41 protein-coding genes and 3 tRNA genes (1 of these 44 running past the window's edge) are annotated in these 57,671 nt (G+C 65.5%); 35 read left to right on the top strand and 9 right to left on the bottom strand.

Translation table 11 applies throughout. The features are described 5' to 3' along the window. Positions 1-753, bottom strand: the 5' portion of a protein-coding gene (locus BTH42_RS16475; RefSeq protein WP_075301249.1) for an inositol monophosphatase family protein. Its footprint begins 51 nt before the window's first position; 753 of the gene's 804 nt are visible here — the first part of the coding sequence; the start codon lies at positions 751-753; the stop codon falls past the left edge of the window. 360 nt (positions 754-1,113) lie between these two features. Between BTH42_RS16475 and BTH42_RS16470 the strand changes: the two genes are divergently transcribed. Beyond that, positions 1,114-1,992 (top strand): RNA methyltransferase, encoded by an 879-nt coding sequence (locus BTH42_RS16470; protein ID WP_075301247.1) that lies wholly within the window; start codon positions 1,114-1,116, stop codon positions 1,990-1,992. A gap of 376 nt (positions 1,993-2,368) precedes the next feature. Continuing rightward, entirely contained in the window at positions 2,369-3,265 is an 897-nt protein-coding gene (gene cysE, locus BTH42_RS16465; protein ID WP_075301245.1) for a serine O-acetyltransferase, read from the top strand. A gap of 85 nt (positions 3,266-3,350) precedes the next feature. On the opposite strand, the gene BTH42_RS16460 is transcribed toward cysE, so the two are convergent. The 4 genes from BTH42_RS16460 to BTH42_RS16445 all read right to left on the bottom strand — a co-directional run bounded on the left by BTH42_RS16460 (position 3,351) and on the right by BTH42_RS16445 (position 6,314). Next, a complete protein-coding gene (locus BTH42_RS16460) occupies positions 3,351-4,148 on the bottom strand; it encodes a UDP-2,3-diacylglucosamine diphosphatase (protein WP_075301243.1) in 798 nt (265 codons plus the stop codon). Between the two features lie 48 nt (positions 4,149-4,196). Then, entirely contained in the window at positions 4,197-4,691 is a 495-nt protein-coding gene (locus tag BTH42_RS16455; RefSeq protein WP_075301241.1) for a peptidylprolyl isomerase, read from the bottom strand. Between the two features lie 174 nt (positions 4,692-4,865). After that, positions 4,866-5,447 carry a peptidylprolyl isomerase gene (locus BTH42_RS16450; RefSeq protein ID WP_075301239.1) on the bottom strand — a complete coding sequence of 194 codons (582 nt, stop codon included), beginning with the start codon at positions 5,445-5,447 and terminating at the stop codon, positions 4,866-4,868. 48 nt (positions 5,448-5,495) lie between these two features. Next, positions 5,496-6,314, bottom strand: a complete 819-nt coding sequence (locus BTH42_RS16445; protein WP_075301237.1) for a tetratricopeptide repeat protein — start codon at positions 6,312-6,314, stop codon at positions 5,496-5,498. 248 nt (positions 6,315-6,562) lie between these two features. Here BTH42_RS16445 and cysS point away from each other — a divergent pair, with 248 nt between their 5' ends. From cysS to BTH42_RS16330, 24 genes are all read left to right on the top strand, one after another. Beyond that, positions 6,563-7,960 (top strand): cysteine--tRNA ligase, encoded by a 1,398-nt coding sequence (cysS, locus tag BTH42_RS16440; RefSeq protein WP_075301235.1) that lies wholly within the window; start codon positions 6,563-6,565, stop codon positions 7,958-7,960. Between the two features lie 47 nt (positions 7,961-8,007). Further along, entirely contained in the window at positions 8,008-9,144 is a 1,137-nt protein-coding gene (locus BTH42_RS16435) for a DNA-3-methyladenine glycosylase (protein ID WP_075301233.1), read from the top strand. Positions 9,145-9,271: 127 nt separating this feature from the next. Continuing rightward, a complete protein-coding gene (locus BTH42_RS16430; RefSeq protein WP_075301231.1) occupies positions 9,272-10,243 on the top strand; it encodes an acetyl-CoA carboxylase carboxyltransferase subunit alpha in 972 nt (323 codons plus the stop codon). A 55-nt stretch (positions 10,244-10,298) separates the two neighbouring features. Then, positions 10,299-11,774: a tRNA lysidine(34) synthetase TilS gene (gene tilS / locus BTH42_RS16425; protein WP_075301229.1), complete on the top strand. Its 1,476-nt coding sequence runs from the start codon at positions 10,299-10,301 to the stop codon at positions 11,772-11,774. Positions 11,775-12,190: 416 nt separating this feature from the next. Then, a complete protein-coding gene (locus tag BTH42_RS16420; RefSeq protein ID WP_075301227.1) occupies positions 12,191-13,441 on the top strand; it encodes an aspartate kinase in 1,251 nt (416 codons plus the stop codon). Between the two features lie 214 nt (positions 13,442-13,655). Beyond that, positions 13,656-13,749: transfer RNA gene (locus tag BTH42_RS16415), tRNA-Ser, on the top strand. Positions 13,750-14,807: 1,058 nt separating this feature from the next. Further along, positions 14,808-15,446, top strand: coding sequence for a response regulator transcription factor (locus BTH42_RS16410; protein WP_075301225.1), 639 nt, complete (start codon positions 14,808-14,810; stop codon positions 15,444-15,446). A gap of 280 nt (positions 15,447-15,726) precedes the next feature. Continuing rightward, positions 15,727-16,269: a fimbrial protein gene (locus tag BTH42_RS16405; RefSeq protein WP_075301223.1), complete on the top strand. Its 543-nt coding sequence runs from the start codon at positions 15,727-15,729 to the stop codon at positions 16,267-16,269. A 125-nt stretch (positions 16,270-16,394) separates the two neighbouring features. Beyond that, on the top strand, positions 16,395-17,255 hold the full coding sequence (locus tag BTH42_RS16400; RefSeq protein ID WP_083654831.1) for a molecular chaperone: 861 nt from the start codon (positions 16,395-16,397) through the stop codon (positions 17,253-17,255). Positions 17,256-17,461: 206 nt separating this feature from the next. After that, positions 17,462-20,227 (top strand): fimbria/pilus outer membrane usher protein, encoded by a 2,766-nt coding sequence (locus BTH42_RS16395; RefSeq protein ID WP_256702065.1) that lies wholly within the window; start codon positions 17,462-17,464, stop codon positions 20,225-20,227. A 76-nt stretch (positions 20,228-20,303) separates the two neighbouring features. Next, positions 20,304-20,603 (top strand): hypothetical protein, encoded by a 300-nt coding sequence (locus tag BTH42_RS16390; RefSeq protein WP_075301221.1) that lies wholly within the window; start codon positions 20,304-20,306, stop codon positions 20,601-20,603. 122 nt (positions 20,604-20,725) lie between these two features. Continuing rightward, entirely contained in the window at positions 20,726-21,775 is a 1,050-nt protein-coding gene (locus tag BTH42_RS16385; protein ID WP_075301219.1) for a fimbrial protein, read from the top strand. Between the two features lie 205 nt (positions 21,776-21,980). After that, the gene (locus BTH42_RS35480) at positions 21,981-22,127 is read left to right on the top strand and encodes a hypothetical protein (protein ID WP_178392182.1); all 147 of its coding nucleotides are present in this window, start codon (positions 21,981-21,983) and stop codon (positions 22,125-22,127) included. A gap of 75 nt (positions 22,128-22,202) precedes the next feature. Then, complete coding sequence (locus BTH42_RS16380) at positions 22,203-23,138, top strand: hypothetical protein (protein ID WP_075301217.1); 936 nt, start codon at positions 22,203-22,205, stop codon at positions 23,136-23,138. Between the two features lie 120 nt (positions 23,139-23,258). Next, positions 23,259-24,455, top strand: a complete 1,197-nt coding sequence (locus tag BTH42_RS16375) for an HlyD family secretion protein (protein ID WP_075301215.1) — start codon at positions 23,259-23,261, stop codon at positions 24,453-24,455. Between the two features lie 2 nt (positions 24,456-24,457). After that, positions 24,458-26,599, top strand: coding sequence for a peptidase domain-containing ABC transporter (locus tag BTH42_RS16370; RefSeq protein WP_075301213.1), 2,142 nt, complete (start codon positions 24,458-24,460; stop codon positions 26,597-26,599). After that, positions 26,592-28,082, top strand: a complete 1,491-nt coding sequence (locus BTH42_RS16365) for a TolC family outer membrane protein (protein WP_256702064.1) — start codon at positions 26,592-26,594, stop codon at positions 28,080-28,082. The genes BTH42_RS16370 and BTH42_RS16365 overlap by 8 nt, the downstream gene beginning before the upstream one ends. Positions 28,083-28,421: 339 nt before the next feature. Then, complete coding sequence (locus tag BTH42_RS16360) at positions 28,422-34,838, top strand: type I polyketide synthase (protein WP_075301211.1); 6,417 nt, start codon at positions 28,422-28,424, stop codon at positions 34,836-34,838. Between the two features lie 43 nt (positions 34,839-34,881). Then, complete coding sequence (locus tag BTH42_RS16355; RefSeq protein ID WP_075301209.1) at positions 34,882-36,234, top strand: aminotransferase class I/II-fold pyridoxal phosphate-dependent enzyme; 1,353 nt, start codon at positions 34,882-34,884, stop codon at positions 36,232-36,234. Continuing rightward, the gene (locus BTH42_RS16350; protein WP_075301207.1) at positions 36,231-37,262 is read left to right on the top strand and encodes a zinc-dependent alcohol dehydrogenase family protein; all 1,032 of its coding nucleotides are present in this window, start codon (positions 36,231-36,233) and stop codon (positions 37,260-37,262) included. Before BTH42_RS16355 ends, BTH42_RS16350 begins: the two co-directional genes overlap by 4 nt. Positions 37,263-37,304: 42 nt before the next feature. Beyond that, the gene (locus tag BTH42_RS16345; protein WP_083654829.1) at positions 37,305-38,081 is read left to right on the top strand and encodes an ABC transporter ATP-binding protein; all 777 of its coding nucleotides are present in this window, start codon (positions 37,305-37,307) and stop codon (positions 38,079-38,081) included. Next, the gene (locus BTH42_RS16340) at positions 38,081-39,307 is read left to right on the top strand and encodes an ABC transporter permease (protein ID WP_075301206.1); all 1,227 of its coding nucleotides are present in this window, start codon (positions 38,081-38,083) and stop codon (positions 39,305-39,307) included. Before BTH42_RS16345 ends, BTH42_RS16340 begins: the two co-directional genes overlap by 1 nt. A gap of 43 nt (positions 39,308-39,350) precedes the next feature. After that, on the top strand, positions 39,351-40,127 hold the full coding sequence (locus tag BTH42_RS16335; RefSeq protein WP_075301204.1) for an outer membrane lipoprotein-sorting protein: 777 nt from the start codon (positions 39,351-39,353) through the stop codon (positions 40,125-40,127). A gap of 18 nt (positions 40,128-40,145) precedes the next feature. Continuing rightward, positions 40,146-41,516: a hypothetical protein gene (locus BTH42_RS16330; protein ID WP_075301202.1), complete on the top strand. Its 1,371-nt coding sequence runs from the start codon at positions 40,146-40,148 to the stop codon at positions 41,514-41,516. 10 nt (positions 41,517-41,526) lie between these two features. Here the strand turns inward: BTH42_RS16330 and BTH42_RS16325 are convergent, their stop codons facing one another. The 3 genes from BTH42_RS16325 to BTH42_RS16315 form a co-directional block, all read right to left on the bottom strand. Continuing rightward, entirely contained in the window at positions 41,527-42,711 is a 1,185-nt protein-coding gene (locus BTH42_RS16325; protein ID WP_075301200.1) for a porin, read from the bottom strand. Between the two features lie 137 nt (positions 42,712-42,848). Next, positions 42,849-45,296, bottom strand: a complete 2,448-nt coding sequence (locus BTH42_RS16320; RefSeq protein WP_178392181.1) for a glycoside hydrolase family 31 protein — start codon at positions 45,294-45,296, stop codon at positions 42,849-42,851. A 22-nt stretch (positions 45,297-45,318) separates the two neighbouring features. Beyond that, on the bottom strand, positions 45,319-46,605 hold the full coding sequence (locus tag BTH42_RS16315; RefSeq protein ID WP_075301197.1) for an MFS transporter: 1,287 nt from the start codon (positions 46,603-46,605) through the stop codon (positions 45,319-45,321). A 497-nt stretch (positions 46,606-47,102) separates the two neighbouring features. Between BTH42_RS16315 and BTH42_RS16310 the strand changes: the two genes are divergently transcribed. The 6 genes from BTH42_RS16310 (at position 47,103) to BTH42_RS16285 (ending at position 54,210) form a co-directional block, all read left to right on the top strand. After that, positions 47,103-47,450, top strand: a complete 348-nt coding sequence (locus tag BTH42_RS16310; protein WP_075301195.1) for a hypothetical protein — start codon at positions 47,103-47,105, stop codon at positions 47,448-47,450. A gap of 240 nt (positions 47,451-47,690) precedes the next feature. Further along, positions 47,691-49,550, top strand: coding sequence for an extracellular solute-binding protein (locus tag BTH42_RS16305; protein ID WP_075301193.1), 1,860 nt, complete (start codon positions 47,691-47,693; stop codon positions 49,548-49,550). 85 nt (positions 49,551-49,635) lie between these two features. Then, positions 49,636-50,673: a microcin C ABC transporter permease YejB gene (locus BTH42_RS16300; protein ID WP_075301191.1), complete on the top strand. Its 1,038-nt coding sequence runs from the start codon at positions 49,636-49,638 to the stop codon at positions 50,671-50,673. Next, a complete protein-coding gene (locus tag BTH42_RS16295) occupies positions 50,673-51,779 on the top strand; it encodes an ABC transporter permease (RefSeq protein ID WP_075301189.1) in 1,107 nt (368 codons plus the stop codon). Before BTH42_RS16300 ends, BTH42_RS16295 begins: the two co-directional genes overlap by 1 nt. After that, a complete protein-coding gene (locus tag BTH42_RS16290) occupies positions 51,776-53,407 on the top strand; it encodes an ABC transporter ATP-binding protein (RefSeq protein ID WP_075301187.1) in 1,632 nt (543 codons plus the stop codon). The genes BTH42_RS16295 and BTH42_RS16290 overlap by 4 nt, the downstream gene beginning before the upstream one ends. 137 nt (positions 53,408-53,544) lie before the next feature. Next, positions 53,545-54,210, top strand: a complete 666-nt coding sequence (locus BTH42_RS16285) for a C40 family peptidase (protein ID WP_075301185.1) — start codon at positions 53,545-53,547, stop codon at positions 54,208-54,210. A gap of 137 nt (positions 54,211-54,347) precedes the next feature. On the opposite strand, the gene BTH42_RS16280 is transcribed toward BTH42_RS16285, so the two are convergent. Further along, a complete protein-coding gene (locus BTH42_RS16280; protein ID WP_256702063.1) occupies positions 54,348-55,337 on the bottom strand; it encodes a patatin-like phospholipase family protein in 990 nt (329 codons plus the stop codon). Positions 55,338-55,787: 450 nt separating this feature from the next. On the opposite strand from BTH42_RS16280, the gene gltX reads away from it, so the two are divergent. From gltX to BTH42_RS16265, 3 genes are all read left to right on the top strand, one after another. Continuing rightward, positions 55,788-57,197 (top strand): glutamate--tRNA ligase, encoded by a 1,410-nt coding sequence (gene gltX / locus BTH42_RS16275; protein ID WP_075301181.1) that lies wholly within the window; start codon positions 55,788-55,790, stop codon positions 57,195-57,197. Positions 57,198-57,346: 149 nt separating this feature from the next. Continuing rightward, positions 57,347-57,422 (top strand) — tRNA-Ala (locus tag BTH42_RS16270). Between the two features lie 173 nt (positions 57,423-57,595). Next, positions 57,596-57,671: transfer RNA gene (locus BTH42_RS16265), tRNA-Glu, on the top strand.

Genomic DNA, 57,671 nt, shown 5'->3' with positions numbered 1-57,671 from the left:
CTGCGCGTAGACCTTCGGGTTGCCCGCGACGATTTCGCCGACGTGCAGGAAGTCCGAGTCGCCGGTGTAGTTGCCGACCAGACCACCGGCTTCGGTGATCAGCAGGCTGCCCGCGGCGACGTCCCATGCATTCAGGCCCTGCTCGAAGAAGCCGTCCATGCGACCGGCGGCGACGTTGGCCAGATCGAGCGCGGCGGCGCCCGGGCGGCGCAGGCCCGCGCACGCTTCGGTCATCTCGGCGAACTGGCGGCCGTACGCATCGAGGCTGTCGCTCTCGCGGAACGGGAAGCCGGTGCCGATCAGGCAGTCGGCGAGGCGGTCGCGCTTGGCGACGCGGATACGGCGATCGTTGAGGAACGCGCCGCGGCCGCGCGATGCGGTGAACAGATCGTTGCGGGTCGGATCGTAGACGACGGCCTGGGTGACGATGCCCTTGTGCGCGAGCGCGATCGACACGCAGTAGTACGGGAAGCCGTGGATGAAGTTGGTGGTGCCGTCGAGCGGATCGATGATCCACTGGTATTCGGACTCGTTGTCCGATTTGCCCGATTCCTCGGCGAGGATCGCGTGATCGGGGTAGGCGGTCTTCAGCGTGTCGATGATCGCCGCTTCAGACGCTTTATCGACCTCCGTGACGAAATCGTTGTGCTGCTTCTTGCTGACCTGGATCAGGTCGAGATCGAGCGATGCGCGGTTGATGATCTGCGCTGCGCGGCGGGCGGCCTTCACAGCGATATTGAGCATGGGATGCATAAACTGATCCTTGTGCCGGGGCAGCACGGCTGCTTGCCGGGAAATAGGCGCGAAAACCCGCGCCAGGAGGCGCCGCAATGGCGCAGAAACAGCACGGAACGCTGGCCGGACAACGCCGGAGCGCATTCCGTCGACGGAGACGAATTGAATAAGAACGTAGCGGCCGGTTCGACGCAAACCGTGGGGCAGACGTCGGCGCCGGACGCGAAAGGCGATATTTTACCCGAAGTCCGGGCGTCGCCGCGCAGGTGCCAACGAACCTTCCGGATTCGGCAGCGGCGCGTGTTGGCGCTACCATACGCGTCTTCGGCCGCAGTCTTTTGCGCCAGTCACCAGTTTTCTAGCTAGCCGGGTTTCATCGTGGATCACCTCCATCACTCTTCCGACCCCGCCGTTGCCGATCTGCGCGGCGGCTTCACGTCGACGCGCTTCGTGCTCGTCGAGCCCAGTCACCCGGGCAATGTCGGCGCCGCCGCGCGCGCGCTGAAAACCATGGGCTTCGCGCGGCTCGTGCTGGTGTCGCCGCGCGTGCCGAACGTGCAGAACGATCCCGAGGCGATCGCGATGGCGAGCGGCGCCGACGACGTGCTCGCGTCCGCGCACGTCGTGCCGACGCTCGCCGATGCGCTGACCGGCGTGCACTGGTCGATCGCGCTGACCGCGCGGCTGCGCGAATACGGGCCGCCGCAATGGACGCCGCGCGCGGCCGCCGCGGTCGCGCACCAGCAGGCGGTGCACGGCGAGATAGCGCTGGTGTTCGGCAACGAGCGCACCGGACTGTCGAACGACGACGTCGAGCGTTGCAGCGCGATCGCGCATATCCCCGCCAATCCGGCCTATAGCTCGCTCAATCTCGCGCAGGCGGTGCAGGTGCTCGCGTACGAATTGCGGACCGCGTATCTCGGTGCCGATGAGGCGGGCGACGCGTCCACGGCCGCGCGGCCGGGCGCCGGTTCTGGTACAGGTGCGGGTGCGGGTACAAACGCACACCCAGGTGCAGGGCAGCCCGAATCCGCCGGCGCACGCGCGCAGATGGCGGCCAGCGACGAAATCGAAAGCATGTTCGCGCATCTGCAAAGCGCGCTCGTCGCGCTCGAGTTTCTCGACCCGGACAATCCTAAGAAGCTGATGTCGCGGCTGCGGCGGCTGTTCGCGCGCTCGGGTCTGGAGCGCGAAGAGGTCAACATCGTGCGCGGGATCGCCAAGCACATCCTGCTGAAGACGAAGCGCGACGACTGAGCGACGCGCATCGATCGAGCGTGATGTGTGGGGAGTGCGGGGAGTGCGGGGAGTGCGGGGAGCAGGGGGAGCGCGGTACCGGATAAACGGGATAACCGAACAACCGGACACGCTGCCGGCGGCCAGCGAGGCCAGCGCGCCCCGCCGGTGACAACCTTGCCGGCGGCGGGGGCTTCCCGCAGCTTGCGCGCAATCGACCTACAATCCACCAGGCATTCGAAGCTAAGCTGCTGCCGTGCTAAGCGGCCGCGCTGCGTTCATCCAGCGCGCGAAATGCCCATGTAAAAACACCGCGGCGTGCACGAGCGGCGTGCGCTATCCAGGCACGCCGAACCGCGCCAACGGTTTCCGTCCCTACACAAAACCAGTCCCTGCCATGTTCACGAGACTTCGCGAAGATATCGCCACGATCCGCGAGCGCGATCCCGCCGCCCGCAGCGCATGGGAAGTGCTCACCTGTTATCCGGGGCTGCACGCGCTGGTGCTGCATCGTGTCGCGCATGCGTGCTGGCGGGCCAGACGTCGCTGGCTCGCGCGTTTCGTATCGCAGATGGCGCGCTTCATGACCGGCATCGAGATCCATCCGGGCGCGACGCTCGGCAGGCGCGTGTTTATCGATCACGGAATGGGCGTCGTGATCGGCGAGACCGCGCAGGTCGGCGACGACTGCACGATCTACCAGGGCGTGACCCTTGGTGGTACCTCGCTCACGCGCGGCGCGAAACGCCATCCGACGCTCGAGCGTGGCGTGATCGTCGGCGCGGGCGCGAAGGTGCTCGGCGGCTTCACCGTTGGCGCCGACGCGAAGATCGGCTCGAACGCGGTCGTGACCAAGCCGGTGCCGGCGCGTGGCACTGCGGTCGGCAATCCGGCGCGGATCATCGTGCCGGCCGCGGCGGCGGTTGCCGCGAGCGGCGCCACTGCGAACGGGCAAGCGGGCGGCGCGGCCGCGAGTTCGGCCAACCACGCAGCCAACCACGCAGCCAGCCAGGACGCCGCGCGCGACGCCAAACGCGCGGCCGAAGCCAGCGCGTTCTGCGCATACGGCATCACGCCGAATGCGGACGATCCGGTATCGCTCGCGATTCACGGCCTGATCGATCACGCGGCCACCCAGACGCGGCGCATCGATGAAATCGTCGTCGCGCTCGAGCGGCTCGGCACCAGCCTCGAAGGTCTGCAGGGCGCGGATGCGGCGCTGCTCGACCTGCGCCGTCTGTCCGCGGCAATCGCGGGCAAGGCGGAAGCCGTGACGGCGGACGCCAGATCGTGAAGCAGGGTGAGGTGAAGCGCAGGTGAAGTGAGGTGAGAAGCGCTGACGCGCGGCGCATGCTGCCGCGTCAGGCGTCAATCGAGTGTCAATCCAGCGGCAACGCGCGAATCCCGTCGGCATCGACTTTCAGATAGCCGCCACGGCGCTGGCCGTGATCGAGATCCCAGTCCGGCAATACCCAACGCGTGCCGCCCGGCTCGCGATGCCGCGCTGGCAGATGCGTATGCCCGTGAATGATCGTCGCCGCCTTCGATTTGCGGAACAGCGCGGCGACGCCTTTGGCGGTCACATCGTACTTGGCCGACATCGGTCGCATGCGGCCGTGCTCGCTATTGGCGCGCATATTCTCGGCGAGCCGGCGCCGCCAGCGAAACGGCCACGCGAGAAACAGCAACTGCGCAAACGGATTGCGCGCGAACTTGCGGAATAGTTGATAGCCGCGATCGGCGGTGCACAGTGCATCGCCGTGCGCGAGCGCGATGCGCGTGCCGAATGCGGTGATCACGAACGGATCGGGCAGCCAGATCGCGCCGGCCGCTTTCATGAAGCGCCGGCCGAGCAGGAAGTCGCGATTGCCGTGCATGATGTAGAGCGCGATGCCGCGCTCGGACAGCGTATGCAGCAGCGCGGTGATGCGCGCGACGAACGGCTCGCCGAGCATGTCGTCGCCGACCCAGTACTCGAACAGATCGCCGAGGATGAACACCGAATCGGCCGCCTCGGCAGTGACGCGGACGAAGTGCTCGAACGCGGCGACCGTGTGCGGAATCGCGTCGCTCAGATGCAGATCGGAGAGAAAGAAAAACGGGCGTGCGGCGTGCGGGCGTGGGCCCTCGCCTGGCACGCCCGCGGCGACGCTTCGCAGCGGCGTCTCTTGCAGCATTGAAGGTGCCTGATATCAGTTCAAACGGGTCGACGTTGCGCGGTGCGCTTAGCCGACGACGACAGCCTTCTCGATCACGACGTCGTCGACCGGCACGTCCTGATGGAAGCCCTTCGAACCGGTCTTGACCTTCTTGATCTTCTCGACGATGTCCATCCCTTCGACGACCTTGCCGAACACCGCGTAGCCCCAGCCCTGCGGCGTCGGCGACGAGTGGTTCAGGAAGTCGTTGTCGTTCACGTTGATGAAGAATTGCGCGGTCGCCGAATGCGGGTCGTTGGTGCGCGCCATCGCGATCGAGCCGGTTTCGTTCTTCAGGCCGTTGTTCGCTTCGTTGGTGATCGGCTCGGCCGTCGGCTTCTGCTTCATGCCGGGTTCGAAGCCGCCGCCCTGGATCATGAAGCCGTCGATCACGCGGTGGAACACCGTGTTGTCATAGTGACCGGCCTTCACGTAGTTGAGGAAGTTCTCGACCGACTTCGGCGCCTTCGCAGCGTCCAGTTCGAGTTTGATGACGCCGTGGTTCGTATGCAGTTCAACCATGATGGAATCCTTTGATGAACAGGTGGATAAAAGGCGCGGCGCGCCGTCATGGGTTGACGGCAGGCCGCGCCGGGGCGTGGGTTGCGCGCGCGTACCGGTGAGGTGCGCGAGCCGCGCTGGTTGTTTTTCGTCGCACGCGTATTTAACCGCGTGCGTGGCTTTGCCGATGCGCGGTTACTTGCTCACCACCGTCGCCGACTGGATCACGATCGGCTTTTGCGGCACATCGCTCATCGCGCCGCGCACGGTGGTCGGGGTCGCCTCGATACGCTTGACGACGTCCATGCCGCTCGTCACTTTGCCGAACACCGCGTAGCCGTTGCCGTCGGGCTTCGGATAGTCGAGATTGGCGTTGTCGACGGTGTTGATGAAGAACTGCGCGGTGGCCGAATCCGGATCGCTGGTGCGGGCCATCGCGATCGTGCCCGCGGTGTTCTTCAGACCACTACGGCTCTCGAGCGGAATCGGCGCGCGCGTCGGCTTCTCGGCGAAGCTCTGCGTATAGCCGCCGCCCTGAATCATGAAGCCCGGAATCACCCGATGAAAGATCGTACCGCTGTACTGTCCGGCCTTCACGTAGTCGAGGAAGTTCGCGACAGTTTTTGGCGCTTTCTCGGGATAAAGCTCGACGCGAATGTCACCTTCGGACGTCTTGAGCAGCACCTGCGGATGAGCAGCCTGCGAGCCGGCCTGCGCAAAAGCCGGCGCGGTTGCGATCAGGGCGGCGCTGCCGAGCGCCAACATCAACCATTTCATGAAGATCCTCGGGGTGGAAAAATCTGCGGTGGGCAGTGTGGCGCAGCGTTAGCGCGACGGCGCGACGTACGGCGGCATCGCCAGCGAGCCGTTGGCGCCGCCGAACTGGAAGCTCGGGGTTTCCGGCAGCGTCGAAGACGTGGTGCCGCGCGCGCTGGTCTCGCCGGGTTGCACGGCGGCCGGTTGCGCGGCTTTGCGCGCGGGCGCCGGCGAAACGATCTTCTGGATATCCGCGAGACGCTGGGTGGTCGTCGCGCTCGCTTTACCCGTGCCTTGCGCGCGCCGATACGCTTCATTGGCCATGCGCAGATAGACGTCGCCGAGGTTCTCGTATGCGAGGCCGTAGTTCGGGTTGACCTGCAACGCGGTTTCGAGCGCGGCGCGCGCGTCGGTCAGGCGGCCATGCTTTGCATACAGCGTCGCGAGGTTGTTGTACGGTTCGGGCAACTCGGGGTAGAGCTGCGTGAGTTCGGTGAACGCGGCGATCGCTTCGTCGTCACGGCCGAGGTGAGCGAGCACGGTGCCGCGCTTGAATTTGGCTTGGGCGTCGTGCGGGTTCGACGCGATGCGCGCATCGAGCTGGGTCAGCGCGGCCTGCCAGTTTCTCTGCGCGATCGACGCGTCGACTTCGGGAGTGTTATCGCGCACCGCCGGGCCTTGCGGCATCACCGCGGCCTTCTGCGCATAAGCGCCGGCGACCGGTACCACGGCCAGCGCGGCGGCCACGGTGACACGCCACGCGAAAGTGCGCGCCGCTTCGAAAACAACGCCGCCGAGACGGCTTCCAACGAGGCCGCCAACGAGGCCTTCAGGCGCAGTCGCGGCGAGGGTCGCAGCGCTGCGTGCGCGGCCGCTGGAGTGTTTCATAGGCTTAGGTCTGGGTGTTATACTCCGAGCCATTCTAACAAAAGGTCTGCGCGTTCCGTCGAACCGCCGACTGTCTTTTCGCCACTCGTGGCCGTCTCCGCCTGGTTCGCCGTTTCGTCTGCAGCCTGATCGCCGCACGAGGTGCGCCGGTTTCAGCTGTCGGCGACGCACCCGCTGTTCTGTTCGTCGCGGGTCGCGGCGCGCATGAAGCACAATGCGGACTTCTTTGGGCCCACGCACCGTTCTCTATGGAATCTCTGCGCATCTACAACACGCTCGCGCGTGACAAGCAAACTTTCGTGCCGCTGCAGGAAGGCGTCGTACGAATGTACGTCTGCGGGATGACCGTGTACGACTATTGTCACGTTGGCCACGCGCGGGTGATGGTCGTGTTCGACATCGTGCAGCGCTGGTTGCGCACGCTCGGCTACAACGTGACCTACGTGCGCAACATTACCGACATCGACGACAAGATCATCCGTCGCGCGGTCGAGAACGGCGAGACCATCAAGTCGCTGACCGATCGCTTCATCGCCGCGTTGCATGAAGACGCGGACGCGCTCGGCATCGCGCGTCCGGACATCGAGCCGCGCGCGACCGACTTCATTCCGCAGATGCTCGGCATGATCGAGGCACTCGAGAACAACGGCTACGCGTATCAGGCGAGCGACGGCGACGTCAACTACGCGGTGCGCAAGTTCGCCGGCTACGGCAAGCTCTCGGGCAAGTCGCTCGAAGACCTGCGCGCGGGCGAGCGCGTCGCGGCCAACGACGCGAAGCAGGACCCGCTCGACTTCGTGTTGTGGAAGCAGGCCAAACCGGAGGAACCCGCTGACACCGGTTGGGATTCGAAGTACGGGCGCGGGCGTCCGGGATGGCATATCGAGTGCTCGGCGATGGGCTGCACGCTGCTCGGCGAGCAGTTCGACATTCATGGCGGCGGCCAGGACCTGCAGTTTCCGCACCATGAAAACGAGATCGCGCAGAGCGAGGCCGCGACCGGTCAGACCTTCGTGAATTACTGGATGCACAACGGCTACGTGCAGATCGACAACGAAAAGATGTCGAAGTCGTTGAATAATTTTTTCACGATTCGCGAAGTGCTCGCGCAGTACGATGCGGAGGTCGTGCGTTTCTTCATCGCGCGCGCGCATTACCGTTCGCCGCTGAATTACAGCGACGTGCATATCGACGACGCGCGCAACGCACTGACGCGTTTGTACACGGCGTTGAAAGACGTGACGCCGGATACGAGCGAGCTCGACTGGAACGAAGCGTACGCGCAGCGTTTCCAGGCGGCGATGAACGACGACTTCAATACGCCAGCGGCCGTGTCGGTGCTGTTCGAACTGGCCACCGAAGTGAACCGCACGCGCGACCCCGCGCTGGCCCGTCAATTGCGCGCGCTTGGCGCGGTGCTCGGGCTGCTTGGACGCGAGCCGCGTGCATACCTGCAGCAGGCGGCGGGTGCTGCAGCCGAAGGCGCGCTGGATGCCGCCGCGATCGAAGTGAAGATCGCCGCGCGCGTCGCCGCCAAACAGGCAAAGGACTATGCGGCAGCAGACCGGATCCGGGCCGAATTGCTCGAAGCCGGTGTTGCCCTCGAAGACAAACCCGGCGGGTTGACCGAGTGGCGGCGCGTGTGAGCGCACCTCGTACTTCCCTCTGATCGACTCGCCAGGCAGGAGGCAGGATGGCAACGGCCACGAAGACGCCGGCTAAACGCGCGACGTCTCAAACCAGTGCGGCAGCCGCAGCGTCGGCTGCCGCGGCTAAGTCGACGCGTGCGTCGACTCGCGCGGGCAGCGCGGTAGAGAAAGCGTCGTCGAAAGCGGGTGGGGCGGCGAAAGCCGGTGCCGCCGCGGCGAAGAAAAGCGCGGCCAAACGCTCGCTGAACGGCGCGGGCGGCGACGCCGCGCACGCGCCCACCACGAAGCGCGCGAAGTCCGCGACGAGCGCGGTGGCGGGCAAGAGCAATGGCGCCACGCCTCCCAAACCCGCGGCCAAACCCGCGGTGAAACTCGCGAGCGAACTGGCCGGCGAAGTCCAGGAACTCGCGCGCGACACCAACGCGGGCGAGGTCGTGCGCAAGACGCGCGTGTCGGCCACCGCGGCGAGCGCGGCCAGCGCGAGCGGTGAAGCGGCCGGCGCCAGCGCGCTCGCGAGCGAAGTCGCGGTGCCGGTGCAGATCGGCGGTCTCGCGCCGGAAGTCACGCGTCCCGCGTACTGGGACAAGGCATGCGCGGACCTCGTCAAGCGCGATCGTATTCTGAAGAAACTGATTCCGAAATTCGGCCCCGTGCATCTGCTGAGCCGCGGCGACCCGTTCGTCACGCTCGCGCGCTCGGTGGTCGGTCAGCAGATTTCGGTCGCCTCCGCGCAGGCGGTGTGGGCGCGGGTCGAAGCCGCGTGTCCGAAGCTGGTGCCGCAGCAGTTCATCAAGCTCGGTCTCGAGAAGCTGACCGCCTGCGGTCTGTCCAAACGTAAGGCCGAATACGTGCTCGATCTCGCGCGCCATTTCGTGTCGGGCGCGTTGCACGTCGGCAAGTGGACGTCGATGGACGACGAGGCGGTGATCGCCGAACTCACGCAGATTCGCGGCATCGGCCGCTGGACCGCGGAGATGTTCCTGATCTTCAATCTGTCGCGTCCGGATGTGCTGCCGCTCGACGACCTCGGCCTGATCCGCGCGATCAGCGTCAACTATTTCAGCGGCGAACCCGTCACGCGCAGTGAAGCGCGCGAGGTCGCGGCAAACTGGGAGCCGTGGCGCACCGTCGCGACCTGGTATATGTGGCGTAGTCTCGATCCGTTGCCGGGCGACTACTGAAGAACAGGAAAACGAGGCCGTTTCGAAAAACTATCGTTTGTTTATGGTTGATAGTTGAGAAAAGGTTTTGACATCGGCGCGCGCGGTTAGAATACGCGCTGCCCGGTAAGTCCAAGGATTACAACCAATGAAGACCACGTTTCTGGATTTCGAACAGCCGATCGCTGAACTCGAAGCGAAGATCGAAGAATTGCGCTTCGTGCAGGACGATTCGGCCGTCGATATTTCGGAAGAAATCGAGCGGCTGTCGAAGAAGAGCCAGCAGCTCACCAAAGATCTGTACGCGAACCTCTCACCGTGGCAGGTTTCGCAAATCGCCCGTCATCCGCAGCGTCCGTACACGTTCGACTACGTGAACGAGCTGTTCACCGATTTCCACGAATTGCATGGCGACCGCAGCTTCGCGGACGACCAGTCGATCGTCGGCGGCCTCGCGCGTTTTAACGGCCAGGCGTGCATGGTGATCGGCCATCAGAAGGGCCGCGACACCAAGGAGCGCGCGATGCGCAACTTCGGCATGCCGCGTCCGGAAGGCTATCGCAAGGCCGAGCGCCTGATGCGTCTGGCCGAGAAGTTCGGTCTGCCGATCTTCACGTTCATCGACACGCCGGGCGCGTATCCCGGCATCGGCGCGGAAGAGCGCGGCCAGTCGGAGGCGATCGGCCGCAATCTGTACGTGATGGCCGAACTGAAGACGCCGCTGATCGCGACGATCATCGGCGAAGGCGGTTCGGGCGGCGCGCTCGCGATCGCGGTGGCCGACACCGTGCTGATGCTGCAGTTCTCGACCTATTCGGTGATCTCGCCGGAAGGCTGCGCGTCGATTCTGTGGAAGAGCGCCGCGAAGGCGCCGGAAGCGGCGGAAGCGCTTGGCCTGACCGCGCATCGCCTGAAGGCGCTCGGTCTGATCGACAAGATCGTCAACGAGCCGCTCGGCGGCGCGCACCGCGATCCGAAGGGTATGGCCGCGATGCTGCGTCGCGCGCTCGCCGATTCGCTGCGCCAGTTCCAGGGCATGGGCACCAACGACCTGCGCGAACGCCGTTTCGAACGGCTGATGGCGTACGGCAAATTCAAGGAAACGACGCCGGGCGCATAAGCCCGCGCGCGTTGGCCTGTCTCTTTGGTCCACCAGCGCTTGCCGCGCTAAACCCGTGACCTCCACCGCCGACTCGTCCGCCGAGCGCCTCGTTTTCGAGGCGCTCGGCGTTGCGCTATCCGCGCTCGACGCACGCGCTCCGCACGCGCGGATCGCGATCGCGTTCAGCGGCGGCGTCGATTCGAGCGTGCTGCTCGATGCGGCGGTGCGCGTCGCGGGTTCCGCGCGCGTGGTCGCGCTGCATGTGCATCACGGTTTGAGTCCGCATGCCGATGCGTGGCTCGCGCATTGCGACGCGTTCGCGCGCGAGCGCGGCGTCGCGTTCGACGCACGGCGCGTGGAAGTGGCGCGCGCGAGCGGCGTGAGTGTCGAGGCGGCCGCGCGCGACGCGCGTTATCGCGCGCTCGATGCGATGTGCGACGCGCACGGCATTCGCACGCTGTGGCTCGCGCAGCACGCGGACGATCAGGCCGAGACCGTGCTGCTGCAGTTGTTGCGCGGCGCGGGACTGGCGGGGCTGGCGGCGATGGCGCCGGAGTTTCTCGCCGCCGGCGCGTCGGCGACCCGGGTGCGGCCGCTGCTGCATCTGTTGCGCGCGCAACTGGATCACTATGCGAGCGCGCGGCAGTTGCACTGGATCGACGACGAGTCGAACGCGGACACCCGCTATGCGCGCAATGCGCTGCGCCATCAGGTGATGCCGGCGCTCGCGGTGCACTTTCCCGGTTTTCGCGACGCGCTCGCGCGCACTGCCGCGCATGCGGCGTCGGCGCAGCGTCTGCTCGACACGCTCGCGCGCGCCGATCTGCACGACGCGGCGCGCGATGAAGGCCGAGCGCTCGACGCATCGGCATTGCTCGCACTCGACGACGATCGCGCGCTGAACCTGCTGCGTTACTGGATGCGCACGCTGGGTTTCGTCGCGGCATCGAGCGCGCGTGTCGCCGACGCGCTGCGGCAGTTGCGCGAGGTCGGCGCGGGGCAGGACGGTCATCGCCTGCGCATCGATCATGCGGGACACGCGCTGCGCAGCTATCGCGGGCTGATCTATTGGGAGGCCGGCGACAGCAGCGAGCCCGCCGACGAAACCGCGCTCGTCGAACGCGAAATCAGCGAGCTCGTGTGGCGGGGCGAAGCGGTGTGGCGTTTGCCGCAGTGGCGCGGCACGTTCGTGTTCGAGGTGATGCAAGCGGGTGGTGTGAACGATGCGACGCAGCCGGCAGCCGTGGCTGAGGCGGCCGACCTGATCCCGCTCAGCGTGCTGCAACGCGCGCCGCTCACCGCGCGCGCGCGCCGCGGCGGCGAACGGATGCGAACCGCTTCGCCAAATGCGCCGAGCCGCACGTTGAAGAATCTGTTCCAGGAGCGCGCGATTCCCGCATGGAAGCGCGACGTGCCGTTGCTCTATGCCGGCGACGCGTTGCTGTTCGTTCCGCTGATCGGCGTGAATCGTGCGAGCGTGCCCGAGTCGGCGTCGAGCGGTGACGCTTGCGTGAGGATCGTCTGGCGCGAAGACCTGCTGATCGCCTGACCGGCCGGTCGGACAGTCGGGCAGCACCTGCCCGCAAGTACAGAAATCACGAAATAGGGCACAAATCAGCGGAAAAACTGGCCTTTGCCAGCCCGATTTGACGCAATTGAACGCTCGCCGCGACTTGTCTTTTTTCGCCTAATCAGGTACTTTAGCTCGTTTGCCCGACCCGATTTCGTCATCGCTTTTGCCGCACTCGGTCGTGATGCCGGTTTGCGAGCGTGATCCGTCGTTGCCGTTGAATTCCGACCTGCCATCAAGCGATCTCATCCCGGGCAAATCCGCGCGTGCTGCACGCGCGCTGCATTTACGCCGCCACACACTTCGCCGCCGTTCACGAGACGTTGCGCCCCTGTGCTCCCTGTGCGGTTTTCTTCAGCGCGCCAGCGCGGTTTCTCCTTCAGTTCAGAACGACAATGGCACTCATCGTACACAAATACGGCGGCACCTCGATGGGCTCGGTCGAGCGCATCAAGAACGTCGCAAGGCGCGTCGCGAAATGGCACAAGGCTGGCCACAAGATGGTCGTCGTGCCGTCGGCAATGTCCGGCGAAACCAATCGCCTGCTCGGCCTCGCGAAAGAAATCACGACCCAGGCAAGCCCGCGCGAACTCGACATGATCGCCGCGACCGGCGAGCAGGTCAGCTCGGGTCTGCTCGCGATCGCGCTGCAGGAAGCCGGCGTCGACGCGGTCAGCTATGCAGGCTGGCAGGTGCCGGTCAAAACGGATAGCGCGTACACCAAGGCGCGTATCAGCGAAATCGACGGCGAGCGCGTGCTGCGCGACCTCGACGCCGGCAAGGTGGTCGTGATCACCGGCTTCCAGGGCATCGACCCGGACGGCAACATCACGACGCTCGGCCGCGGCGGCTCGGATACGTCGGCGGTCGCGGTCGCGGCCGCGCTGAAGGCCGACGAGTGCCTGATCTATACGGACGTCGACGGTGTCTACACGACCGACCCGCGGGTGGTCGAAGAGGCGCGCCGGCTCGATCGCGTGACGTTCGAAGAAATGCTGGAAATGGCCAGCCTGGGTTCGAAGGTGCTGCAGATCCGCTCGGTGGAATTCGCCGGCAAATATCAGGTGAAGACGCGCGTGCTGTCGAGTCTGACCGATCCGCTGATGTCGCTCGAAGAAGAAATGAAGTCGGGCACCCTGATTACTTTTGAAGAAGACGAGACCATGGAAAAAGCAGTCATCTCGGGCATCGCGTTCCAGCGCGACGAAGCTCGTATCGCCGTGATGGGTGTGCCGGACAAGCCGGGCATCGCGTATCAGATCCTCGGCCCGGTGGCGGACGCGAATATCGACGTCGACATGATCATCCAGAACCAGAGCGTCGAGGGCAAGACGGCGTTCACGTTCACGGTCGGCCGCGGCGACTACACGCGCGCGATGGAAATCCTCACCGGCACGGTGAAGGGCCACGTGCAGGCCGAACAGGTGCTGGGCGATCCGAAGGTGTCGAAGGTGTCGGTGGTCGGCGTCGGTATGCGCTCGCACGTCGGCATCGCGAGCAAGATGTTCCGCACGCTGTCGGAAGAGGGCATCAACATCCAGATGATCTCGACCTCCGAAATCAAGATTTCGGTGCTGATCGACGAGAAGTACATGGAGCTCGCCGTGCGCGCGCTGCATAAGGCGTTCGAACTCGATCAGGCCTAATTTGCCGGATAAGTTGCCGCAATAAGTGGCAGAAAAACGGGGCGCCCTGGGGCGCCCCGTTTGTTTTGCGGCGCGCGTGTGAACGGCCGATGAACTATTTGCGTCGCCAGCGCAGAATTGGCACAAAAAATGTTCGTCAGACATTGACCTTATCGGCTTCGCCCGCTATTATCTTGGCTTCTTCGCACTGACTCCCTGTGCGAAAGAAAGTTTGGGAGACGTGGCCGAGAGGTCGAAGGCACTCCCCTGCTAAGGGAGCATCTGGGCCAAAACCTGGATCGAGGGTTCGAATCCCTCCGTCTCCGCCAGAAGTGGTAGAGAGAACCCCGCAGAGTCTAGGCTCTGCGGGGTTTTTGTTTTTCCGGGCGCGTTCGCGATCTTCCCGCGTTTTTATCCTTCTCGTTGATTCCCTCTGGCTGTCGCCTTGTGCGTGGCGGATCTCTCCGTAGCTTGCCCGCAGTGCTTGCGGCGTTGTGAGTTTGCGCGGGTTCCGGGCCATCGATCCGGCAAGCAGTGCTCGCGCCGCATCCTGGCGATGCGGTGTCCGTGCCGGAGGAGGGGCGGCGCCGTCGCACAGCCCGAGCGAATCGGAGTACGTCCCCGTCCGATATATAGTTCTCCAGATTAAATGGCTCGGCTGTTCGTTCCGGCCGACAGCGATCATTAGCACGCCCGCACCAGCGGCGCGATGAGCGTCGCTTCACTGCGGCCGCCACACTCCCATCCCACTGCACGCTCTGGCACCGGTCAGCGACGCATCGCAGCGTCCCTTCCTCGCGCTCTCAGCGAGAGCCGGGATCGAAACCCGGCCCTTCTCATCCCACGTCCGCTGCCATAACGCTTCCGTCGCATCCGCAAGCATGGCTGCGCGGACTCTCCACTCGCGATTAATTCTTCTTTTGATTGTGGCGCAGCGCTATGTCGTTTTAATACAAGATGGAAATAAATTTCAGCAATGCATTGCAATTATTTCGAGATAATGTATGCATTAAGTATGAATAAAACTTGTAACACATTGCATCCCTATTGTTCTAATTGTTAATCAAGTATTGACATTCATTAACAATTATTTCGATTTAATCCTATTCAATGAATTGGCGCGCGCCGCCGACAATACGCGCTATTAAAGCTATTAGGGAAGTGGTCACTACGTAGTGCAAATTTCGCACGAAAATTAAAAATTGATCGGCTCTCCTGCTGGTCAAGTGATCTTATCTCAAATTATAGAAATTGGAAAATGTTTTCTATTCGGTTTGCCCGGGTTCTGATGCATGCGATTGCGAGCAATTCGCAATCTCAAAAAAGTCGAAGATCAGTTTTGTTGGGACGTAGTGAGTGATAGGTAACCAGTGTCTGGAGGTGGATTTTGCTTACTAAGATTGCTATCGCCGACAGCAATTCCATTCTGCGAATAGGAATGCGGTGTATTTTCGGAAGGCAGGCTGGCTTGAGGGTAGTGGGGGAGGCGGAAAATTCCACGGCAATCGTGGAATTACTTCGAGAAAGAGAAGTCGACGTGCTGCTCGCCGATTTCGAAATCCCCGGGAAGGTCTATCGGGATGGAAGCTCGCTGATGGCGCTGCTGCGCCGGACCTTTCCCGCCACCAAAGTCATCTTCGTCACCACCCTTACTAACCCTCTGCTGCTGAGCGCGGTCGTTAAATCGCGGGCTCATGGCGTGTTGCTGAAAAACGATTCCCCGGAAGAAGTGGTGAGCGCGGTGCGGTGCGTTTCGCGCGGCCAGTTCTATATAGCGCCGTCGGTACGCCGTATCACCGGCGCCAGCCATTGCGAGGAATCGGATACCAACAGAATGGGGCATCTGTCGGCGCGCGAGGGCGAAGTGCTGCGTCTTTACGTGAGTGGAATGAGTATCAGCGAAATCGCCGCGTTAAGTCATCGGAGTTTGCAAACCGTTAGTACCCAGCGCAAGCAGGGCATGAAAAAGCTAGGGTTTACCAATGACCGCGAGCTGTTCGAATACATGCTGCCGTCGAGAGGTTGATTTTTACGGAATTTTTACGGCTTCATCACGAAGCCGATTTTTTTTACGGAATTTTTACACGAAGACAAGTTGCTAATTAAAAGGGCAACTTTGTCAGATGTATTTAATAGAGTCGTGGTTCCGAACGTTATTAAAAATAGTAGTAAGTCGACGTCGGTAAATTTGGGATATCTCTAAGATTTTGGCTGGCATGACTGATGTCAGCCGAAGTATCAGCGCGCGCTGATTTTGTTTCTCCATCGGTTGGTTTTCGATTCACGAATTATTTAACAGGTAAAAAATGAAACTTGCACGTTCACTCGCATTTGTCGCGGTCGCAGCAGCAGTCGGTATTCCGGCGGCATCGTACGCAGCTGACGGCACGATCACCTTCAACGGCAACATCACCGCGCAGACCTGCACGATCAGCGGCAACGGCGGCGGTCAGGACTTCACGGTGACGCTGCCGACGGTGTCGACCTCGGCACTGGCAGCAGACGGTTCGACGGCCGGCCGCACGCCGTTCAACATCGCGCTGACCAACTGCTCGCCGGATTCGGGCACCGCGCTGACGTACTTCGAACCGGGCGCAACGGTCGACACGGCAACGGGTCGTCTGCTGAACGCAACGGGTAGCGCAAGCAACGTCGAGATCGGCCTGCTGAACCAGGACTACAGCGCGATCCAGCTGGGCGCCGCACAAAGCTCGCAGAACTCGCAGTCGGCCACGATCTCGGCCGGCAGCGCAACGCTCGACTACTTCGCGCAATACGTCGCGACCGGCGGCGCAGCAGGCGCTGGCTCGGTCAACACGACGACGCTCTACTCGATCGTCTATCAGTAAGCAGTACGGAGCAGTCGTAAGCCGTACATGATGTGGTGAGGCAGCGGCCGGGGCCCGATGGGCGCCGGCCGCTGTCCGAAGAATTCAGTGGCATCCCGGCCGGACCGGGGAAGCGGGGCGAGAAGATGGCGGTACGTAAAAATTTGCTGGCGGCAGCGGCCGCCTTGTCGATGTGTGCGGGCATCGCCCACGCGAGTGTCGTCGTCAACGGAACGCGTCTGGTGTACGACGCGAGCGACCGTGAAATTACAGTCAAGCTGAACAACGTCGGCAACGATCCGGCGCTGGTGCAGGTGTGGCTCGATACCGGCAATCCCAAGTCGTTGCCGGACGAAGTGCAGGTGCCGTTCTCGATGTCGCCGCCGCTGTTCCGGCTCGATCCGAAGAAAGGTCAGAGCCTGCGTCTGATCTATACGCAGGATCCGTTGCCGCAGGACAAGGAGTCGCTGTTCTGGCTCAACGTGCTCGAGGTGCCGCCCACTGCCGCGCAGAAAGACGCGGTCGAGCGCAACATGCTGCGCCTCGCATTCCGCTCGCGCATCAAGCTGTTCTTCCGGCCCGACGGACTGCCCGGCCGCGCGGACGAAGCGCCCGCGAAAATCAGCTGGAAGTTCGTGCCGAAAAAAGACGGCGCCGGTTATGTGCTCGAAGCGACCAACCCGACGCCGTATCACGTGACCTTCACGCAGGTCGTCGCGAAAGCGGGCGGCGCGACGTGGACCGACGACAAGGGCGGCATGGTCGACCCCGGCGCGACCCAGGACTACGACGTGGGCAAGGTCGCGTCATTGCCGGCCGCGCCGTTGCAGGTCGACTACAAGTTTCTCAACGATTACGGCGCGGGCACGCCCGGCCAGTACAAGCCGGCGCACGCCGGCGCGGCAGCCGCGCCGGCCGAACCCGCATCGGGCGCGCCGGCCGGGGAGCCGGCCGCGCAGGCGCAGCCTGAAGCGCAGCCCGAATTGCAGCGCGCAGCCCAGCCTTAATCCGGCGCGCCGCTCCAGTCATATCTATCCGGTGCTCCGACCCGTGCGGTCGCGGCACTCGCCCGAGTCATCGCGCGTGACGAGTAGTGCGCGCGTCCAGCGTCTAAAGAACGGTATTCATGCGTATCAGACAACAAAATCAACGGGACCGTTACGCGGGCCGAGCGCCCACTCCGAGGCATAGCCATTTCGTGATCCTAAGCGCGTTGGCCAGCTGGGTTCCGGCTGCCGCACACGCCGATGCGACGATCGCCCAGGTCCAGTTCGACGATCAGTTCCTGATGAAGCCGCGGAACCAGAACGTCGACGTGTCGCGCTTCGAGCACGGCAACCCGGTGGTGCCCGGCGAATACACGGTCGACCTCTACGTGAACGGCAACTGGGTCGGCCACCCGGCGGTGAACTTCCGCACGCCGCAAGGCGCCGACAGCGCGACGCCGTGTTTCGACAAGGCGCTGGTCGGGCGTCTCGGCCTGAATCAGACCAGACTGACGGACAGCGCGCGCGCTGTGCTGGCGGGCGGGGGCGAATGCATGGACCTCGGCGAGATCGTCGAGGGCGCATCGGTGACGTTCGACATGTCCGATCTGCGGCTCGACGTGAGCGTGCCGCAGGCGTCGCTCACGCGCAATCCGCAAGGCTATGTGAGCCCCGAGTTCTGGGACGAGGGGGTGCCGTCCGCGACACTCGCCTATAACTTCAATTCGTTTCGCGTCACCGGCTCCGGTTACGGCAGCACGCAGAGCTATCTCGGCCTGAACAGCGGCATCAATATCGGCAGCTGGCATCTGCGGCAGAATTCCGCGTTCACGTTCCAGTCGCACGGACCGAGTTCGTATCAGAACATCGAGACGTACGTACAGCACGATCTGCCCAGCATCAGCAGTCAGCTGACGCTCGGCGATGCGTTCACCGACGGCGCGGTGTTCGACAGCATCGGCATTCGCGGCGCGCAGATCGGCACCGACGACCGCATGCGGCCCGATTCGCAGCGCGGCTACGCGCCGGTGATTCGCGGCGTCGCGTTGACCAATGCGCGCGTGACGGTGTCGCAGAATGGCAACCGTCTGTACGAAACCACGGTCGCGCCGGGCGCGTTCGAGATCGACGATCTGTACGCGACCGGTTACGGCGGCAACCTGCTGGTGACGGTGACCGAGGCCGACGGCACCCAGCGCAGCTTCACGGTGCCGTATGCGTCGGTCGTGCAGCTGCTGCGCCCGGGCATCTCGCGCTTTAACTTCGCGATCGGCCAGATTCGCGACGCGGAGCTGGACCGTCACCCGAACATCCTGCAGGGCACGTTCCAGTACGGTATCAACAATCTGATCACCGGTTATGCCGGCGTGACCGCCGCGGAGGGTTACGCGGCGGGGCTCATCGGCGCAGCGTTCAATACGCCGATCGGCGCGGTCGCGCTCGACGTCACGCAGGCGAACGCGAGCATTCGTGGCGCCGGCACGACCTCGGGGCAGAGCGTGCGGATCAGCTACAGCAAGCTGCTCGCGGCCACCGATACGAACTTCGCGGTCGCGGCCTATCGCTATTCGTCGAGCGGCTTCTGGGGGCTGCGCGATGCGATGCTCGCCCGCGATGCGGTCTCTCGCGGCCAGTCGGCCAACGCGATCGACCGCCAGCGCAACCAGGTGCAGCTGACGATGAACCAGGGGTTCGGCGACGGCCGCGGCAACGCGTACGTGGTCGGCTCGACGCTCAGCTACTGGAACCGTTCGGGCACGACCACGCAGTTTCAGGTCGGCTACAACAACATCCTGCGCGCGCTCGGCACCAGCTTCAGCTACAACCTGTCGCTGTCGCGCCAGCGCGATACGCTCAGCGGGCAGATGAACAACCAGGTATTCCTGAGCGTTTCGATGCCGCTCGGCAAGTCGCAGCACGCGCCGACGCTCGCCACCAGCTTCGCGCACGACAGCAACACCGGCTGGTCGGAACAGGCGATGCTGACCGGCACCGCGGGCGAGGACAACAACTTCAGCTACGGCGTAACGGCGAACCACTCGCCGGGCTCGACGGTCGGCGGCGTCAACGGCCAGTACCGCAGTCCGTATGCGACCTTCCTCGGCAGCGCCAGCACCGGCTCCGGCTACTCGCAGTTGTCGGGCGGCGTGTCGGGCGCGGTGGTCGCGCATCCGGGCGGTATCACGTTCGCCAACGATCTCGGCGACACGGTCGGGGTGGTCGAAGCGAAGAACGGTTACGGCGCGCGCGTCACCAATTCGACAGGTGTGCGAATCGATCCGCGCGGCTATGCGGTGATTCCGTACCTGATGCCGTACCGGATGAATCTGGTCGACATCGATCCGAAGGGCCTGCCGCTCGACGTCGAGTTCAAATCGACGACCCAGCAGATCACGCCGCGCGCGAACTCGGTCGTGATGATCCATTTCGACACGGTGAGCGGCCGCGCTGCGGTGATCACCGCGCGTCAACCGAACGGCGCGACGTTGCCGTTCGGCGCGAATGTGCTCGACAGCGACGGGCACGACGTCGGCGTGATCGGTCAGGGCAGCCGGATCTTCGTGCGCGGCGTCGCCGACGAAGGCGCGTTGACCGTGAAGTGGGGCGACTCGGCCGACCAGCAGTGTCTGCTGCACTACAAGCTGCCGCCGCGCGACGCCGACAAGGGCATGTTCGCGCACGCCGAGGCGGTTTGCGACGTGGGCGCGGTCGCGCCGGCGACGGGTGTGGTGACGGCGCCCGTGGCGACTCCGGAAACGACACCGGAAGCGACACCGGCCGTAGAGGCGCAGCCGCAAGCGCCGCAGCAACCAGGACAGCCGTCCGGCCAGCAGGCCCAGCCGCAACCTGAACCGGCCGAACAGCAGTCGTTCGCGCCGAGCGCGCAGAACTGGGCGGCCAACACGGCCGCGGCGAACGTCAGCATGGCCGCGCGGATTTCGACCGCGGGGCGCCTGCATGGCGACGGCACCGGGGACGCCTACCTGCATTGAAATCCGCACCGCGAGCGCGGGCGGCACGGCTGCCCGCGCACTCCAGCATCCGATCAACCCTGAAAGGTCCGCTCAATTGAAAGCACGCCATTTTCTGATTGTTTCGCTGCTCGCAGCGTCTGTTCTGCCGGCGCTGTCGGCTCACGCGCAGGTGGTTCGTTCCATCGGCATCGCGCGCAATCCCGCCGCCGCGGCGGCCGAGCGGGCTCACGGCGAGTGGCGCCAGCGCAACCTGAGCGGCGGCAGCGGCGGCGCGGTGAGCGCTGCCGGCACGTCGACGGCGGAGGGCGCCAATAGCAATCCCGCCAACGCGGGCAATGCCGACAATCGCGGCGGCCGCAATGTCGGCTTCGTGCAGCTGCCCGGCGTGCGCTAGGCGCGGGAGCGCCGCGACAGCGCCGGCACTGCGCGCGAGCGCAATGGCGGCGCGTAATTTTTTTGGGCGCCGTCCCGACTGCGACGCGCGTTCTGCTGCAACCGGTCACCGCAAGGAACCTTATGAAACTCATCTCCAGATTTGTCGAGGCGACGCACGTCGTGTCGAAACTGCTGCTATCGGCGTTCGTGCTGATCGGCGCAACCCTGCTGCCGGGCTTGGCGCACGCGCAGTGTTCACTGGGCTCGGGCGGCACGTCCAATTTCATGATCTCGATCCCTTCGCCCGTCACCATTCCGCGCGACGCGCCGGTGGGCAGCGTGATCGGGCAGGGCACCGCGACGGTGGCATTCACCAACGCATCACCGACCGGCGTGTATTGCACGGCCGCGACCTCGTACGTCTATTCGAACCTGCAGGGCGGTAGTTCGTCCGGCTCGAACAACGTGATGCCGATCGGTTCGACCGGTATCGGCTACACGCTGCAGTCGGGCTCGAACTACTATCCGACCGCCACGGGCACGCTGCCGGTAACTTTCTTCCAGCCTGCTTCGTGCGGTCAGACGGCGGGCGGCAAATGCTATGCGTACCTCGGACCGACCGTGACGATGCAACTGATCAAGCTGTCGCCGCTGATCAGCAGTCAGACCATTCCGGCCGGGCAGTATTTCTCGGCGACCGTCGGGGGGCTGGTCGCGGGCACGGTGTCGCTGGCGAACGCGGTGCAGATCGCCAACCAGACCTGCACGGTCACCACGCCTTCGATCTCCGTGCCGCTCGGCAGCGTGCCGATCAGCCAGTTCGGTGGGGTGGGCTCGACCTCCAATACCGTGCCTTTCCAGATCGGGTTGAATTGCGGGGGTGTCGCGACCAGCTATTACGTGACTTTTACGGATAGCAATAATCCTGGGAATAATTCTAATGCGTTGTCGTTGACATCGGATTCCAGCGCGAAAGGCGTCGGCATACAGATCCTGAAAGACGGTAATCCGATTGCTTATGGACCCGATTCATCGGTGGCGGGTAATGTGAATCAGATCTTTCTCGGCACCACCACCGGCACCGACACGGTGTTGACGCTGCCGTTCGGCGGACGTTACGTGAAAACCGACGGCACCATGACGCCCGGCAGCGCCAACGGCGTCGCGACGTTCACGATGTCTTACCAGTAAATATTCGAAGTTCTCAGATTGACGTTATCGCTATTTTTAATTCCATTTTTATTTCAAGATAAATCGGATTTTTTTGATATTTGCGCTGTGTCAAATTTCATTAAGCGTATTGCATAGCTTAATTAATCGGGCATAATTTGCAGGCCGGATTCATGGGGAATTAGTGAATCCGGAAAATCTTTTTATTTGAAAATAGGATATCAAAATGCAACAGATCGATCGTAACGAACTCGCCAAGTCCAACGTCGCAGGCGGCTGCTGCAAGACCAGCTGCGATACCACCACCTGCACGACGGACACGTCGTCGACGGGCGGCACGGGCGGCAACCCGCTGCCGGTGACCAGCGCGTAATAGCCGCTAACCGGTCGTACGCGCGAGGGCGGTCGAACCCGGCCGCCCTCGCGCCGTCTCCGGCCGGGGCTGCCTATGCGCTCACTTTCCTCACGGCTGCGCAGATATCTGCGCTACGCGAAATATCGCGGCCAACGCGCTGTGCTGGCGCGCGTGCCGGCGTCGCTGCTGGAGCCGCTCGCGGTCGCCGGCGAGCTGACCGGCGCTCTGTTCAGCGCGAAGCGGCGCGCAAGCGGCGTGGTGCGCGCGGAACCGGGGCCCGACCTCGTGGATCTCGCGCCGCGCGAAACGCGCCGCGCACGCACGGGTCGCACACTCGAACATCTGATCGACCGGCGTATCTATTTCGGCCGCCACGTGCGCGGCGTCGAGCATTGGCCCGACCTGCAGGCGGTCGCCGCGAAGCTCGCGCAACAGATCGCGCGGCTCAGGCAGACGCATCCCGGCTCTCCGGTGATCGTGTCGCCGTTTCACTACGTGTCGCAGTACGCGAACATTTATGTAATCGACGAATTGCGCGCGCAGCTGGAACTCGGCTCGATCGCGGTCGTGTCGGGGATGCCGCGCAATCTGTACGGCAACGACCAGGCGCAGATTCCGGGCGTGAACGTGCTGTACACGTTCGACGACGACAACCGCGGCGGCCTCGGCCTGCGCGTCGTGCGTTCGCTCAAACGCAACGGTGTGCTGGTGCTGTTCGCCGACGTGCCGCCGTTCACGATGCACCGCTATCCGATGGAGACCGTCGGCGTCGAGATGTTCGGCCGCGGCGCGCGAATTCATCACGGCGTGTTTCGACTGGGCGCGCCGCTGAACGCGTGGCTATTGCCGTTTTATCTGACCTTCGAGCGCGGCCGCTTCGACGCCGAGCTATTCGAGCCGCTGCCGCTGGCGGCGCCAGACGCGCCGCAACGGGTGGCCGACTGCATCGCCACCGCGCTGCGCGCGAATTACGGCCGCTGGCTCGCCGCCGGGCATCCGTCGCTGTACGCGTTCGCCGCGTCCCGTTAGCACGCTGACTACGGCTCGCATTGCCGCGACGGGCAGGCGCGCCTCCACGCCCGGTTTCCCGGCCGCCCAAGCCGCTACAGACAATAAGGCATGCCAATCACCCCGGCATGAGCAGCATCGATGGAATCGACTCAACTTCCGCAATTCAAGGACGTGCCGTGGCGCTGGATCGCCTACGCGACGTCCGGACTGGTGATCGGCGCGATCGCCTTCGCGTTTCTGCACGAAATCGAATTGAAGCAGGACGTGCAGAGCGAAATCGTCTCGCCCGACGAGGTCAAGATTCAGGGCCTCAGCGGCCTCGTGTCCGCGATCTACGTGCAGCCGCTGGCGCACGTGAAGGCCGGCGAGCCGCTGTTCCAGCTCAAGCGCGACCTGTCGCTCGCCAGCGACGGCGTGCAGCGGCCGGTGTACGACGCGCGGATGCGCGACGACCAGCTGCGCACGTCCGAGGCGCAGTACACGCAGCGGCGCGGCGCGTTGAGCGCGCAACTGGCCGCGTCCGCGCAAACGCTGCAAAGCCGCCACGCGGAGCAGGCGGCGCTCGATCAGCAGATCGCGCAGAACCGCGCGCTGGTCGACGAATCCGCGCGCAAGCTCACGCGGCTGCAATCGGTGTCCGACTACGTGACCGCCGATCGCATCGAGCAGGCCAGCGCCGACGTGCATCAGGGCAAGGTCGCGGTCGCGCAGGGTCTCGCGCGGCGTCAGCAGCTGGTCGGCGAGCTGGCCACCCAGCAGAGCACGCAGACCGATCTGCAGGCGCAGCTGCGCGAACTCGACGCGCAGCATACGCGCGATCTGCAGGACATCAGGCTGCGTTTCGAACAGCTGCGCCAGGACCAGACGATCTCCGCGCCGCAGGCCGGCGTGGTGACGTTTTCGAATCTGGTGCCGGGCCGCTCGCTGGCCGCGGCCGACGTCGCGCTCGTGATCGGCACGCGCGAGCACGGGCCGTTGCGCGCCGCGCTGCGAATTCCATCGCGCCAGCGCGGCTTCGTGCGCGAAGGCGACACGGTGCGGCTGAAATTCGACGCGTTCCCCTATGAACGCTTCGGCAGCTACGCGGCGCGGATCGACGCGATTTCGAGCACCACGGTGCAGACACAGATCTCGCCGGACAGCGCGTCCGACGCGAAGGCGAGCGAGGCCGGCGACTACATGGCGTGGGCCACGCTGGCCGGCGACACCTTCGTGTTCGAGCGCCAGCAGTTCCGGATTTTGCCGGGCATGCGCGCGACCGCGAGCATCGTGGTCGAACGCAGGACCATCGCCGAATGGGTGCTGGCGCCGCTGTTTCGCATGCTAAGGGGGTAACGGTGCGCACGATCTATCAGAATGAAGTGGCCGAATGCGGCTACGCGTGTCTCGCGATGGTGCTCTCGCATCTGGGCCGCGCAACCGAAGTGCGCGAGCTGTCCGCGTTCCGGCCGATCTCGGCGAACGGGCTCACGTTGATGGACCTGTACGACGTCGCGGTCGAATTCGGCCTCGCGGTGCAGGCGTATCGCTTCGACGTCGCCGATCTGCACGAGGTCGCGCGCGGCTCGATCATCCATTTCGGCGGCGCGCATTTCGTCGTGTTCGACAAATACCGGCGCGGCTACGTGCATATCATCGATCCGGCCAGCGGCCGCCGGCGCGTGTCGCTCGACACGTTCGCGGCCAACGTGTCCGGCTATCTGCTCGAATGCGGGCCCACTCCGCAACTGCCGCGCATCCGCGCGGACTCCGGGGTGGCCGCCGCGCTCGCGCGGGTGCGCGCGAGCAACCCGATGCTGTCCGCGCAGATCGCGAAGGTGCTGTTCGTCGCGCTCGGCAGCCAGGTCGCGATTCTGGCCATGCCGTATCTCGGCAATCTGGTGCTCGACTACGTGGTCGCCACCGACAACCTGAACCTGCTGAACGTGCTCGTGCTGACCTTCGCGAGTCTGTTCGCGATCGGCGCGTTGAGCCAGTACGTGCAGGCGCGGCTCGTCGAGGTGCTCGAAGGGCGCACGCGGATCGGCATGACCGAGGGGCTGCTCGGCCATCTGCTGCGCAATCCGCTGCCGTGGTTCGAGAAGCGCAACGTCGGCGATCTGTTCGCACGCCTGAAGGCGCAGGACGAGATCAACACCTATGCGACCCGCACCGCGGTGTCGCTGTATATCGACATCGCGGTCGGGCTGCTCGCGTTCGTGCTGATGCTGGTGCAAAGTCCGCTGCTGACCGCGGTCGCGGTGGGGATTTTCGCGTTCTACGTGACGGTCGCGTTCGCGCTGTTCGTGCGGATGCGCGACAACCACGCGCTGGTGCTGGAACGCTCCGCGCAATGCGACGACGCGCTGATCGAGACGATCCGCGCGGCCTCGCTGATCAAGCTGTCGCAAGGCGAGACGCGCCGCACCGCGCGTTACATGACGAAGTATCGCGACTTCATCGCGGCGACGCTGACCAGCAACCAGCTCGGCGGCCTGCGCGATGCGATCCTGAAACTGGTCGACTACGCGGACATGATCGTGATCACCTGGCTCGCCGCGCAGCTGATGCTGGGCGGCGAGATTTCGGTCGGCGTGTTCTATTCGTTTCTGATCTACAAGGCGCTGCTGTCGGAGCGGCTCGCGCGCTCGATCAACGCGGTGTTCGGCTATTTCATGCTGAGCGTGCCGGTCGCGCGGGTCGACGATATCGTCAAGTGCGAAAGCGAGCGCTATACGCCGCCCGAGGACGTTCAGAAAGCGGTCGAGGTGCGGGAATTTCGCGACCTGTCGATTCGCGGCGTGTCGTTCCGCTACGGCGTGTCGGACCAGCCGGTGCTCAGGAATGCGAACCTCGAAATTTGCCGCGGCGACAAGATCGTGATCACCGGGCCGTCGGGCAGCGGCAAGTCGACGCTGTTCAAGCTGCTCGCCGCGGCCGAGCCGCTGCAGGAAGGGCAGATTGCGCTGAACGGCATCGCGTGGCCGAACCTGCACGTCGACGAAATCCGCCGCCATGCGACCCATATGCGCCAGGGCGACCTGATTCTGCACGGCTCGATCGCGGACAACATCTCGCTGTTCGAGGGGCATGCGGATGAGGAGCGCATCCATCGGCTGCTCGACGACGTCGGCCTGCTCGCCGACGTGATGCGTCTGCCGATGCGTACCCGCACGATCATCAGCGACACGATCGCGAATATTTCGGCCGGGCAGCGGCAGCGGCTGCTGCTTGCGCGCGCGTTGTACCAGCGGCGCGAGGTGTTGCTGCTCGACGAACCGACGTCGAATCTCGATCCGGAATCGGTGCGCCATGTCGCGGCTTTGCTGCTGCGGCTCGACTGCACGGTCGTGGTGATTACGCACGATATGTCGCTCGCGGCCGCGTTCGGGCGGCGCTACCGGCTGCACGAAGGGGAACTGGTGCGGGAAGGGCACAGCGATAGCCAGGCCGACCCGCAACGCGACGTTCGCGACAACCTGAGCACCACAAATGAATAAGCACGGCGGCATGCTGCTAATTCTGCTGGCCGGCTGCGTCGCGACCGGCGCCGTGGCCGGCACCACGACCGGCACTGCAACGAACGCAGCAACGAACGCAGCAACGGGCTCCGCGGTCGCAACAGGCACCACGGCCAGCACCACCGCTGCCGTCAAAGCCGCCCCCGCGTCCGCCTTGCAGCCCGTCGACCTGATGACGATCGTCGACCAGGCGATCGGCCACGACGCCGATCTCGCCGCCGCCGAGGCCGGCTACGCGGCCGCGCGGCAGGCCAGGCCGATCGCGCGCGCGGCGTTGCTGCCGCGCATCGACGGCGGCTGGGGGCGCGGCTACAACCGCATCGCGAATCAGGGCTATACGCCGGTCGCGTACTGGCAAAGCGGCTGGACCGTGAGCCTGTCGCAACCGCTGTTCGACTGGGCGCGCTGGACCGGCTACCAGCAGGCCGACCTCGTCGAAGCGCAGGGCGCGCTCACCTATGCGGACGCGCGCCAGAGCACGATCCTGCGCGCCGCGCAGGCGTACTTCGACGAACTCGCGGCCGAAGACGAACTGCAACGCGCGACCGATTACCTGGCGGCGGTCGGCACGCAGATCGAAGAACTGCAGCGCCGCCGCGCGGCCGGCGACGCGACGCTGATCGATCTGCGCGAGGCCGACGCGCTGAGCCAGCAGGCGCAGTTGCAGCAGCTCGATGCGACCAGCGCGCTGCATCTGAAACGCCAGGCGCTCGAACTCGCGACCGGGCAGCCGTTCACGCCGTTGTCGCGGCTCGCGGCCACGCCGGTGCGTCCGCGGCTCGAACCGGCCGACCTCGACAGCTGGGTCGGGCAGGCGAGCGGGCAAGGCTACGCGGTGCAGCTCAAGCAGCTCGACTGGCAGATCGCGAAACTCGACGTCAGCAAGGCGCGCGCCGCGCACTATCCGGTCGTCAATCTGCAGGCGGGTTACACGCCGGCCGGCGCGGCGTCCGGTTATGCGCGCCCGACCACCACGACGACCGCGATGCTGACCGTGACGATCCCGCTGTTCTCCGGCGGCGAAATCCAGGCGCGCCTGCGTCAGTCGTTCGCGCAGCGCGACCAGGCCGAGGACGCGGCCGAGTCCGCCGCGCGCCAGGCGGGCGCCGCCGCGCGCGATGCGTACACCCGCTTCACGTCGGGACTCACCCGCACCGATCTGCTCGCGCGTATCACGCAAAGTTCGCGCGACGCGCTCGCGGCGACGCGCATCGGCTACCGGGTCGGCAGCCGCACCAGCACCGACGTGCTGCGCGCGACCGACACGCTGTACACGAACCAGCGCGATCTGCTGCGCGCGCGCTACGACACGATCCTCGCGCTGCTGCAACTGAAGGCGCAGACCGCCGCGCTGAATGTCGACGAAGTGGCGGCCATCAACGCGCAACTGGCGGTGGCTGCCCCAGGCTCCGCCGTGCCCCCCGCGAGTGGCCGCGGTGACGCCGCCACGGCCGCGCATTAATCGGCGCCGCAAGTTTTAAAAAATTAACGCTGAAATTATCTTGAAATTACCGGGTAATTTCCGGTGGGTTGCGCTCGTCTTGCGGGGCGGGGATTTAAAGAAATATTAACGATTAAGAATCTGTATAAATGTAAAAAACATCCCTATGGAAGCTGTGCAAAAGCACCTTGGTTTGCAGGGATTTTCAGCGAAAAGCCGCACTCATCCAGCTCGCCGGCGAATACCAAATCTCAATAATAAATCGAATATCTAAGACACCGAAAAACAGGGTGCTGAATTAAATTTATTCGATTCGAATTTATCAATAGTTTTTGGCTTTTATTAGAATAAGGAACGAACATGCGTGACATTGCGGTGGTGGGGATGGCCGGGCGTTTCCCGGGTGGTCTCGACAATCTTGATCTACTCGTCGAGGCCATGCGCGCGCGCACCGTGACCGCGGGGCCGGTCGCGCCGGACCGCTGGGATGCCGCGCGCTACTACGCGTCCGACGAAAGCGCGAAGGGCAAGGCCTATGTCGACCGCGCGAACTTCATCACGCAGGACGTGCGCTCGATGGACGCCGGCTTTTTCGATCTGCCCGCGCGCGTCGCCGAAAACATCGACCCGCAGCAGCGGCTGCTGCTCGAACTGATCTGGGAAGCGTTCGAGAACGCCGGGCTCGATCTGCCCGCGCACGCGGGCCGCAAGGTCGGCGTCTACGTGGGCGGCTTCATGCTCGACCATATGGTCACGCTGATGCAGGTGTCGAACCGCACCCGCCACAACGCGAACACCGCGGCCGGCATGATGATGACGATGCTCGCGAACCGCCTGTCGCATGCGTTCGATCTGCGCGGGCCGAGCCTGTCGATCGACACTGCCTGTTCGTCGTCGCTGGTCGCGTTCAGCTATGCGTGCCGCGATATCTGGGCCGGCGACTGCGAGATGGCGGTGGTCGGCGGCGCGAACGTGATGACGCGCCCCGAGTACCCGATCGGCATGAGCAAGGGGCAGTTCCTGTCGCGCGACGGCCAGTGCAAATCGTTCGACGCGCGCGGCGACGGCTACGGCCGCGCCGAGGGCGGCGGCATCGTGCTGCTCAAGCCGCTCGAGCGCGCACTCGCCGACGGCGACACGATCCTCGCGACGGTCGCGGGCGCGGGCGTCAACTCGGACGGTCGCACGCCCGGCATCTCGATGCCGAGCGAGGAAGCGCAGCGCGAGCTGATTCGCGAGGTGTCCGAACGATTCTCGATCGACACGCGCAACGTGCGCTACGTCGAATGCCATGGCACCGGCACCGCGGTCGGCGATCCGATCGAAGCGGCCGCGATCGGCTCGGTGTACGGCACCGGCCGTCACGGCGACGAGCGTGTCGTGCTCGGCTCGATCAAGAGCAACATCGGTCACATGGAAGCCGGCGCCGGCGTCGCGGGCGTGATCAAGGCGGTGCTGTCGTTGCAGCATCGCGAGGCGTTCCCGCTCGGCAATCTGCAAACCCCGCACCCGGGTATCCCGTTCGAGGAACTCGGCGTGCGGCTGGCCGATGCGCCGATCACGCTCGCGCCGGCCGGCGAGCCGTTCCTCGTCGCGATCAATTCGTTCGGTTATGGCGGCACCAATGCGCACGTGGTGCTGCGCTCGGCGCCTGAACCCGTCCATGCCACGGCGAACGCGAGCGCGGCGGCGGCCACCGCTGACGCCGCTAACGCGGCCGCCGCGCCCGCGCGCCCCGACCATCTGCCGCTCTATCTGCCGCTGTCCGCGCGCAGCCCCGCCGCGTTGCAGGCGCTCGCGCAGCGTTATCACGACGCGCTCGGCGAGTCCGCAACCAACGTCACCGATCTGCTGCATTCGGCCGCGCTGCGCCGCGCGCCGCTCAGTCAGCGCGCGGTCGCGCTCGGCGCGGACCGCGAGCAGTTGCGCGCCGCGCTGCATGCGCTGGTGCAAGGCGAGCTGTCGGAACATCTCGTCACCGGTCAGCAGGTGATCGGCGCGCGCGAGCTGCCGGTCTGGGTGTTCAGCGGGATGGGTCCGCAATGGTGGGCGATGGGCCAGCAGCTCTATCGCGACGAGCCGCTGTATCGCGCGGCCGTCGACGAAGCCGACGCGATTTTCCAGCGCATCTCCGGTTTTTCGATCCTCGCCGAGATGCTCAAAAGCGAAGCCGACTCGCAGATCACCAGGACGATCTATGCGCAGCCGGCCAACTTCATCGTGCAGTGGGGCATCGTCGCGGTGCTGCGCGCCGCGGGCGTGACGCCGGGCGCGGTGGTCGGCCATAGCGTCGGCGAAGTCGCGGCGGCCGCGGTCAGCGGCGCGTTGAGTCTCGAAGACGCATTGCGGGTCAGCTACGAACGCAGCCGTTTGCAGGCGCAAACCGCCGGCACCGGCAGCATGCTCGCGGTCGGCGTCGGCCGCGACGCGCTCGCGCCGTTGCTCGAAACGTACGCGGGGCGCGTCGAAATCGCCGCGGCGAACGGCCCGAACACGCTGACGCTGTCGGGCGAAACCGCGGCGATCGAGGCGCTGGCCGCCGAGCTGTCCGCGCGCGAAATCTTCAACCGCGTGCTGAACGTCGAGGTGCCGTACCACAGCTATCTGATGGAGCCGATTCTCGCCGAGCTGACCACGTCGCTGCGCGGCATCGTCGCGCGTGAACCGGTGATTCCGGTCTATTCGACGGTCACCGGACAGCGCCTGCAAGGGCCGTCGTTCGGCGCCGAGTACTGGGCGCGCAACGTGCGCGAGCCGGTCGCGTTCGCGGATGCGGTGCAGTCGCTGGTCGACGCGGGTTTTGCGACCTTCGTCGAAGTCGGCCCGCATCCGGTGCTGTCGAGCGCGATGCGCGACTGCGTGAAGGCGCGCGCGAAAGAGATCCGTCTGGTCGAAACGCTGCGGCGCAACGAGGCCGAATGCAAGCGCGTGTACCGCGCGATCGCCCAGGTGTTCGCAAGCGGCTGCACGCTCGACTGGCGCGCGCTGAACGGCGCGGGCCGCTTCACCGCGCTACCGAACTATCCGTGGCAGCGCGAGCGCGCATGGCTCGAAACCGAGCGCTCGGTGTATCAGCGCGTGAGCCCGACCGAGCGGCCGCTGCTCGGCTGCGAGCAGTATCCGGCGACCGGCGTGTGGGTCAACGACCTCGAATACGACGAGCTTGCCTATCTGAAGGACCACATCGTGTCCGGCACCGCGATCATGCCGGCCGCCGGCTACATCGAAACGCTGCTCGAAATGGCCGCGCTGCTGCATCCGCGCGCGCCGGGCTGGCGCATCGGCGACGTCGAGATTCGCGCGCCGCTGGTGCTGGCCGGCGACCGTGCGATCGACTACGTATCGAGCTACGACCGCGACACGCGGCGTGCGGCGATTCGCAGCCTCGACAGCGGCAAGATCGGCGAAGGGCAGTTGCATCTGACCGCCAGCGTCGCCGCGCTCGGCGCGGCCGAGGCGCGCCGCGTCGATCTCGACGCATGGCGCGCCGCGTTGCCGGTCGAGCGCGAGCCGGCCGAGTTCTATCGCCAGCTTGCCCGCATCGGTTTGCAGTACGGAGCGAAATTCCAGACCGTCAAGGCGCTGCATCTGGCGCCGCAGGGCGGCCGCGTGCTGGCGCTGATCGAACGCGATCCGGCGCTGCGCGAGGCCGGTTATCTGGCGCAGCCGGTGATGCTCGACGCGTGCTTCCAGGTGCTGGTCAGCCTGCTCGAGGACAACGAAGCGACCTTCCTGCCGACCGGTTTCAAGGAGCTGCGTCTGCTGGTCCCGCAACTGCCCGCGCGCTACTGGTGCGAGGCGGTGCAGGTGCGCGTGAGCCCGCAGCATATCGATGCGGACCTGACGCTGGTCGACGATTCGGGCGCGGTGCTCGCGGTGATCCGCGAGATGCGCGTGACCGCGTCGTCCGCGAAGGTCGCCCGCACCGACGACTTCGGCGATCCGGTCAAGCTGCAGATGACCCGCTACGAATGGCACGACGCCGGCAGCGCGAGCGAACCAAAGCGGCTCGGTCACTGGCTGGTGATCGAAGACCCGGCGGCGGCCGCGCTGACCGACCGCCTCGCCGAGGGCCTCGAAGCGTTCGGCGCGCGAGTCTGCGCGCGGCTGCACGCGGGCGCCGGTTTCAACGTGGACGGCGCGCGCATCAGCGTGCGCCCCGACTCGGCCGACGATATCGCCAAGGCCCTCGCCGCGGCCGGCCCGGTCAGCGGTGTGCTGTTCGCGCACGGCGCCCAGGCCGCGCTCGACGGCGTCGATCCGACCGCCACCGAAGCGCTGCTGTTCATGCTCGGCATTACGCGTCAACTGGCGGCGTTGCCGGTCGCGCAGCGGCCGCGCACGTATCTGCTGACCCGCAACGCGTTCAGCGTCGGCGACGGCGACCGCGCCAACCATATCGCGGTCGAACCCGCGCAAACCGCGCTGAACGGTTTCGCGCGCGTCGCGTTCAACGAACTCGAAGCGATGCGCTTCAGCACGGTCGATATCCCGGCCGCCGCGAGCGATGACGACCTCGACGCGGCGATTCTCGAACTGCTGTGCGACGCCGACGAAGACGAAGTCGCGATCCGTCGCGGCCATCGCTTCGCGAGCCGTCTCGAAGCGAAGCCGTGGCTCGCCGCGCCGCGGATCGAAACGGTGCCGCTCGGCACCGAGCGCGCGGTGCAGGTGCGCAGCGTCGCCGAACACGAGGAGCAGGAGAGCGCCGGCAGCGTGAAGCTGATCGAAACGGTGCGCGCGCCGCTCGCGAACGACGCGATCGAGCTGCGCATCGAGCAGGTCGCGCTGACGATGCGCGCGCTGCGCCACTCGGGCGCCGACTCGCTCGATCAGGACTTCGTCGAAGTGGTCGCGACGGTTAGCGGAGTCGGCGGCGACGTCACCGATCTGCGGATCGGGCAGCGCGTGTACGGTCTCGCGCCGGCCGATTTCGCGAGTCATATTCGCGGTCCGCGCTCGGCGTTCCAGCTGGTCGAACTGCCGCCCGCGGCAGGCGTTGCGGATACGAAGGCGGCCACGGCGCTGCTGTTCGTCGCGCTGCGCGAAGCGGTCGCCGAACGCCTCGTCGAGCAGGCCGATCTCGCCGCCGATGCGCGTGTGCTGATCGCCGCCGACGAACTCGGTCTGGCGGTCGGCGCGGCGCTGCGCCGGCGCGGCATCGAGACCACGCTGTTCGCGAGCCCGGCCGAAGGCTCGACGCGCCAGCCGGCCGGCAACGTGGTCGCGGCGATTGCCGCCACGCACGGCGCGCTCGAAACGGCGGTCGCCGACGTAACCGGGGATCGCGGCTTCGATGCGATCGTCGCGCCGATGAGCGCGTGGGCCGACAGCTTCGGCTGGTACGCGCTCGCCGCCGGCGGTGTGCTGATCGATACCGCGCCGCGCACGCAGCCGTTCACGGTGCCGCCGCAGGCCGCGTCGATCGTGCGCGCCGATCTCGCGGTGCTCACGCAGCGCGCGGGCCGCTTCGTCGCGGCGCTGCGCAATGCGATCGAACGAGTGGGCAGCGGCGAGCCGACGCCGGTCGATAGCCTGGCCGTGTCGATCGTCGATCTGGCGAGCCGCAAGCTCGCGCTGCCGGACGCGGACAGCCCGCTGATCGTCAGCTTCGACGCCGCGGATACGCCGTTGCAGCTGCGCGTGCATGAAGCGCTCAGCTTGCGTGCCGACGCCAGCTATCTCGTCACGGGCGGTCTCGGCGGCTTCGGTCAGAAGACCGCGCGCTGGCTGGTCGAGCATGGCGCACGCCACATCGTGCTGGCCGGACGCAGCGGTATCGATACGCCGGAGCGGCGCGCGTTCGTCGCGGAACTGGAGGAGCGCGGCGCGCGCGTCGCGTTCATCAAATGCGATCTGTCGAAGGCCGGCGAGGTCGGCGATCTGTTCGCGACGCTCGCAAGCTCGGCCGCGCCGCTGGCCGGCGTGTTCCACTCGGCGGCCGTGATCATCGACGAGCCGATCGTCGAACTCGATCCGCGCAACCTCGTCGCGGTGATGCGCAGCAAGGCGGAAAGCGCGCGGCTGCTGCACGAGGCGACCCGCGACCTGCCGCTCGATTATTTCGTGCTGTATTCGTCGATCGCGAACCTGGTCGGCAATAGCCGCCAGGCGAGCTACGTGGCCGCCAACGGCTTCCTCGACGGCCTCGCGTGGCATCGCCGCGCGCTCGGGCTGCCGGCCACCAGCATCAACTGGGGCGCAATTGCCGACGTCGGCGTGGTCACCCGCGACGAGAAGCTCGAACAGTTCATGCGCTACATGGGGCTGCGCGGGATGCAGTCGGCCGAAGGGCTGCGCTGGCTCGAACGCGCGCTGTTGCGCGAGACGACCCAGCTCGGCATCACGCTGATCACCAACTGGAGCGACTGGGGCCGCTACGAAACGCTGGCCGCGCAATCGCCGCGCTATCGCGATCTGATCGCCGCCGACACCAGCGCCGACGCCGATCCGGGCGCGGTGCTGCGCGCGGAACTGGCCGAGGTGCCGGCCGCCGAGCGCTTCACGGTGCTCGCGAGCCTCGTCGCGGCGCTGATCGCCGACGAGCTGGAGACCAGCGCCGACGCGATTCCGGTCGACCGGCCGATCCTCGATCTCGGCGTCGACTCGCTGATGGCGACCGAGATCCAGTCGCTGCTCAATCGCCATCTCGGCATCGCGGTGTCGGTGCTGGAGATTCTCGACGACCTGACCGTGCGCGCGATCGTCGACAAGACGTTGAACGCGTTCGGCTGGGGCGATACGGACGCGGCCGCGCCGGTCGCGAAGGTCGCGTGATGCGGATGCGAACTAACTTCGACACTTGCAAGGAGACTCGCCGATGAATCCCGCAACCCATATCGAACGCCTGCGCGCGAAGCTGCTCGGCAAGCCGGCTGTCACCAGCGGCGCGGCCGGCGACGACGCGCCCACGCCCCGGCACGCCGCCGCGAAAGTCAACGTGGGCCCGGAGCACTATGACTTCGCGCGTTTTCCGGAGCTGCGCGAATACACCAACACGCGCTGGTACTACGACAAGCAGGGCTACGAGTGGAACATGTTCCGCGAGCACGTCGGGCTGGTCAGCGCCGAGGTCGAGGTGGCCGGCCGCAAGATGATCAACTTCTCTTCGTATAACTACCTGAACCTGTCGGGCGATCCGCGCGTGCAGGCGGCGGCGAAGCAGGCGATCGACAGCTACGGCACCTCGACCGGCTCGGGCCGGATCATCATGGGCGAGATCCCGGTGTTCGGCGAGTTCGAGCGCGAGCTGGCGGAGATGCTCGGCGTCGAGGACGCGGTGCTCGGCGTCAGCGGCTACGGCACCAACGTCGCGGCGATCGGCTATCTGGCGCGCAAGCAGGATCTCGTGCTGTACGACGAGCTGGTCCATAACAGCATGCTGGTCGGCGCGAAACTGAGCGGCGCGCGCCGCTTTGCATTCGCGCACAACGATTGCGACGCGCTCGAACGGCTGCTCGCCGAGCATCGCGGCAGCTACGAGCGGGTGCTGATCCTGACCGAAGGCGTGTTCAGCATGGACGGCGATATCCCCGATATCCCGCGGCTGATCGAGATCAAGAAGCGCTATCACGCGCTGCTGATGGTCGACGAAGCGCATTCGATGGGCGTGATCGGCCCGCGCGGGCGCGGCGTGGTCGATCACTTCGGGCTCGATCCGGCCGACATCGACATTCACTACGCGTCGATGAGCAAGGCGTTCGCGACGGTCGGCGGCTATATCGCCGGGCGCCGCGAGCTGATCACGATGCTCAAGCACTACGCGCCGGGGCTCGGGCTCTACATCGCGTCGCCGATGCCGGCCAACGCGGCGGCCGGGCTCGCCGCGCTGCGCATCATGCGCGACGAGCCGGAGCGCGCGCGCCGGGTGCTGGAGAGCGCCGACTACTTCCGCGCGCAGGCGCGCGCGGCGGGGCTCGATACCGGCGTCAGCGAAGGCTCGGCGGTGATCCCGGTGATGCTGCCCGACGGCGAGAAAGCGCTGTGGATGGCCGCGCGGATGTTCGACAACAACATCTTCACGTTCCCGATGATCTTCCCGGTGGTGCCGCGCGACGCCGCGCGGCTGCGCTTCTTCATCAACGCCGCGCACACCCGCGAGCACATCGACCGCACGATCGCGCTGCTGGTCGAACTGAAAGCGGCCGCGCCGGCGAGCAGGGGACTCTTTTGAAACAGATCCGGATTGACGGCTTCGGGCCGCCGTCGCAGGTCGCGCGCTGCTGCGAGGTCGCCGCGCCCGGCGCGCCGGCCGCGTGGGAGGTGCTGGTCGACATCGACGCGTGCGCGGTGAATCTCGCCGATCTCGCGCGGATCGCCGGTCACTACGGCGAGCTGCCGAAGCTGCCGGCGACGCCGGGTCTCGAAGCGGTCGGGCGGATCGTCGAATGCGGCGCGTCGGTCAGCGATCTGGCGATGGGCGACCAGGTGATTCTGATGGCCAACGACAACTGGTGCCAGCGGCGCCGGCTGCCGGCGTCGCTGGTGTTCAAGGTCGGGCCGCCGCTCGATCCGCTGCAACTGGCGGGGCTGAAGGTCGGCGCGTGCACCGCCCTCGAACTGGTGCGCCGCCAGGCCGCGCTCGCGCCCGGCGGCTGGCTGGTGCAGACCGCGCCGCTGTCGAGCGTCGGCCGCGCGGTGATGCAGATCGCGCGTCACGACGGTCTGCGCACATTGAATATCGTGCGCCGGCCCGAGGCGGTCGCCGAAGTGCTGGCCGCGGGCGGCGACGTCGCGCTCGAAGACGGGCCCGAACTCGCGCGGGCGGCGCGCGCGGCGGCCGGCAGCTCGCCGCTCACCGTCGCGTTCGACGCGGTCGGCGGCGACGGCGTCGCGCGGCTCGCGGCGCTGCTCGACAGCGGCGGCGCGATCGTCAACTACGGGATGTTGTCGGGCCGCCCGATCCAGCTCGACTGCGACGACGCGATCTTTCGCGGGATCGGCGTGAAGGGCTTCTGGCTCACCAAGCGGCTCGCGCGGATGACGCATGCGCAGCGCGACGCGCTGCTCGCCGAAGCGGTCGAACTGGTGCGCGCGGGGGTGTTGCGCAGCGAGGTCGCCGCGACCTATCCGCTCGATGCGATCGGCAAGGCGCTGCGCGAGGCCGCGCAGCCGGTGCGGCCGGGCAAGGTTTATCTGTTGCCGAATGGGATGCAGGGCGGGACGCCGGGCGGGGTGGCCGACGCTGCCTCCGCGCGCTGACGCAGCCCCACCGCGCCATTTGAAAAAATCATCAGGATATCTATGAGAATCGATTCGCAGGAAGCCGCGACGGCTGGCGCGGACGACGCGCCGTTGGCGACGTTTCCGCCGCCGGCCTCGCTCGTTCCGCAGGGAACGCCGCACAGCACGCCGGTGGTGCGCCTGAAAGGCGTGAGCCGCAGCTACGGCCAGGTGCAGGCGCTGGCCAATCTCGATCTCGACGTGCAGGCGGGCGAGATGCTCGCGATCGTCGGGCCGTCCGGCAGCGGCAAGACCACGCTGCTCAATCTGATCGGCCTGCTCGACAAGCCCTCGACCGGCGAGATCGACGTGCAGGGCGAACCGACTTCGCGCCTCACGCCGACCGGCTACGCGCGGCGCCGTCAGGCGCTGATCGGCTTCGTGTTCCAGAGCTACAACCTGATCCCGGTGCTGAGCGCGCTCGACAACGTGCTGCTGCCGCTGCGTCTTGCCGGCCGCACGAATGCCGCGCAAAGCGCGCGCGCCCGCGAGCTGCTCGACGAAGTCGGCCTCGCCGGCCATCACCACAAGCGCCCCGAGCAGATGAGCGGCGGCCAGCGCCAGCGCGTCGCGATCGCGCGCGCGCTGATCGGTGAGCCGCAACTGGTGATCGCCGACGAACCGACCGCGAGCCTCGACAGCGACAACACCCACGCGGCGATGCAACTGTTCCAGCGCCTGAATCGCACGCACGGCGTGACCTTCGTGTTCTCGACGCACGACGAGCGGGCGCTGCGTTATATGACCCGTTGCTTGCGGCTGTGCGACGGCCGGCTTCCCGCAGGAGATTCCCACTGATGCATGCGCTGCTTCTCGCACTCAAAAACGTGTTTCGCAATCGCCGCCGCAGCTTCGTCACGCTCGCGGCGATCGCGTTCGGCCTCACCGCGATCAATCTGTTCAGCGGCTATATCTCGAACGTCTATGCCGGGCTCGAACAGCAGGCGGTGATGGGCGAACGTCTCGGACACCTGACGATCTTCCGGCGCGGCTTCCTGCTCGAAGGCAAGCTCAATCCGAAGCGCTATCTGTTCACGCCCGACGACACCCGCAAGATCGAAGCGCTGATTCATCGCGAGCCCGGCGTGAAGCTGATCTCGCCGCGGCTGTCGCTCAATGGGCTGATCTCGAACGGCGAGGCGTCGACGATCTTTATCGGCGAAGGGATCGTGCCGCGGCATAACGATCTGCTCGGCGCGGGCGGCACCGACGACTCGGGCGGCCGGCTCGATGCGAAACACGACGCGGGCGTCGCGGTGTCGTCGGATCTGGCGAAGCTGCTGAACCTGAAGAAGGGCGATACGTTCAGCCTGCTCGCCTCGACGCTCGACGGTCAGGCGAACGCGGTGGACGCGGACGTCGTCGATATCTTCAACACCGGCAGCGCCGGCACTAACGATAAATACGTGCTGACCACGCTCGCGCTCGCGCAGTCGCTGATGAACACCGAGTCGGTCGAGCGGCTGGTCGTGCTGCTCGACGACGCCGCGCTGACCGACCGCGTGCGGCTCGACCTCGCGCGGCAACTGCGCGACGCGGGCTTCGACGTCGAGATCAAAACCTGGAAGGAACTGTCGAGCTTCTACAGCCAGGTCCGCCAGCTGTTCGACATGATCTTCTCGTTCATCGCCAGCATCGTGCTGGTGATCTCGGCGATGAGTGTCGCCAACACGATGTCGATGGCGGTGGTCGAACGCACTCGCGAAATCGGCACACTGCGCGCGCTCGGCCTGACCAATGCGGGCGTGGTGCGGCTGTTCTCGCTCGAAGGGCTGTGGATCGCGCTGCTCGGCTGCGCGGCGGGCTTTGCGATCACGGTGCTCGCGGCGCTCGCGATCAACGCGTCGGGGATCGGCTACGTGCCGCCGAATTCGTCGTATCGCGTGTTGCTGCAGGTCGATCTCGACTGGCCGCGGATGCTGCTGATCGCGCTCGCGGTGAGCTTTTTCGCGGTGCTGTGCGCGGCGTGGCCCGCGTATCGCGCGACCCGCATCGAAGTGGTCGACGCGCTGAGCTTCGTCTGAGCGTCGATCGATGTTTCCATTTTCTCTGTCAGGTACTCATACGATGCAGCGTTTCAAGGCAGTCATTTTTCTCGGCATGTCGCTGCTCGCAAGCGGCGCGGCAGTGCCGCTTCACGCGGTCGCGGCGGATCAGCAGAACCCGAACCCGACCGAAATCGTCGCGGCGAGCGACCGCGCACGCGGCGGCGGGCTGAACGGCGTGCAATGGACGATCGATATCACCGGCCAGGACTCCGGCGGCCCGATCGACAAGCGGACCTACGTGGTGCGCGCGAGCGGCGACGACAGCCTCGCGCAGGCCACCTATCCGCCGCGCGAAGCCGGCAGCCGGCTGTTGCAGAACGGCCGCAGCATGTGGTTCGGTAAAGCGACGCTGACCAAGCCGGTGTCGATCTCGACCCGGCAGAAGATGGTGGGCCCGGCGTCGAACGGCGATATCGCATCGACCAACTATGCGAAGGACTACGATGCGACGATCCTGCGCACCGAGCCGGTGAACGGCGAGGACGCGTACGTGATCAATCTGGTCGCGAAGAGCCGCTTCGTCACTTACGACCGGATCGTCTACTACGTATCGGTCGCGCGTCACGTGCCGTTGAAGGCCGAGTTCTACACCGTGTCGGGCAAGCTGTTCAAGACCGCGCAGTTCGAGATCGGCAACAAGCTGCAGATCGACGGCAGCACGCAGCCGTTCGTCAGCAAGATGAGCATCCAGGACACGATCGATCGATCGAACTACTCGGTGCTGCAGTATTCGGACGTGAAGACGAAGAAGTTCGCCGCCGACACGTTCAATCTCGACGCGCTCAATCGTCCGTGACGGCGGGTTAGCGAGGTGATGCGTCGAAACGAACAGGACCGGGCGGGCCGCGCGCCCGGCGTGCCCAACGCGCCCGGCGCGGCCGCGTGGCTGCGTCTGCGCACGCTGCCGCTGGCGCTGCTCGGTTGGGCCGCGGCAGCGGGTACCGCATGGGCCGACGACGGTCAGGACGACATAGCGAACTGGCTGTCGTTCGACTACAACATTCAGGCGCTCGGCTACGGCACCGCGACCGTGCTGAATCGCGAGTCGCTCGCCAATCCGGGTAACCGGATCGCGCAAGTGCCGCAATTAAAGGGGGAAATCGATCCGCGCGTCGACCTGACGCTGAAGGCCGGGCCGTGTTACGCGCAGTTGAAGCCGCGCGGCTTTTTCGTCTGGCAGGGCAGCACGCCGGGCGAGAATCCGCGCACGTCGACCGATGCGTATCTGAACGAAGGCCGCCTGTCGTGCCGGCTGGAAGGCGTGACCGCCGAAGTGGGGCGCGGCGTGCTGCTGTGGGGCAGCTCGATCCTGCTGTCGCCGAGCAATCCGTTTTTCGCCGAAACCGGCAAGATCAATCCGGTCAACGAAATCCTCGGCCGCGACTTCGCGCGACTGAGCGCGCAGGTCTCGCCGGCATGGAGCGTGGAAGCGATCGGCAACTTCCACGTCGATACCCGCGATACGACCAAAGCGTATTTCTCGCCGGTGACCGCGCTGAAAGTGAACTGGACCGGCGACGCGGCGAGCGCGAGCGCGCTCGTATCGCATCGCGACGACGGCGTGAACCGGCTCGGCGCGTACGGCACGTGGACCGTGTCGGACGCGCTGCTGCTGTACGGCGACGGTTCGCTCGGTCAGGGCCGCAGCGCGCTGTTCGCGGTGCCGCAGAGCGGCGCGCCGGCGGGCTGGACGTTCGCGCAGAACCAGACGCGCGACAAGTCGTTGCGCGCGAGCGCGCTGTTCGGCGCGAGCTATACGGTGCCGTCCGGCTGGACCGGGACGCTGGAACTGCTGTACAACGGCGACGGCTATTCGAGCGGCGAGCGGCACGCGTATCAGTCGGCGATTCAGGCCGCAAACGGCGCGCTGGCGATGGGCAATGTCGCGGCGGCAGGCGTGCTGGGGCAGGCGCTCAATCCGCAGCAGAGCCTGCTCGGGCGCCGCTATGCGCTGCTGCAAGTGGGGCGCACCGATCTGTTCAACAAGCTCGACGTGACGCTGCGCTACACCCAGGCGTTCGACGCGCCGCGCGGCGGCAACGCGGCGCTGTCGTTGAACTACAAGATCACGCCGAACGCGGAGCTGTTCGCGTTCGCGCAGTGGAACGTCGGCAATTCGCAGTCGGAATTCGTGCAGGTCGCGCGTTTTTCGATGATGAGCGGCCTGCACTACTACTGGAATTGACCGGCGCGGTTTAGAACGCGTGTCGCAAGCCCACCATGCCGACGAACTGCGACGGCCCCGACGACGGCGTGGTGTTCTGCGAATCGCCGACCACCGCGACCGCGTCGGCGATGCTCACGCCGCTGCCCGCGGCGATCAGCGCTTTGCCGCTCGCGCGCTGATACGCCTGGAGCGCATACAGCGTGGTGCGGGTCGACAGGTTGTAAGTCTGCTCGAGCGAGATCTGGTGATAGTGGGCCGGGTCGCTGATGCCGTTCGCGCGGCTCGACTGCGTGAAGCTGTAGCCGCCGCCGACCGTGACCGCCGGCGAGAACCTGTAGGTCGCAATCGCGCCGTAGGTGTTGAACACCGCCTTGTCGAAGAACAGCGAGCCGTGACCCGGCGCGTACTGCACGTTCGAGTAGTTCAGCCCGACCATCAGGTCGTGCCACGTATAGCGGCCGGCCGCGGCGAACAGCTGCGCGCTGCGTGCGCTCGCATAGCCGTTGTTGACCGGCGAATTGATCGCGAACGTGCCGAGCGCGGCGCTGGTCGCGATGTCCTTCAGCTTCACGTAACCCACCGCGACCGACACCGGCTGATAGTCGTAGCGCAACGCCGCGCTGAACTGGCCGCCGTTGGCAATGCTGCCCGGCACGCCGCCGAGACCGTACTGCGCACTCGCCTGCAAACCGGCGATGACCGGCGACAGATAGGTGAGCGAATTATTGAAACGCAGCGTGGTATCGAGCGCATCGATATCGCCCGGGTGCGCGCCGGTCGCGCCGGTCAGCACGCCGGTCGGACCGAGCCCGCCGACCATCTGGAAGTAGGGCGTGTATTGGCGGCCGAGCGTGACGGTGCCGTAGCGGTCGTTCGCGAGACCGACGTAGGCCTGGCGATTGAACATATAGCCGGCGCTGCTCTGCGCGCCGGTCAGCGAATTGAAGCCGCTTTCGAGCCGGAAGATCGCGCGGGTGCCGCCGCCGAGATCTTCCGCGCCGAGCAGACCGAACTTGCTCGCCTGCAGGTTGCCCTGGCTCATGTAGACGTTCGAGTGGCCTTTCTGATTGCTGACGTAGCTGAACGCGTTATCGACGACGCCGTACAGGATCACGCTGCTTTGTGCCGAGGCAGCGCTCGACCATGCGGCGCCCGCGAACGGCAGGCAGCAGAGGACGAACGCGCGGCTGCGCGCGCGCTGGATGGATTTCATGATGGGAGTGTCTCCGGGCTGGAAAGACGGCCTGATCGTTCAGGCCGATGCGGTTTGTTGTTCAGTGCCTCGTAACCGGGGGCGCCGGGCCGTTGCGGGTTGTTGTGTGCTTTACCGCACGGCCTCGGCGAACTGCTTCAGTGCGCGAGCGCGATCGTCAGGCAGCGCCAGCCGTCGGCGATCTGATCGGCTTCGAGCGTGCCGCTCTCGCAGACGATCGCGCGAGTCTCGTGCTGCGGCACGAACACGCGGACGCGTTCCTGCGCGTGGCCGGCCGTCCAGCGCGGTGCTTCGATCGCGATACGCAGCGTGCCGGCGTCGGTGTCCGCAGCGCCGGTGCCGCTCAGCGTGACGTTCCAGCGTCCCTGCTCGCCGTCGCGCCATGCTTCGCTCTCGCCGTCGTCCTCGATACAGCCGCCTTGCGCGCTGCCCGCGCCCGCATACGGCACCGCGATAAACGCGCGCTCGTCGGCGGGGCGGCCGAAGTGCTGCTCGGCGACGTTCAGCGGCACCACGCTGCCTTCACGCAGCAGGAACACCGGGCGCTCGAACGGCGCCGGCAGCGTCACCGTCTGGCCGCCGTCGAACGCTTCGCCGCTCCAGTACGACACCCAGCGCGAGCCGGCCGGCAGATACACGTCACGCGTGCTCTGGCCCGCATCGACTACCGGCGCGACCAGCAGCGACGAACCCAGCATCATGTCGTCGCCGTCGGCGAGGCAGCGCGGATCGTGCGGAAACTCGGCAAACAGCGGGCGCAGCACCGGCTCGTACGCGCTGTGCGACTGCCACAGCAGTTCGTACAGATACGGGATCAGCCGGTAGCGCAGCTTGATCAGATCGGCGACGTGACGCGTGACTTCAGGATGCATCCACGGCTCGTTGACGCTGCCGTCGTCGTTCCACGAATGAATCGAGAAGCGCGGCAGGAAGATGCCGAACGCGACCCAGCGCGCGAACAGTTCCGGCTCCGGCGCCGGACCCGAGAAGCCGCCGATGTCGTGACCGCTGTTCGACACGCCCGACATCGCGAGCCCGAGCCCCATCTTCAGATTGAAGCGCAGCGTTTCCCACGACGTGTAGTTATCGCCCGACCACGTCTGCACGTAGCGGTGCATACCGACGCCGCCCGAGCGCGACACGAGGAACGGCCGCGTGCCGGGTGCGTGTTCGCGCTGCGCGTCGCGCGACGCGCGCATCATCAGCTGCGTTTGCAGCACCTTCGCCTGATGCGCCGGGTACGGTTTGCCGAAGCCGTGCGCGATCGCGTGCGGGGTCCAGATCTCGAACTCGTTGTTGTCGTTCCACGTCGACGCGATCCCGTATTGCAGCAGCGCGTCTTTCACGCGCGCCTTCCACCAGTCGATCGTCGCGGGATTCGTGAAGTCCAGATACGCGCCGACTTCGTCCCAGAACTGCACCCACGTCGGTTCGCCGTCCGGCGCATTGATCAGCAGTCCGGCGTTGGCGACTTCGTCGAAGCGCGGATGATCCTGCAACAGGCACGGCTTGATGTTCGCGCACAGCCGCACGCCGTAGTCGAGGTAGCTCTGCACGAAGCCTTCGATGTCCGGAAACTTCTCGTGATTCCAGTTGAACACGTAGCGCTTCGGACCGATCGACGTATAGCCCGACGACAGGTGGAACGAATCGCACAGCACGTCGTGCTCGCGGCAGCGCTCGATAAATTCGCCCATCTGCTGCTGCGCGTTCGGCGCGTCGGTGTAGCTCATCGTCGAGCCGGAGTAGCCGAGGCCCCATTTCGGCATCCACGCGGGGCGGCCGGTGAGCCACGTGAAGCGGCGCACCGCGTTAAGCGGCGAGCCGGCCGACGCGATGAAGTAGTAGTCGAGGTCGCCGTGCTCGGCGATGAAATGCCGGTAGTGGCCGTGGTAGTTGTCGAGCTCGCGGCCCATGTCGAAGCGGCAGTCGGCGAGCGTGTCGTAGAACAGGCCGAAGCCGGTCGAGCTTTGCGGCTGCCACGTCACGTAGAACGGGATGTGCTTGTACAGCGGGTCGGTGCTGCGCGCGCTATAGCCCATCGCGTCGATGTTGCGCATCTCGTAGCTTTGCTGCGCGCGGTCGAGCGAGCCGGCGCGCTCGCCCAGACCCACGTAGATTTCGTCGCGTCCCCGTTCGACATAGTGATAGACGCGCTCGTCCCACCAGCCGAAGTTGTACGCCTGGGTCTTGCGGTCGTTCATCACGCGCTGCCACGCGCCTTCATGCAGGATGTCCCATGCGCAGACGCCGCCGTCGAGCGCGACGCTCACGCGCACCCGCGCGGTTTCGATCACCACGTGGCCGGCTTCTTCGAGCACCGTGAACGGCGGCGGCGTGAAGCCGCTCAGGTCGCGGCGCTCGCGGCCTTCGAGCGGCACGTCGTCGGTGCCGGGCGCGATTGCCCACGTGCGCGGACCGCGGGTGTCGCCGTGCGGCAGCACCAGTACGCGAATGATGTCTTCGGCGAGCACGTACAGCTCGATGCGGCAGTCCGGCTGCGCGCTCAGCACCACCGGATTGGCGGCGGCGGGGGAGGCCAGCGCGAAGCGCGGCGGATGTTTGAGATTGGTCATTGAACGCATCTGGGGTCTTCTTGAAAGTGGGTCACGCGGGCGTGCCGGCGCCAAGTTCGGCGCGCCGCGCGCGGCCATGGCGCGGCACTCCGCGCATCAACACGATCAGCAGCACCGCGCCGATGAGGTCGAACGCGCCGAGCGCGCCGAACAGCGGCGTATAGCCGATCGAATCCGCGAGCGCGCCGACCATCAGCGAGAAGCCGAGCCCGCCGATCCACGCGGCCATCCCCGCGAAGCCGGCCACGGTGCCGACTTCGCCCGGATCGAACACATCGGCGGCGAGCGTGTTGACGAGCGCGGAGATCATCTGGTGCGCGAAGCCGCCGACGCAGAAGAGGGCAATCGCCTGATACGGCGATGCGACGAGACCGATCGACGCCGGTCCGAGCATCATCAGCGCGCCGAGCACGACGCCCGAGATGCGCGACCAGATCAGCGGCACGCGCAGGTGCTTCATCAGGAACGGCGACAGGTAGCCGCCAAAGAGGCCGCCCAGGTCGGCGGCGAGAAACGGCAGCCACGCGAACATCGCGATCTGCTTCAGATCCATATGGCGCTGCGTCGCGAGATACAGCGGAATCCAGAAGCTGAAGGTCTGCCACGCCGGTTCGGCGAAAAAGCGCGCCTGCGCGATCGCCCAGAAACGGCGCGTGCGCAGCACTTCACGCACGGTCGCGCGGCGCGGCGCGGGCGGCGCCTGGCCGTCGAGAATCTTGCCGCGTTCGGCGGCGCTCACGCGCTTGTGCTCGCTCGGCGAGCGGTACAGCACGTACCACGCGGCGGCCCACACGAAGCCGAGCGCGCCGGTCACCGCGAACGCGCTTTGCCAGCCGTAGCGCAGCGACAGGAAGATCACCAGCGGCGGCGCGAGCAGCGAGCCGAACGAGGTGCCCGCATTGAAGTAGCCGACCGCGACCGACTTCTCGCGGTCCGGAAACCACTCGGCGACCACCTTCATGCCGGCCGGAATCGCGACCGCTTCGCTCAGCCCCATCAACCCGCGCAGCGCCGCGAGCGACAGCCAGCCGCTCGCGAAGCCGTGAAACACGCCGGTCAGCGACCACAGGCACGCGAACAGCGCGAAGCCCACGCGCAGACCGATCAGATCGATGATCAGCCCGCAGACCGGCTGCATCAGCGTGTAGCCGGCCTGGAACGCGCCGACCACGTACGAGTACTGCCGCGTGCTCATGTTCATCAGCTTCATCAACTCGGGCGCCATCACGCCGAGCGCGTTGCGCGACAGATAGTTGACGATCGTGCCCAGGCACACCAGGCCGATGATCCACCAGCGCAATCCCTTGATCGTTTTCAAAATCAGTCTCCGTGACGCATGCTGCCGCGGCCTTCGGCGAAGGCGAATCTTGCATGCGCGAATTCGAACATTTAGTGATTTTCGATGGCAGTCATCCTACCACTGAAATTCAGCCGAGATATCCGGGAAAACCATATGTGATTTGTCTGTTGGCCTTGATTTTCAGGCGAAAACTGTAGGGTTCGTAAAGAAGTTTCTTGAGTGATCTGATGACTTAGTGAGTGGCTAACGAACATCGATGTTCTTTCGAAAACTAAAATGTTCGTTTTTGAGATGAGGGGCGAGGTGGGGGCGGCGGGTGGCCGGGCGAGGGATCGGCCGGCGGGCGAGCGTCACCGGTGCGGCGTTTTTTCGCAGCTGGCTGGCCGATGTAACCAGACGTTACCCAGCGTCGGGAGCGGCGATCTTCGGCATCAGTTCTTACAAAGTTGAAATACGCGCGATGCTGCGTTGCGCTATATTTCCGCCAACAAAACGTTCCTACCAAGGGTGAATCCATGAAGTCCACTCGTGTTGTTCCGCTTCTGCTCGGGGTGTTGACGTTGGCTGCATCGGGGGCTGCGATGGCCTCGGGGCTGAACGTCGGCGTCAATATTGGTATCCCCGCGCCGGTCTACGTCGCGCCGGCGCCGGTCTACGCACCGCCGCCTCCGCCGCCGCCGCCGGTCGTCTATCAGCCGGCGCCCGTCTATTACGGTGGTCCGCAGGTCGTGATCGGCTGGCACGGCGACCGTTACTGGGACGGCCGTCGCTACTGGAATCGTGATGACTGGTATCGCCACCACCCGCAGGGTCGCGGCAACTACGCGCACGACCACTACGACAACCACCGCGGCTGGCACTGAGTCGCGCGGTATGCGGCTTCGAGCCGCACTGCAATAAAGAACCGCCCGCGAGGGCGGTTTTTGTTTTTGGGCGGGCGGTTTTGCCGTGGCGCGCATCACGGCACGCGACGAGCGGGAAGGGGCGGGAATGCGCGGATTAATTGGGTAGAATCGCTCCCAACGCCACAGCCCACTCCCCAGCACGACTCTATGATCACTGGCTCGCAACGGGTTCAAACGACGGCTGCGCTTCGACGCAGCATGATTCATCGACCGTTGCGCGCCGCGCTTGCGACTGTGCTGTCAGCCGCGGTTTCAGTCGTACTGGTCTGCGCGACTTTGCTGCTGGCGCCGGCCGCGCACGCGGCGCACGCAATCGCGCAATACGGCGAGCCGAAATATCCAGCCGGCTTCAAACATTTCGACTACGTCAATCCCGATGCGCCGAAGGGCGGCACGCTGGTGCTCGCGAATCCGAGCCGGCTGACCAGCTTCGACAAATTCAATCCGTTCACACTGCGCGGCAATGCGGCGCCGGGGCTCGAGCTGATGTTCGAGAGTCTCGCGGTCGGCAGCGCCGACGAAGTCGCATCGATGTACGGGCTGCTCGCCGACGACATCGCGGTCGCGCCGGACGGTCTGTCGGTCACGTTCCGGATCAATCCGCGCGCGCGCTTTTCGAACGGCGACCCGGTCACCGCCGACGACGTCAAGTTCTCGCTCGACACGCTGAAAAGCCCGCGGGCCGCGCCGCAATACGCATCGATCTTCGGGGAGATCAAGCAGGCGGTGGTGGTCGATCCGCGCACCGTGCGCTTCGAGTTTCGCGAGCGCAATCGCGAGTTGCCGCTGCTCGCGGGCAGCATGCCGGTGTTCTCGCGCAAGTGGGGGCTCAAGGCCGACGGCAGCCGCATTCCGTTCGATCAGCTGGCGTTCGAGAAGCCGATCGGCAGCGGCCCGTATCTGATCGAGAGCTTCGACAACGGCCGCAACATCACCTTCAAACGCAATCCGGATTACTGGGGCGCCGATCTGCCGGTGCGGGTCGGCATGAACAACTTCGATCGCATCGTCTACAAGCTGTACGCGGACGCGACCGCGCGGCTCGAGGCGTTCAAGGCCGGCGAGTACGACGCGCTGGTCGAGTACATCGCGCGCAACTGGGTGCGGCGCGACGTCGGCAAGAAGTTCGACAGCGGCGAGCTGATCAAGCGCGTGTTCCCGCAGCACAACGGCACCGGGATGCAGGGCTTTATCCTGAACGTGCGCCGGCCGCTGTTCCAGGACGTGCGGGTGCGCAAGGCACTCGATCTCGCGCTCGACTTTCAATGGCTGAACCGGCAGCTGTTCTATAGCCAGTACACCCGCATCGACAGCTATTTCGCCAACACCGAATGGCAGGCGAAAGGGCTGCCGTCGGCCGGTGAGCTCGCGCTGCTGGAGCCGTGGCGCGACCAGCTCGACCCGGCCGTATTCGGGCCGCTGCCGAAGCAGCCCGACACCGATCCGCCCGGCTCGCTGCGCGCCAATCTCTTGCAGGCGCGCGATCTGCTGCAACAGGCCGGCTGGACCTATCGCGACGGCGCGCTGCGCAACGACAAGGGCGAGCCGTTCCGCTTCGAGATTCTCGACGACTCGGGGTCGGCCGCGGCGATGGAGCCGATCATCGCGACCTTCACGCGCAATCTGCAAAAGCTCGGCATCACCGCGACGTTCCGGGTCGCCGACTACGCGGTCTATCAGAAGCGCCTCGACGCATTCGACTTCGACGTCACGACGATCCGGATGCCGGACGTGCAGGTGCCCGGTCAGGAGCAGATCAACCGCTTCGGCAGCAAGGCCGCGGATACGCCCGGTTCGGATAACGCGATCGGTGTGAAGTCGCCGGTGGTCGATGCGGTGCTCGACGCGCTCGTGCACGCGCAAACCCGTGAGCAGCTGACCGACGCCGCGCACGCGCTCGACCGTCTGCTGATGCATGGCTACTATGTGGTGCCGCACTGGTATAGCGGCACGCACCGGGTCGCGTTCAAGCGCGGGCTCGCGTGGCCGAAAACCTTGCCGCTGTACTATGGCGCGGAAGGCTGGATCACGTCGATGTGGTGGCGCGAAGAGCGCTGATTCATCGGCCGCCGTCGTTCACACCAACGCTCATCCGTCGCTCACCTGTCGCTCACACCAACGCCTTCGCACCGGAATACCGCTTATGTGGAGCTACATCCTCAAACGCCTGCTGCTGATGATTCCGACGCTGATCGGCGTGCTGACGCTGACCTTCGTCGTGATCCAGTTCGTGCCGGGCGGCCCCGTCGAGCAGATGCAGCACGAGTTGCGCAAGGGCGCGGAGGGCGCGTCGCCGTTCGGGCTGCGCACGCATAGCGGCGTCGACGCGCAGCAGCTCGCGCAACTGAAGCAGCTATACGGCTTCGACAAGCCGCCGCTCGAACGCTATGTGCTGATGCTCAAGCGCTTTGCCACCTTCGATCTCGGCGACAGCTATTTCCGCCATCAAAGCGTGTGGTCGCTGATCGTCTCGAAGCTGCCCGTGTCGATCAGCATCGGCTTATGGACGTTCTTTCTCACCTATCTGATATCGGTGCCGCTCGGCATCGCGAAGGCGGTGCGCAACGGCTCGAACTTCGATCTCGCGACCAGCCTGATCGTGCTGATCGGCTACGCGATTCCGGGCTTCGTGCTCGGCGTGCTGCTGCTGGTGCTGTTCGGCGGCGGCACCTTCCTGCAGCTCTTTCCGCTGCGCAATCTCACGTCGGATAACTGGGGCCAGCTGAGCGTGATCGGCAAGGTGCTCGACTATCTGTGGCACATCACGTTGCCGGTCACCGCGTCGGTGGTCGGCAGCTTCGCGGTCGTCACGATGCTGACCAAGAACGCGTTTCTCGACGAGATCCGCAAGCAGTACGTGCTGACCGCGCGCGCGAAGGGGCTGTCGGAAAAGCGCGTGCTGTGGAAGCACGTGTTTCGCAATGCGATGCTGCCGCTGATCGTCGGCTTTCCGGCCGCGTTTATCGGCGCGTTCTTCACCGGCAGTCTGCTGATCGAAACGCTGTTTTCGCTCGATGGGCTCGGGCTGCTGTCGTATGAGTCGGTGATGCGGCGCGACTATCCGGTCGTGCTCGGCACGCTGTATGTGTTCACGCTGATCGGCCTCGTGACCAAGCTGATCTCCGACCTGTGCTACGTGTGGGTCGATCCCCGCATCCAATTCGAACAACTGGAGCGCTGATGAATCGAGCCCGCCTTTCCGCCGACGCGGCAGCGCGCACCGAACCCGCGCGCGCATTGCAGTCGCCGACGCCCGCGCGCCGTGTATGGCAGCGGTTTCGCCAGCAGCGTCTGGGCTACTGGAGCCTGATCATCTTCGTGGTCGCGTTCGCGGCGAGTCTCGCGGCGCCGCTATGGTCGAACGACAAACCGCTGGTGGTGCGCTACGACGGCCACCTGTATTTCCCGCTGTTCAAGAACTATGCGGAGACCACCTTCGGCGGCGACTTCCCGACCCCGGCCGATTATCTCGATCCGTATATCAAGCAGCGTTTCGACGCGCCGGGCAATTTCGCGCTGTATCCGCCGAACCGCTATTACTACGACACGCTGAACTACTTCTCGAAGTCGCCGAACCCGGCGCCGCCGTCGCGCGAGAACTGGCTCGGCACCGACGACCGCGGCCGCGACCTGTTCGCGCGGCTGCTATACGGGTTTCGGGTCTCGGTGGAGTTCGGTCTGGTGCTGACGCTGATCGGCACGGTGCTCGGCATCGCGGCCGGCGCCGTGCAGGGTTACTTCGGAGGGCGAACCGATATCGTCGGGCAGCGGCTGATCGAAATATGGGCCGCGATGCCGGAGCTGTATCTGCTGATCATCTTCTCGGCGATCTTCGAGCCCGGTTTCATTCTGCTGATCGTGCTGCTGTCGCTATTCGGCTGGATCGGTCTGTCCGATTACGTGCGCGCGGAATTCCTGCGCAATCGCCAGCAGGACTATGTGCGGGCGGCGCGCGCGATGGGGCTGTCGAACTGGCAGATCATGTGGCGCCACGTGCTGCCCAATAGCCTGACGCCGGTGATCACGTTCCTGCCGTTCCGGATGAGCGGCTCGATCCTCGCGCTGACCAGCCTCGACTTTCTCGGCCTCGGCGTGCCGGCGCCGACCCCGAGCCTGGGCGAACTGCTCGCGCAGGGCAAGGCGAATCTCGACGCTTGGTGGATTTCGATGTCGACGTTCGGCGTGCTGGTCGCGATGCTGCTGCTGCTGACCTTCATGGGCGACGCGCTGCGCAACGCGCTCGATACGCGGATTTCCGACGCGATGCGCGCGGGAGGCAATCAATGAGCGCGCAGCCGCAGATGAATTCGCCGCGGACCGACGCGCCGCTGCTCGAACTCGACCATCTGCGCGTCACGTTCGGCGACACGGTCGCGGTCAACGACGTATCGCTCGCGATCGCGCGCGGCGAGCGGGTCGCGCTGGTCGGCGAATCGGGTTCGGGCAAGAGCGTGACCGCGCTGTCGGTGCTGCGCCTGCTCGCCGACGCCGAGGTGAGCGGCGCGATCCGCTTCGACGGCGAAGATCTGCTCGCGAAGAGCGAACGGCAGATGCGCGGTCTGCGCGGCTCGGACATCGCGATGATCTTCCAGGAGCCGATGACCGCGCTCAACCCGCTGTATACGATCGGCGACCAGATCGCCGAGACGATCGTCACGCACGACGGCGTCAGCGCGCCGGAAGCGGCGAAGCGCGCGGTCGAGCTGCTCGCGCGCACCGGCATTACCGAGCCGGGCAAGCGCGTGAGCAGCTATCCGCATCAGCTGTCGGGCGGCCAGCGCCAGCGCGCGATGATCGCGATGGCGCTCGCGTGCCGGCCGCGGCTGCTGCTGGCCGACGAGCCGACCACCGCGCTCGACGTGACGATCCGCGCGCAGATCGTCGAGTTGCTGCTGGAATTGCAGCGCGACGAAGCGCAAAAGCGCGGGATGGCGGTGCTGCTGATCACTCACGACCTGAATCTGGTGCGCCACTTCGCGCAGCGCGTCGCGGTGATGGAGCGCGGCGTGCTGGTCGAGACCGGGCCGGTCGAGCAGGTGTTCGAGGCCCCGCAGCATCCGTACACGCAACGCCTGCTGGCGAGCCGGCCGCAGCGCGCGGTCGTGCCGGTGCTGCCGATCGCGCCGGTGCTGCTCGAAGCGCGCGACGTGTCGGTCGACTTCAAGACCAAGCTGCCGGGTCTGCGCGGCTGGTTCGAGTCGGGACGCTTCCGGGCGGTCGACTCGGCCAACGTGTCGGTGCGCCAGGGCGAGACGCTCGGGATCGTCGGCGAATCGGGCTCCGGCAAGTCGACGCTCGCGATGGCGCTGCTCGGTCTGCAACGCACCGCGCACGGCGAGATCGAGTTTCAGGGCAGGGCGCTCGGCAGCTATCGCGGCGCCGCGAAGACCGCGTTGCGCTCCAATATGCAGGTGGTCTTTCAGGATCCATTCAGCTCGCTTTCGCCGCGCCAGACGATCGAGCGGATCGTCGGCGAGGGGCTCGCGCTGCATCGGCCGCAGATGACTCCGCAGGCGCGCCGCGACAAGGTGATCGCGGTGCTGCGCGAAGTCGGCATCGACCGCACCGCGCTGTATCGCTATCCGCACGAGTTTTCGGGCGGCCAGCGCCAGCGGATCGCAATCGCCCGCGCGCTGGTGCTGGAACCGAGCGTCCTGATTCTCGACGAACCGACCAGCGCGCTCGACGTGTCGATCCAGCAGCAGGTGCTCAAACTGTTGAGCGGTTTGCAGCAGAAATACAACCTCGGCTTCGTGTTTATCAGCCACGACCTGGAGGTGATCGGGGCGATGGCGCACCGGGTCGTGGTGATGCAAAACGGATCGATTGTGGAGGCCGGCGATGTCGAGCGAATTTTTGCGACGCCGTCGCATCCTTACACGCGAAAGCTGCTGAAAGCGGCGCTTGATCGTTGATTTTTTACTTGTTCGACAATTGAGTGCGTATCTCGATTGATTTTTTCTATTTGTTTTGACACACAAATACTTACTGATTAGTATCGACCAAACTTTTTTCCCTAGCCCACTGATTTTTTGGCAAAAACTTCCGACCAATGCAGCACAGAAACCTAACCCAGGCTTGCACGCGCGTCGTCGCCGGGATGTTCATTGGCGTCTTGATGGCAGCAACTCCCGGCGCGTTCGCCGACGAAGTAAGCGGTTTCAATCAGAATGCCTCCTATTCGACCAACTCCGGGTCGAATTCCCTGTCCCTCTCCACTCCCCAAACCCCGGCTGCCGACAGCAATAGCGGCGGCGCGAAGTCGTTCTTTTCCGGCATGGCTGGCAAAGCGGGCGACGTCGTGGTCGGTGCGCTGAACATGATCGGCGTGCGCTACCGCTGGGGCGGCAATACGCCGGATTCGGGGCTCGATTGCAGCGGCTTCGTGCGCTACGTGTTCCAGGACACGCTCGGCCTCGCGCTGCCGCGCCGTGCCGAGGAGATGAGCCGGATGGGCGAGAAGGTGCGCGTGAGCGACCTGAAGCCGGGCGATCTGGTGTTCTTCAATACGATGCGCCGCACGTTCTCGCACGTCGGCATCTATATCGGCGACAACAAGTTCGTGCATTCGCCGTCCACCGGCAGCACGATCCGCGTCGACGACATGGATGACGGCTACTGGGAAAAGCGCTTCACCGGCGCGCGCCGGATCGAAGCGTCGTATCAGGGCGACGATCTGCGCCAGCGCGTGAACGCGACGCTCGGCGGCAATAACTGATTCCAGCCTGAATCTGGTGGAATAAAAAAGCCTGCTTCATCGAAGCAGGCTTTTTTGCGTTTGGGGCGCCGATGTTTTTGCGACAACCGCAGGCCGCCGGCACCGCGCCCCGTCCGGCGACGCGCGGATTCGCGCCGTCAGCCGGCCATCCGCCGGGCCGCGAGCTTGCGCTGCAACTCCGGCATCATCTTCGCGACCGCTTCCTCGCCGGCCAGAATCGCCGCGTTGCGCTGCGAGAAGTCGCTGCCGCTCATCGCCGCGAGATTCGGCCGGATCACCACGTCCGCATATTTGTCGAGCTCGTAGGCCTTGATCGACTGGCCCATGATCGTGAAGGTCTGCATCAGCACGTCGAATGAACTGCTGATCACGCCGGTCTCCGGGCGCTGCGAAATATCGACCGCGATCACGAAGTCCGCGCCCATCTTGCGCGCGAACGAGGCCGGCACCGGACTCACGAGGCCGCCGTCCACGTATTCGTGACCGCCGATCTTCACCGGCTCGAAAATCGACGGCACGCTGCACGATGCGCGCACCGCGATACCGGTATCGCCGCGCTGGAACAGGATCGGCTGACCGGTCTGCAGATCGGTCGCGACCACCCCGAGAGGCCGGGCCATCTTCTCGATCGGGCGGTTGTTCAGCGTCGTGTTCAGGTACTTCTGCAGCGCCACGCCTTGCAGGAAGCCGCGGGTACGAAACGGCATCGCCCAGTCGCTGATCGACGCTTCATCCATGGAGAGCGCGAGTTTGTTCAGCGCGAAGCCGTTCATGCCCGACGCGTACAGCGCGCCGACCACCGAACCGGCGCTGGTGCCGGCGACCAGATCGATCTGGATGTTGCGCGCCTCGAGCGCCTTGATCACGCCGATGTGCGCGAAGCCGCGCGCGGCGCCGCCGCCCAGCGCGAGCGCGACCCGTACGGGCTTTTGCTGCGCCTTATCGGGCGGCGGCGCGGTGGGCGTGGCGGTGATCGGCGCGCCGTCGAGCTTGCCGCCGGTCGTGGTGCAGGCGGCGAGTAGCGCGGACGCGGCTGCCAGCGAGAAGTGGCGACGGCTCAAACGGGGCGATGAGTGCGAGAGCGAGTCGGGGGACGAAGCGGGCGACGACGGTGATGACGGTTTCAACGATTTCTCCAGCAACGGCGCGGGCGACGCAGTCGGCGTCGCGCGTGCCGCGGTCAGGCTGAGGTCAGACGGAACGGAGCGCCGGGGGAGCGGCGTCCTGTCGAAATTCGACCGGAGCCCACCTGCAGCGCGCGCACATCATAAAGCAAAGGATCGACGCGCACGCCGCACTGTAATGAAACGTTGCAGAGGAAGTATTCGGAACTGGCGGAGGGGCTTTTCGGAACCGCCTGCGCGTTTGCGAGGCTGCCTGCCTCCATGCCGTTTGCCGCGCCTCCCAGGCCCTTCGGGCGAGGGCGGCAAGCTCCGTGCGGAAGGTATAATTCGACCCTTGCACTTATTTCCCTCGTGTCCGTGCGCGACCTCGCGCGCAGCATGGGCACGCTTCGCTGCCGCGCTTCGCGATTTCCATTCGCCCGGGCGCCGGCGCCTGTTCTCCGAGTAACGCTAATGACCACCTCCGTCCGTACCCGCTTCGCACCGAGTCCCACCGGCTTCATCCACCTGGGCAACATCCGCTCCGCACTGTATCCGTGGGCGTTCGCGCGCAAGATGAAAGGGACCTTCGTGCTGCGGGTCGAAGACACCGACGTCGAGCGCTCGACCACCGAATCGGTCGACGCGATTCTCGAAGGCATGGCCTGGCTCGGCCTCGATTTCGACGAGGGCCCGTTCTACCAGATGCAGCGCATGGACCGCTATCGCGAAGTGCTCAAGCAGATGCAGGACAACGGGCTCGTCTACCCGTGCTACATGTCGACCGAGGAACTCGACGCGCTGCGCGAGCGCCAGCGCGAAGCCGGCGAGAAGCCGCGCTACGACGGCACGTGGCGTCCGGAGCCGGGCAAGGTGCTGCCGCAGCCGCCGGAAGGCGTGAAGCCGGTGCTGCGCTTTCGCAATCCGCTCACCGGTGTGGTCGCGTGGGACGACGCGGTCAAAGGCCGGATCGAAATCTCCAACGAGGAACTCGACGACCTCGTGATCGCGCGCCCGGACGGCACGCCGACCTATAACTTCTGCGTGGTGGTCGACGATCTCGACATGCGCATCACCCACGTGATCCGCGGCGACGACCACGTGAACAACACGCCGCGCCAGATCAACATCCTGCGCGCGCTCGGCGGCGAGCCGCCGGTCTACGCGCACCTGCCGACCGTGCTGAACGAGCAGGGCGAGAAGATGAGCAAGCGTCACGGCGCGATGAGCGTGGTCGGTTATCGCGATGCCGGCTTTCTGCCGGAAGCGGTGGTCAACTATCTGGCGCGCCTCGGCTGGTCGCATGGCGACGCGGAGATTTTCACGCGCGAGCAGTTCGTCGAATGGTTCGACCTCGAGCACCTGGGCAAGTCGCCGGCGCAGTACGACCATGACAAGCTGAACTGGCTCAACGCGCACTACATCAAGGAAGCGGACAACGCGCGCCTCGCCGAACTGGCGAAGCCGTTCTTCGCCGAACTCGGTATCGATGCGGCGGCGCTCGCGCAGGGCGCGGATCTGGTCGGCGTGGTGGGGTTGATGAAGGACCGCGCGTCGACGGTCAAGGAGATCGCGCAGAACGCCGCGATGTTCTATCGCGTGCCGGCGCCCGATGCCGAATCGCTCGCGCAGCATGTGACCGACGCGGTGCGTCCGGCGCTCGCCGATCTGGCCGCCGCGCTGAAGACGGTCGAGTGGAACAGGGAGGCGATCGCCGCCACGCTGAAGGCGACGCTCGGCGCCCATAAGCTGAAGATGCCGCAACTGGCGATGCCGGTTCGTCTGCTGGTGGCGGGCACGACCCATACGCCGTCGATCGACGCGGTGCTGATGCTGTTCGGCCGCGACGTGGTGGTGAGCCGCATCGAAAAAGCGCAGGGCTGATAGGTGCGCTGCCAGGTGTGCTGATGAGGGCGTTCAGGCGCGTGCGAGAGGGCATGCACGCGACCTGAAAAAATTTCGCATGTAATTGCTCAAAGGGTATTTACAAAGCGCAAATCGCCCTCTAGAATCTCGTTTCTCTGATGTGCCACGGGGGTATAGCTCAGCTGGGAGAGCGCTTGCATGGCATGCAAGAGGTCAGCGGTTCGATCCCGCTTACCTCCACCAACACAGCAGAGCGAGTAGTAGAAAGTTGTTCGGAAGTCTGGAAGTTGTAGTAAAAAAGACTTTACAAACGAACAAAACGTAGTTATAGTATCGGTCTTCGCAGTTGACGAAAACGAATTAACGAAAGTTAGCGTGAGTTAGCAGCGAATTAAAGACAGATCTGAAAAGATTATGTCCCCTTCGTCTAGAGGCCTAGGACATCACCCTTTCACGGTGAGTACAGGGGTTCGAATCCCCTAGGGGACGCCA

The sequence above is a fragment of the Burkholderia sp. SRS-W-2-2016 genome, from assembly GCF_001931485.1.
GTDB lineage: Bacteria > Pseudomonadota > Gammaproteobacteria > Burkholderiales > Burkholderiaceae > Paraburkholderia.
Note: the sequence above shows the minus strand (reverse complement) of the source record. Positions and strands in the feature narration are given on the sequence as shown.

What these genes read in the sequence shown, in the direction of transcription:
- BTH42_RS16310 (WP_075301195.1), top strand. Translation starts at nt 47,103, where the DNA reads ATGAAGTCCACTCGTGTTGTTCCGCTTCTGCTCGGGGTGTTGACGTTG.
- BTH42_RS16365 (WP_256702064.1), top strand. Translation starts at nt 26,592, where the DNA reads ATGAATAAGCACGGCGGCATGCTGCTAATTCTGCTGGCCGGCTGCGTC.
- BTH42_RS16325 (WP_075301200.1), bottom strand. Translation starts at nt 42,711, where the DNA reads ATGAAATCCATCCAGCGCGCGCGCAGCCGCGCGTTCGTCCTCTGCTGC.
- BTH42_RS16345 (WP_083654829.1), top strand. Translation starts at nt 37,305, where the DNA reads ATGAGAATCGATTCGCAGGAAGCCGCGACGGCTGGCGCGGACGACGCG.
- BTH42_RS16400 (WP_083654831.1), top strand. Translation starts at nt 16,395, where the DNA reads ATGGCGGTACGTAAAAATTTGCTGGCGGCAGCGGCCGCCTTGTCGATG.
- BTH42_RS16295 (WP_075301189.1), top strand. Translation starts at nt 50,673, where the DNA reads ATGAATCGAGCCCGCCTTTCCGCCGACGCGGCAGCGCGCACCGAACCC.
- cysE (WP_075301245.1), top strand. Translation starts at nt 2,369, where the DNA reads ATGTTCACGAGACTTCGCGAAGATATCGCCACGATCCGCGAGCGCGAT.
- BTH42_RS16405 (WP_075301223.1), top strand. Translation starts at nt 15,727, where the DNA reads ATGAAACTTGCACGTTCACTCGCATTTGTCGCGGTCGCAGCAGCAGTC.
- BTH42_RS16380 (WP_075301217.1), top strand. Translation starts at nt 22,203, where the DNA reads ATGCGCTCACTTTCCTCACGGCTGCGCAGATATCTGCGCTACGCGAAA.
- BTH42_RS16435 (WP_075301233.1), top strand. Translation starts at nt 8,008, where the DNA reads ATGGCAACGGCCACGAAGACGCCGGCTAAACGCGCGACGTCTCAAACC.
- cysS (WP_075301235.1), top strand. Translation starts at nt 6,563, where the DNA reads ATGGAATCTCTGCGCATCTACAACACGCTCGCGCGTGACAAGCAAACT.
- BTH42_RS16430 (WP_075301231.1), top strand. Translation starts at nt 9,272, where the DNA reads ATGAAGACCACGTTTCTGGATTTCGAACAGCCGATCGCTGAACTCGAA.
- BTH42_RS16450 (WP_075301239.1), bottom strand. Translation starts at nt 5,447, where the DNA reads ATGAAATGGTTGATGTTGGCGCTCGGCAGCGCCGCCCTGATCGCAACC.
- gltX (WP_075301181.1), top strand. Translation starts at nt 55,788, where the DNA reads ATGACCACCTCCGTCCGTACCCGCTTCGCACCGAGTCCCACCGGCTTC.
- BTH42_RS35480 (WP_178392182.1), top strand. Translation starts at nt 21,981, where the DNA reads ATGCAACAGATCGATCGTAACGAACTCGCCAAGTCCAACGTCGCAGGC.
- BTH42_RS16335 (WP_075301204.1), top strand. Translation starts at nt 39,351, where the DNA reads ATGCAGCGTTTCAAGGCAGTCATTTTTCTCGGCATGTCGCTGCTCGCA.
- BTH42_RS16290 (WP_075301187.1), top strand. Translation starts at nt 51,776, where the DNA reads ATGAGCGCGCAGCCGCAGATGAATTCGCCGCGGACCGACGCGCCGCTG.
- BTH42_RS16355 (WP_075301209.1), top strand. Translation starts at nt 34,882, where the DNA reads ATGAATCCCGCAACCCATATCGAACGCCTGCGCGCGAAGCTGCTCGGC.
- BTH42_RS16375 (WP_075301215.1), top strand. Translation starts at nt 23,259, where the DNA reads ATGGAATCGACTCAACTTCCGCAATTCAAGGACGTGCCGTGGCGCTGG.
- BTH42_RS16300 (WP_075301191.1), top strand. Translation starts at nt 49,636, where the DNA reads ATGTGGAGCTACATCCTCAAACGCCTGCTGCTGATGATTCCGACGCTG.
- BTH42_RS16340 (WP_075301206.1), top strand. Translation starts at nt 38,081, where the DNA reads ATGCATGCGCTGCTTCTCGCACTCAAAAACGTGTTTCGCAATCGCCGC.
- BTH42_RS16420 (WP_075301227.1), top strand. Translation starts at nt 12,191, where the DNA reads ATGGCACTCATCGTACACAAATACGGCGGCACCTCGATGGGCTCGGTC.
- BTH42_RS16460 (WP_075301243.1), bottom strand. Translation starts at nt 4,148, where the DNA reads ATGCTGCAAGAGACGCCGCTGCGAAGCGTCGCCGCGGGCGTGCCAGGC.
- BTH42_RS16360 (WP_075301211.1), top strand. Translation starts at nt 28,422, where the DNA reads ATGCGTGACATTGCGGTGGTGGGGATGGCCGGGCGTTTCCCGGGTGGT.
- BTH42_RS16445 (WP_075301237.1), bottom strand. Translation starts at nt 6,314, where the DNA reads ATGAAACACTCCAGCGGCCGCGCACGCAGCGCTGCGACCCTCGCCGCG.
- BTH42_RS16285 (WP_075301185.1), top strand. Translation starts at nt 53,545, where the DNA reads ATGCAGCACAGAAACCTAACCCAGGCTTGCACGCGCGTCGTCGCCGGG.
- BTH42_RS16305 (WP_075301193.1), top strand. Translation starts at nt 47,691, where the DNA reads ATGATTCATCGACCGTTGCGCGCCGCGCTTGCGACTGTGCTGTCAGCC.
- BTH42_RS16455 (WP_075301241.1), bottom strand. Translation starts at nt 4,691, where the DNA reads ATGGTTGAACTGCATACGAACCACGGCGTCATCAAACTCGAACTGGAC.
- BTH42_RS16330 (WP_075301202.1), top strand. Translation starts at nt 40,146, where the DNA reads ATGCGTCGAAACGAACAGGACCGGGCGGGCCGCGCGCCCGGCGTGCCC.
- BTH42_RS16320 (WP_178392181.1), bottom strand. Translation starts at nt 45,296, where the DNA reads ATGCGTTCAATGACCAATCTCAAACATCCGCCGCGCTTCGCGCTGGCC.
- BTH42_RS16385 (WP_075301219.1), top strand. Translation starts at nt 20,726, where the DNA reads ATGAAACTCATCTCCAGATTTGTCGAGGCGACGCACGTCGTGTCGAAA.